The sequence below is a fragment of the Gluconobacter sp. R75690 genome, from assembly GCF_015244525.1.
Taxonomy (GTDB): domain Bacteria; phylum Pseudomonadota; class Alphaproteobacteria; order Acetobacterales; family Acetobacteraceae; genus Gluconobacter; species Gluconobacter potus.
In genome coordinates this window covers 223,603-279,549 of sequence record NZ_JABCQB010000005.1, presented here as the reverse complement: position 1 = coordinate 279,549, position 55,947 = coordinate 223,603, and the positions used below count along the sequence as shown (strand labels likewise).

53 protein-coding genes, 2 tRNA genes and 1 pseudogene (2 of these 56 cut by a window edge) are annotated in these 55,947 nt (G+C 60.0%); 23 read left to right on the top strand and 33 right to left on the bottom strand.

The window, feature by feature from the left end:
* The 3 genes from HKD27_RS08570 to HKD27_RS08560 form a co-directional block, all read left to right on the top strand.
* A protein-coding gene (locus HKD27_RS08570) for a TonB-dependent siderophore receptor (protein ID WP_194689177.1) crosses the window boundary here: on the top strand, positions 1–1,658 show its 3' portion. 679 nt of this gene lie to the left of the window's left edge; only the last 1,658 of its 2,337 coding nucleotides appear in the window; its start codon lies off the left edge, out of view; the stop codon is at positions 1,656–1,658.
* A gap of 406 nt (positions 1,659–2,064) precedes the next feature.
* Positions 2,065–3,012, top strand: coding sequence for a LysR family transcriptional regulator (locus HKD27_RS08565; RefSeq protein WP_194689176.1), 948 nt, complete (start codon positions 2,065–2,067; stop codon positions 3,010–3,012).
* 119 nt (positions 3,013–3,131) lie between these two features.
* Positions 3,132–3,413 carry a cytochrome b gene (locus HKD27_RS08560; protein ID WP_228518391.1) on the top strand — a complete coding sequence of 94 codons (282 nt, stop codon included), beginning with the start codon at positions 3,132–3,134 and terminating at the stop codon, positions 3,411–3,413.
* 106 nt (positions 3,414–3,519) lie between these two features.
* Here HKD27_RS08560 and HKD27_RS08555 read toward each other — a convergent pair whose 3' ends face one another.
* On the bottom strand, positions 3,520–3,888 hold the full coding sequence (locus tag HKD27_RS08555) for a helix-turn-helix domain-containing protein (protein ID WP_194265655.1): 369 nt from the start codon (positions 3,886–3,888) through the stop codon (positions 3,520–3,522).
* 121 nt (positions 3,889–4,009) lie between these two features.
* On the opposite strand from HKD27_RS08555, the gene HKD27_RS08550 reads away from it, so the two are divergent.
* Entirely contained in the window at positions 4,010–5,035 is a 1,026-nt protein-coding gene (locus HKD27_RS08550) for an NAD(P)-dependent alcohol dehydrogenase (protein ID WP_194689175.1), read from the top strand.
* A 226-nt stretch (positions 5,036–5,261) separates the two neighbouring features.
* Here HKD27_RS08550 and HKD27_RS08545 read toward each other — a convergent pair whose 3' ends face one another.
* The 3 genes from HKD27_RS08545 to HKD27_RS08535 all read right to left on the bottom strand — a co-directional run bounded on the left by HKD27_RS08545 (position 5,262) and on the right by HKD27_RS08535 (position 8,037).
* Entirely contained in the window at positions 5,262–6,155 is an 894-nt protein-coding gene (locus HKD27_RS08545; protein ID WP_228518390.1) for a type 1 glutamine amidotransferase domain-containing protein, read from the bottom strand.
* Between the two features lie 245 nt (positions 6,156–6,400).
* Entirely contained in the window at positions 6,401–6,946 is a 546-nt protein-coding gene (locus HKD27_RS08540) for a cytochrome b (RefSeq protein ID WP_194689173.1), read from the bottom strand.
* The gene (locus HKD27_RS08535; RefSeq protein ID WP_194689172.1) at positions 6,943–8,037 is read right to left on the bottom strand and encodes a catalase family peroxidase; all 1,095 of its coding nucleotides are present in this window, start codon (positions 8,035–8,037) and stop codon (positions 6,943–6,945) included. Before HKD27_RS08535 ends, HKD27_RS08540 begins: the two co-directional genes overlap by 4 nt.
* Positions 8,038–8,214: 177 nt before the next feature.
* Between HKD27_RS08535 and HKD27_RS08530 the strand changes: the two genes are divergently transcribed.
* Positions 8,215–8,721 (top strand): RNA polymerase sigma factor, encoded by a 507-nt coding sequence (locus HKD27_RS08530; RefSeq protein ID WP_228518389.1) that lies wholly within the window; start codon positions 8,215–8,217, stop codon positions 8,719–8,721.
* A complete protein-coding gene (locus tag HKD27_RS08525) occupies positions 8,718–9,473 on the top strand; it encodes an anti-sigma factor (protein ID WP_194689171.1) in 756 nt (251 codons plus the stop codon). The genes HKD27_RS08530 and HKD27_RS08525 overlap by 4 nt, the downstream gene beginning before the upstream one ends.
* 3 nt (positions 9,474–9,476) lie before the next feature.
* Here HKD27_RS08525 and HKD27_RS08520 read toward each other — a convergent pair.
* The 16 genes and pseudogenes from HKD27_RS08520 to hisB form a co-directional block, all read right to left on the bottom strand.
* A pseudogene (locus HKD27_RS08520) lies at positions 9,477–12,661 on the bottom strand (type I restriction endonuclease subunit R).
* Positions 12,658–13,896 carry a restriction endonuclease subunit S gene (locus HKD27_RS16370; RefSeq protein ID WP_194689170.1) on the bottom strand — a complete coding sequence of 413 codons (1,239 nt, stop codon included), beginning with the start codon at positions 13,894–13,896 and terminating at the stop codon, positions 12,658–12,660. Before HKD27_RS16370 ends, HKD27_RS08520 begins: the two are co-directional and overlap by 4 nt.
* Positions 13,897–13,909: 13 nt before the next feature.
* Complete coding sequence (locus HKD27_RS08510; RefSeq protein WP_194689169.1) at positions 13,910–14,221, bottom strand: nucleotidyltransferase domain-containing protein; 312 nt, start codon at positions 14,219–14,221, stop codon at positions 13,910–13,912.
* A complete protein-coding gene (locus tag HKD27_RS08505) occupies positions 14,218–14,622 on the bottom strand; it encodes a nucleotidyltransferase substrate binding protein (RefSeq protein ID WP_194689168.1) in 405 nt (134 codons plus the stop codon). Before HKD27_RS08505 ends, HKD27_RS08510 begins: the two co-directional genes overlap by 4 nt.
* A complete protein-coding gene (locus tag HKD27_RS08500; protein ID WP_194689167.1) occupies positions 14,619–16,229 on the bottom strand; it encodes a class I SAM-dependent DNA methyltransferase in 1,611 nt (536 codons plus the stop codon). The genes HKD27_RS08505 and HKD27_RS08500 overlap by 4 nt, the downstream gene beginning before the upstream one ends.
* Before the next feature lie 608 nt (positions 16,230–16,837).
* The gene (locus HKD27_RS08495; RefSeq protein WP_194689166.1) at positions 16,838–17,620 is read right to left on the bottom strand and encodes a hypothetical protein; all 783 of its coding nucleotides are present in this window, start codon (positions 17,618–17,620) and stop codon (positions 16,838–16,840) included.
* A 516-nt stretch (positions 17,621–18,136) separates the two neighbouring features.
* On the bottom strand, positions 18,137–18,496 hold the full coding sequence (locus HKD27_RS08490; protein WP_194689203.1) for a helix-turn-helix domain-containing protein: 360 nt from the start codon (positions 18,494–18,496) through the stop codon (positions 18,137–18,139).
* A gap of 259 nt (positions 18,497–18,755) precedes the next feature.
* On the bottom strand, positions 18,756–19,940 hold the full coding sequence (locus HKD27_RS08485) for a site-specific integrase (protein WP_194689165.1): 1,185 nt from the start codon (positions 19,938–19,940) through the stop codon (positions 18,756–18,758).
* 123 nt (positions 19,941–20,063) lie between these two features.
* Positions 20,064–20,139, bottom strand: a tRNA-Glu gene (locus HKD27_RS08480).
* A 48-nt stretch (positions 20,140–20,187) separates the two neighbouring features.
* On the bottom strand, positions 20,188–20,556 hold the full coding sequence (locus tag HKD27_RS08475) for a histidine triad nucleotide-binding protein (RefSeq protein ID WP_194689164.1): 369 nt from the start codon (positions 20,554–20,556) through the stop codon (positions 20,188–20,190).
* Positions 20,557–20,570: 14 nt separating this feature from the next.
* Positions 20,571–20,972: a phosphoribosyl-ATP diphosphatase gene (locus HKD27_RS08470; RefSeq protein WP_194255333.1), complete on the bottom strand. Its 402-nt coding sequence runs from the start codon at positions 20,970–20,972 to the stop codon at positions 20,571–20,573.
* Positions 20,973–20,976: 4 nt separating this feature from the next.
* On the bottom strand, positions 20,977–21,738 hold the full coding sequence (gene hisF, locus HKD27_RS08465; RefSeq protein ID WP_194689163.1) for an imidazole glycerol phosphate synthase subunit HisF: 762 nt from the start codon (positions 21,736–21,738) through the stop codon (positions 20,977–20,979).
* Positions 21,732–23,084 (bottom strand): 1-(5-phosphoribosyl)-5-[(5-phosphoribosylamino)methylideneamino]imidazole-4-carboxamide isomerase, encoded by a 1,353-nt coding sequence (gene hisA / locus HKD27_RS08460; RefSeq protein WP_194689162.1) that lies wholly within the window; start codon positions 23,082–23,084, stop codon positions 21,732–21,734. The genes hisF and hisA overlap by 7 nt, the downstream gene beginning before the upstream one ends.
* A complete protein-coding gene (gene hisH / locus HKD27_RS08455; protein ID WP_062447357.1) occupies positions 23,081–23,719 on the bottom strand; it encodes an imidazole glycerol phosphate synthase subunit HisH in 639 nt (212 codons plus the stop codon). The genes hisA and hisH overlap by 4 nt, the downstream gene beginning before the upstream one ends.
* Positions 23,704–24,108 (bottom strand): hypothetical protein, encoded by a 405-nt coding sequence (locus HKD27_RS08450; RefSeq protein WP_194689161.1) that lies wholly within the window; start codon positions 24,106–24,108, stop codon positions 23,704–23,706. The genes hisH and HKD27_RS08450 overlap by 16 nt, the downstream gene beginning before the upstream one ends.
* Positions 24,105–24,701, bottom strand: coding sequence for an imidazoleglycerol-phosphate dehydratase HisB (gene hisB, locus HKD27_RS08445; RefSeq protein WP_062495967.1), 597 nt, complete (start codon positions 24,699–24,701; stop codon positions 24,105–24,107). Before hisB ends, HKD27_RS08450 begins: the two co-directional genes overlap by 4 nt.
* A gap of 210 nt (positions 24,702–24,911) precedes the next feature.
* Between hisB and HKD27_RS08440 the strand changes: the two genes are divergently transcribed.
* Genes HKD27_RS08440 through HKD27_RS08430 form a run of 3 tightly spaced genes read left to right on the top strand, consistent with a single transcriptional unit; the run spans position 24,912 to position 27,758 of the window.
* Complete coding sequence (locus HKD27_RS08440) at positions 24,912–25,514, top strand: nitroreductase (RefSeq protein WP_194689160.1); 603 nt, start codon at positions 24,912–24,914, stop codon at positions 25,512–25,514.
* A 4-nt stretch (positions 25,515–25,518) separates the two neighbouring features.
* Positions 25,519–26,703 (top strand): 5-demethoxyubiquinol-8 5-hydroxylase UbiM, encoded by a 1,185-nt coding sequence (gene ubiM / locus HKD27_RS08435; RefSeq protein ID WP_194689202.1) that lies wholly within the window; start codon positions 25,519–25,521, stop codon positions 26,701–26,703.
* A gap of 41 nt (positions 26,704–26,744) precedes the next feature.
* Positions 26,745–27,758, top strand: coding sequence for a zinc-binding alcohol dehydrogenase family protein (locus HKD27_RS08430; protein WP_194689159.1), 1,014 nt, complete (start codon positions 26,745–26,747; stop codon positions 27,756–27,758).
* A 31-nt stretch (positions 27,759–27,789) separates the two neighbouring features.
* Here HKD27_RS08430 and HKD27_RS08425 read toward each other — a convergent pair whose 3' ends face one another.
* The 3 genes from HKD27_RS08425 to HKD27_RS08415 form a co-directional block, all read right to left on the bottom strand.
* Positions 27,790–28,275, bottom strand: a complete 486-nt coding sequence (locus HKD27_RS08425; protein WP_194263671.1) for a hypothetical protein — start codon at positions 28,273–28,275, stop codon at positions 27,790–27,792.
* 94 nt (positions 28,276–28,369) lie between these two features.
* Positions 28,370–30,793: a DUF3772 domain-containing protein gene (locus tag HKD27_RS08420; protein ID WP_194689158.1), complete on the bottom strand. Its 2,424-nt coding sequence runs from the start codon at positions 30,791–30,793 to the stop codon at positions 28,370–28,372.
* 163 nt (positions 30,794–30,956) lie between these two features.
* Positions 30,957–32,030, bottom strand: a complete 1,074-nt coding sequence (locus HKD27_RS08415; protein ID WP_194689157.1) for a quinone-dependent dihydroorotate dehydrogenase — start codon at positions 32,028–32,030, stop codon at positions 30,957–30,959.
* A 127-nt stretch (positions 32,031–32,157) separates the two neighbouring features.
* Between HKD27_RS08415 and HKD27_RS08410 the strand changes: the two genes are divergently transcribed.
* Complete coding sequence (locus tag HKD27_RS08410) at positions 32,158–32,397, top strand: hypothetical protein (RefSeq protein WP_194689156.1); 240 nt, start codon at positions 32,158–32,160, stop codon at positions 32,395–32,397.
* A gap of 3 nt (positions 32,398–32,400) precedes the next feature.
* Here HKD27_RS08410 and HKD27_RS08405 read toward each other — a convergent pair whose 3' ends face one another.
* Both HKD27_RS08405 and HKD27_RS08400 read right to left on the bottom strand, forming a co-directional pair.
* Complete coding sequence (locus HKD27_RS08405; RefSeq protein ID WP_194689155.1) at positions 32,401–33,252, bottom strand: sugar phosphate isomerase/epimerase; 852 nt, start codon at positions 33,250–33,252, stop codon at positions 32,401–32,403.
* A 4-nt stretch (positions 33,253–33,256) separates the two neighbouring features.
* The gene (locus tag HKD27_RS08400) at positions 33,257–34,066 is read right to left on the bottom strand and encodes an alpha/beta fold hydrolase (protein WP_194689154.1); all 810 of its coding nucleotides are present in this window, start codon (positions 34,064–34,066) and stop codon (positions 33,257–33,259) included.
* Positions 34,067–34,196: 130 nt separating this feature from the next.
* On the opposite strand from HKD27_RS08400, the gene dusB reads away from it, so the two are divergent.
* The 6 genes from dusB to hflX all read left to right on the top strand — a co-directional run bounded on the left by dusB (position 34,197) and on the right by hflX (position 41,488).
* Entirely contained in the window at positions 34,197–35,312 is a 1,116-nt protein-coding gene (gene dusB, locus HKD27_RS08395; RefSeq protein WP_194689153.1) for a tRNA dihydrouridine synthase DusB, read from the top strand.
* Between the two features lie 24 nt (positions 35,313–35,336).
* Positions 35,337–36,077 carry a sigma 54-interacting transcriptional regulator gene (locus HKD27_RS08390; RefSeq protein WP_194689152.1) on the top strand — a complete coding sequence of 247 codons (741 nt, stop codon included), beginning with the start codon at positions 35,337–35,339 and terminating at the stop codon, positions 36,075–36,077.
* Between the two features lie 68 nt (positions 36,078–36,145).
* Complete coding sequence (locus tag HKD27_RS08385; RefSeq protein ID WP_228120172.1) at positions 36,146–38,473, top strand: PAS domain-containing sensor histidine kinase; 2,328 nt, start codon at positions 36,146–36,148, stop codon at positions 38,471–38,473.
* The gene (locus tag HKD27_RS08380; protein WP_062495990.1) at positions 38,463–39,875 is read left to right on the top strand and encodes a sigma-54 dependent transcriptional regulator; all 1,413 of its coding nucleotides are present in this window, start codon (positions 38,463–38,465) and stop codon (positions 39,873–39,875) included. Before HKD27_RS08385 ends, HKD27_RS08380 begins: the two co-directional genes overlap by 11 nt.
* A gap of 48 nt (positions 39,876–39,923) precedes the next feature.
* Positions 39,924–40,178, top strand: coding sequence for an RNA chaperone Hfq (hfq, locus tag HKD27_RS08375; protein WP_062447393.1), 255 nt, complete (start codon positions 39,924–39,926; stop codon positions 40,176–40,178).
* Entirely contained in the window at positions 40,175–41,488 is a 1,314-nt protein-coding gene (gene hflX, locus HKD27_RS08370; protein ID WP_062495993.1) for a GTPase HflX, read from the top strand. The genes hfq and hflX overlap by 4 nt, the downstream gene beginning before the upstream one ends.
* A 7-nt stretch (positions 41,489–41,495) precedes the next feature.
* Here the strand turns inward: hflX and HKD27_RS08365 are convergent, their stop codons facing one another.
* The 3 genes from HKD27_RS08365 to HKD27_RS08355 form a co-directional block, all read right to left on the bottom strand.
* Positions 41,496–42,656 (bottom strand): OpgC family protein, encoded by a 1,161-nt coding sequence (locus tag HKD27_RS08365; protein ID WP_194689151.1) that lies wholly within the window; start codon positions 42,654–42,656, stop codon positions 41,496–41,498.
* Between the two features lie 74 nt (positions 42,657–42,730).
* On the bottom strand, positions 42,731–43,366 hold the full coding sequence (locus tag HKD27_RS08360; RefSeq protein ID WP_194689150.1) for a hypothetical protein: 636 nt from the start codon (positions 43,364–43,366) through the stop codon (positions 42,731–42,733).
* A gap of 91 nt (positions 43,367–43,457) precedes the next feature.
* A complete protein-coding gene (locus tag HKD27_RS08355) occupies positions 43,458–44,912 on the bottom strand; it encodes a SulP family inorganic anion transporter (RefSeq protein WP_194689149.1) in 1,455 nt (484 codons plus the stop codon).
* Positions 44,913–45,135: 223 nt separating this feature from the next.
* Between HKD27_RS08355 and HKD27_RS08350 the strand changes: the two genes are divergently transcribed.
* Both HKD27_RS08350 and HKD27_RS08345 read left to right on the top strand, forming a co-directional pair.
* On the top strand, positions 45,136–45,999 hold the full coding sequence (locus HKD27_RS08350) for an SDR family oxidoreductase (RefSeq protein WP_194689148.1): 864 nt from the start codon (positions 45,136–45,138) through the stop codon (positions 45,997–45,999).
* 101 nt (positions 46,000–46,100) lie between these two features.
* Positions 46,101–46,176, top strand: a tRNA-His gene (locus HKD27_RS08345).
* Positions 46,177–46,212: 36 nt separating this feature from the next.
* On the opposite strand, the gene HKD27_RS08340 is transcribed toward HKD27_RS08345, so the two are convergent.
* Complete coding sequence (locus HKD27_RS08340) at positions 46,213–47,145, bottom strand: DMT family transporter (protein WP_194689147.1); 933 nt, start codon at positions 47,143–47,145, stop codon at positions 46,213–46,215.
* 234 nt (positions 47,146–47,379) lie between these two features.
* Between HKD27_RS08340 and HKD27_RS08335 the strand changes: the two genes are divergently transcribed.
* Positions 47,380–48,801 (top strand): mannose-1-phosphate guanylyltransferase/mannose-6-phosphate isomerase, encoded by a 1,422-nt coding sequence (locus HKD27_RS08335; RefSeq protein ID WP_194689146.1) that lies wholly within the window; start codon positions 47,380–47,382, stop codon positions 48,799–48,801.
* A gap of 31 nt (positions 48,802–48,832) precedes the next feature.
* Here the strand turns inward: HKD27_RS08335 and HKD27_RS08330 are convergent, their stop codons facing one another.
* Positions 48,833–49,756, bottom strand: coding sequence for an SDR family oxidoreductase (locus HKD27_RS08330; protein WP_194689145.1), 924 nt, complete (start codon positions 49,754–49,756; stop codon positions 48,833–48,835).
* A complete protein-coding gene (locus tag HKD27_RS08325; RefSeq protein WP_194689144.1) occupies positions 49,753–51,159 on the bottom strand; it encodes a hypothetical protein in 1,407 nt (468 codons plus the stop codon). Before HKD27_RS08325 ends, HKD27_RS08330 begins: the two co-directional genes overlap by 4 nt.
* A 327-nt stretch (positions 51,160–51,486) precedes the next feature.
* On the opposite strand from HKD27_RS08325, the gene rplM reads away from it, so the two are divergent.
* The 3 genes from rplM (at position 51,487) to HKD27_RS08310 (ending at position 53,784) form a co-directional block, all read left to right on the top strand.
* Complete coding sequence (gene rplM, locus HKD27_RS08320; RefSeq protein ID WP_011252036.1) at positions 51,487–51,960, top strand: 50S ribosomal protein L13; 474 nt, start codon at positions 51,487–51,489, stop codon at positions 51,958–51,960.
* A 10-nt stretch (positions 51,961–51,970) separates the two neighbouring features.
* On the top strand, positions 51,971–52,462 hold the full coding sequence (gene rpsI, locus HKD27_RS08315) for a 30S ribosomal protein S9 (protein WP_062496006.1): 492 nt from the start codon (positions 51,971–51,973) through the stop codon (positions 52,460–52,462).
* A gap of 242 nt (positions 52,463–52,704) precedes the next feature.
* Complete coding sequence (locus tag HKD27_RS08310) at positions 52,705–53,784, top strand: branched-chain amino acid aminotransferase (RefSeq protein WP_194689143.1); 1,080 nt, start codon at positions 52,705–52,707, stop codon at positions 53,782–53,784.
* Positions 53,785–53,818: 34 nt separating this feature from the next.
* Here HKD27_RS08310 and HKD27_RS08305 read toward each other — a convergent pair whose 3' ends face one another.
* Positions 53,819–54,415, bottom strand: a complete 597-nt coding sequence (locus HKD27_RS08305; protein ID WP_194689142.1) for an NTP transferase domain-containing protein — start codon at positions 54,413–54,415, stop codon at positions 53,819–53,821.
* Positions 54,412–55,383: an XdhC family protein gene (locus HKD27_RS08300; RefSeq protein WP_194689141.1), complete on the bottom strand. Its 972-nt coding sequence runs from the start codon at positions 55,381–55,383 to the stop codon at positions 54,412–54,414. Before HKD27_RS08300 ends, HKD27_RS08305 begins: the two co-directional genes overlap by 4 nt.
* Before the next feature lie 169 nt (positions 55,384–55,552).
* Here HKD27_RS08300 and HKD27_RS08295 point away from each other — a divergent pair, with 169 nt between their 5' ends.
* Positions 55,553–55,947, top strand: the beginning of a protein-coding gene (locus HKD27_RS08295) for a molybdopterin molybdotransferase MoeA (RefSeq protein WP_194689140.1). Its footprint extends 802 nt past the window's final position; only the first 395 of its 1,197 coding nucleotides appear in the window; it begins with the start codon at positions 55,553–55,555; the stop codon falls past the right edge of the window.

Sequence of the window (55,947 nt, the reverse complement as noted above, 5' to 3'; positions counted from 1 at the left end):
AGCGTGTCGAGGTTCTCAAAGGTCCGGCCGCACTGCTTTCGGGTGGAGACAATCTTGGCGGATCGGTCAATATCGTGACGAAAAAGCCTACATCCGATCCGCTTCTGAACATTGAGGGTATGTATGGCTCCTACGATGATCGCAAGATCACGGTGGATGGCTCCGACGCACTGAATCACGACAAGACACTGAGTGCCCGGATCGTCGGGGACTTCGCAGATCAGGATCGTACCTGGGCGGGATACAAGGGGCGCAAGGAATACTCAATCGCTCCATCGCTCCGATTCAAGAACCGTAGTGTCGATATCACGGTCGGTGTAGAAAATTCAAAGGTCCGCCAGCCACAGACGGGATATGCCGTCATTCAGGCGCCTGGCGATGATCCGCAGATCGTAACTTACGGGCATGCCTTCGGGCCTGACAATCAGGGCATCGACATGTGGAACACACGGTGGTTCTACGAAGCAACCTGGAATATTAACCACTGGCTGACATTTGTCAGTCGTAGCCATCTATCCAATACGACAACACTGGTTGATATGTATGGTACGGCTGCCTATGAAGGCAATAATAACTATCTGATTATGCAGACTATCGACAAACAGGTATCATCGCAGCAGGCGAACGACGATTATCTGCGTGCTAAGTTCAAAACATTCAATGTAAAGCACACAATATCAACGGGAATGAATTATTCTCAGTATATGGTCTCGGACTATGGTGCAGACGCAACTGACAATAATGTATTTACGGTTGGTCCACTCAACTCCAGCACGCATCTTGCAGCCTTCCAGCCTGCTAACACATTCGAGTATCGTCTCGGAACACGTCAGTTGGGATTCTACGGTCAGGATCTGATTGAGTATGGGCGCTTCCATTTCTTCGGGGCCATCCGTCATACCAGTTACCGCTCCTGGGGGAACAACTCCGCTCCTGTTACGATTGGCAAGATAACCCCCATTGCAGGTGTTGTTATCGACCTGACAAAGCAGGTTTCCATTTATGGAAGCTGGGTGAAGGGATTTACTCCGAACTACAGCATCGGGACGGACAACAAACTTCTGCCCTCCCAGACGACAACGAACTTCGAGGCTGGCGTAAAAGCGCAATTCTTCAAGAAAAAACTGGATCTTGTCGCATCCGTCTATCGACTGGACCAGAGCAATTATTCCGTGCTGGCAGCGGGATACACGAACAGGTACACGGTTCTGCCCGGTATGCGCACTCAGGGTGTCGATATAGATCTGAGCGGAACGATTTTGCCAGGATGGCAGATTTCTGGAAGCTTCACGTATGCAGGATTTAAATTTCTCAGCAACGCTCTTCAGAAATACATTGTTCCGGCACAGCCAAAGATTAAATACAGCCTTTATACAAGCTATGTCATCCAGGATGGAATGTTCAAACGTGCGGGAATGGCATTCGGAGTTTATGGAAACAGCAGCAGTTCGGCGTCGTCTTATTATCCAAAATATACGTTGGGATCGCAACACGAAATTGATCTGAACTTCTTCTACACCTACAGGAAAATGAAATTCAACTTCGGTATTACCAATCTCGAAAATCGCAATATCTATGGAGTAAGCAGTACTTCAACCTATATTTCGGTCAACGGACCCCGTATGTTCCGAGGGACCATGTCGTACTCTTTCTTCTAAAGCAGCAGGATCTGACTGTTTATAATGCCCTGTGGTCTTCTCTCTTTGCTGGAGACCGCAGGGCCATTGCGTCATGAAAAGACTTCGTCAAAGCGCACCGGGCTATCCTGCTTTTCGTATAAGGTTTGAAGCGCAACCAAAGCTTTTGCTATGACTGGTTGGATGATAGCGAAGGGAAGAAGATAGTTTGTGAAATAGTTCTGAAGGGATTATCTACAAAATTTCCCTGCGATCTCAGAATGTTCAGAAGGCGAAAAGCTTTCCATTTCTCACGAAAGCATGTTTTTCAACTTTAATGAATATCTATCACCAAGAACCAGACGGGCTGTTCATACAGCCGTGATATCATTGGTCAAACTGAGACGTCACGTGGTCTGCGGTTTCCTGTGAGAAAATGGATCCTGGAATGATAAAATCCGATATGAATCATATGCATCTTAGGCGCTTAAACCTGAATCTGCTTTATACTCTTGATGCAATATTGAATTCGGATTCCCTTACTGATGCAGGGCGCCTGATCAGGCTTAGCCAGCCTGCGATGAGTGTTGCATTCAAGAAGCTTAAGGACCAGTTCGATGACGAACTGATCATTTATCTGTCAGGTGATCGGGTTCTGACGCCTTTGGCTGAAAAATTGAAGCCGCGTGTTAAGAGGATCCTTGTGGAATTGAATGAGACATTCAATCTGCAAATCGATTTTGATCCGAAAACGAGCCGAAAAACATTTCGACTGGCAGCTTCGGAGAGCCTGGCTACGATGCTTTTAGGGCGTGTCGTACCCCGGATGCTCATGGAGGCCGAAAATATCAATGTTGTCGTCTCATCTTTGAATAAGATGACACAGGCTGAATTGTTTGAAAAAGGGACAGATATGGTGATCACTCCCCAGTCAAGCCTTGATCCAAAGTTCCCATCTGTGGAACTTATGATGGATCGAATGTCCTGCATGGTATGGGAACATCATCCTTTTATTAAATCCAGTATCACTCTTGATGAATATCTGGCGGCTCGTCATGTAGCAGTCTCCGAGACGTTAGATTTATCCTCCCATTCAGGGGAAATACTCTCTCAGAGACGGATCGTCGCGACGACAAGCCGGTATGGGACACTTCCTGAACTCATAATCGGGACGGACCTTGTGGCAACAGGAAGTAGCTGGGTGCTTCAGTATTACGCTTCGATGCTTCCTGTGAAAGTTCTTACCTTGCCATTCCCTACAGAACAGACTGCTGTTTTCGCGCAATGGCCCGATCATCGTACGTCTGACCCTGCACATCACTGGTTGATGGCCCATGTGAGCGGATTTACAGAGACACATCGCAAGGCCCGCGCAATTACACATAAGAAAGAATGATGCTTATGTTTTATTTGTGAATAATTAAGTTTATTGTATATAAATAAAGCAATATTGTTTTATTTATCGCATGCTAATTTATAACATAAGTTTGTGGTTTAAAGCATACATAATAAGTCATGATCAACGCAAAATCGTTTTCCCTGCCATCGCGTATCCTGCACTGGCTGATGGCCGTCATAATCCTGACCATGCTGTTCATCGGCGTGTTCATGGCCTCAACCGTGGGGCCGAATTACGATCGGCTTGTGACCCTGCATTGCCCTCTGGGCATTGCCATCCTTGTGCTCGCGCCCGTACGTCTGGCGAACCGCCTTCGCTCACCGCCACCAGCACTCCCCGAAGGACTTCCGCCAATCATGATTCTCGCCTTCCGTGCAGCGAAACGGGAAATGGAATGATCGGGATGAAGGCGGAGGCAGCAAGTCCGCTTACGCCCTCATCCCCGACGCTACATGGCCATGAGCATATTTCCGAAACCGGATCTGCCTGGCGATTGTTGAACGGCTATGCATCGGACGCCTTAACCGCGCGTCTCAAATCCGCCCAATCCAGCAGGGCTGTGAAGACCGGGCCGAGCGCTTTGCCAATGTCCGTCAGGCCGTATTCGACTTTGGGCGGAACCTGTGCGTGGACCGTGCGGAAAATGACCTTTTCCTGCTCCAGTGCACGAAGCTGTTGGATCAGCATTTTCTGTGAAATATCCGGTATGGCTCTCTGAAGATCTGAAAAGCGCATGACCGGCCCCTCAAAAAGCCAGGCCAGAATCATCATCTTCCACCGTCCTTCGAGAATGCGAATGGCGCACTGCATATCGGCGGCCGACCTGGAACGGGGACGTGCATTGTAGATGGTTTTCATATCTGAATCGGGCATGGTTACCTTTTGGTGGGTATTGGACTTTTTTGTGCGTTCTTGTCACGACGACAGCACTATAGCACAGAGAAAGGCGCAACAGCGGTTTCGGCTGCCCCCCTGGCTGAAGGAAACACCTGCCATGTCCATGCGCGCGTGGCGCTTCGACGCCCTCTCTTCTCTCAGTGACCTTTCCGTGCACAGTGAACCGATGCCCACACCTCAGCGCGGAGAAGTTCTTGTGAAGGTGCGTGCTGTTTCCCTGAATTACCGTGATATTGCACCCACTCTCGGTCGCTATGTCTGGCCAGCGAAGTCTGGGCTTATCCCATGCAGCGATGCTGCGGGGGAAATCGTCAGTGTCGGCGAAGACGTGACGGTTTTCCGCCCGGGAGATCGGATTGTCAGCAGCTTTCATGCCCGCTGGCTGGGCGGCAGACCGCCGACTGGCTTGATGCTGGAAAGCTACGGCACCGGTTCGGATGGCTGGCTGACTGAATACAAGGTCGTCTCACAGGAAGCGGTGGTGCCTCTTCCGGAGAAGGTCTCATTTGAGGAAGGAGCCACACTGCCCTGTGCTGCCGTGACGGCCTGGAACGCGCTTTCGGGCGCCCGCCCCATGCGAGCCGGACAGACAGTCCTGACCCTTGGGACAGGCGGAGTTTCGATGTTTGCGGTGCAGCTTGCCAAAGCCGTGGGAGCGACCGTGATCTCAACTACGTCCAGTGCGGAAAAGGCCGACCGGTTGAAGGCATTGGGGGCGGAGCATATTGTCAATTACAGGGATATTCCGAACTGGGGCCGATACATCAAGGATGACATCACTGGTGGAACAGGCGTGGACTGTGTCGTTGAAGTCGGTGGTCCTGCGACGATCAATCAGTCTCTCGATGCTGTTCGGTGGGGTGGAGAGGTTGTGCTGGTCGGGTTTCTGAGTAGTGACAATCCGGGAATTGATTACTTCCATCTCAAAAGCAGCGGTGCAGTCGTCCGTTCTGTCGCTGTGGGTGACAGGCCGATGCTGGAAGACCTTGTGCGTGTATGGACCGCATCCGGCCTGAAGCCTGTGATCGACAGCGTGTTTCCCTTTGCCCACGCGCGCGAGGCATTTGACCATCTCATGACTGGCAGCCATGTCGGGAAAATCGTCATTACCCTCTCGGACTGACCCACGCGATGGTGGTTCTGCCATATCGCTCCGACGGCATGACGACTGTCCTGGCATGATTTTGGTAGTCGGGCGTGTCCGATTACGTCTTTGGATAAACCGCAAGCGGATCGTCAGTCTTCCCCTTTGCCGCCCGTCGGCTCCACGGAAACGGAGCAGACAGGCGGACAGGTCATCTCATTGCAGACACAGAAGGTATCACATTAGCCTAGTCGAAACGCGGACATCATCTGAGTGACGACACACCGTGATTATTTGTCTGGCTGTCGAGAGCTTTCACTAAAGCTACGCTAAATTCCTTATCAGAAAACGGTTGTTGTGCCGTGATGAGTTCCCGGTCGGTCACAATGTTCGGTGTCCAGATCTGGGCTTCCTCGACCATGGCACCCGCATCCGCCAGCGCCGTAGCAGGATAGAAAAGAACATGCCCTTTGAGCTGATGCGTTTCGGCAAACTGCTCTTCCGGTGTCGAAAAGACGGTCATGTGGTAGCCAGTATAGGGCCACCCTGCCGCTAACCGGCGAATATCATTTGTGTTTCCAGCAACAAGCGCCGCATGAAAACCTCTGGCGTTGGGCAGGCTGGAAGCTAGGGCAACCGGACCATGACAGATCAGCCCGGTCGTTTTCCCGTCATTGTGAAAGGCGCGTAGGATCTCACCCAGATCAGGATCAGTCATCAGGTCCTCCAGGGGCGCGTGACCGCCGGGAACAACGATCCCGACATACATACTACTTCCTTCGACACGAACCGAGGCGAGGGTACGTGGATGTTTGAGTGAGTCCAGCCCCTCGACGAACTGTATCGTGTTCTGAAGGGCTTTTTCGCTCCCTCCAAAATATCGGGCAGATGCAGAGTGCGCGTCCCAGGTCACAGCATTGCCTTGCGGGTCAGCGAATACCGGTTCATAGCCCGCCTGGATCAGCGCTTGCACCGGAACCGCGAATTCATTGAGATAGAAGCCGGTGGGATAGTGTCGGCCGTCGCGCAATGTGAGTTCGTGCGCGCTGGAAAGAACGACCAGCACGCGACCCCTGCTGTGGCTTTGTGCCGTGGCCCGATGGCTGAAGCCACAGAGGGTGACAGCAAAGAACAGTGTGGTGACGATGGCGCGCAGCATGAACGTCATCCTTTCCATGCGGTGGAAGGTTCGCGGAGCGCCGCCTTGCGACGAGCGACATTCTCCGGATGCTGACCGATCATCAGGCCCCTGTCCAGAACCGCACGAAACCTGAAAACCACGCCGTTCTTACCAAAGTGTCTGCTTTGTCACTACATTACGCCCAAACCGCACCTTCCATTTTACCCCCTTTGTCCCATGCCTATGTACGACATGCCGTTTCAGATAATTGAACGCCTTAATCTTCAATCCCGTCCACGTTGCCAGGTCATGCTCCGCAGCACTCCATCGCGGCGGATCAGCCCGTGAAACAGGGCCGCGCCTACGTGAAGCAGCACGAGCCCGAACAGCAGCAACGCGAGCACCGTGTGGGCTGACCGCAGCGCTGCCCATAAAGCCGGATCATGCGGCAGGATCGGTGGCAACAGCACGGACTGCCTCCTCAACGGAATGGGATAGCCACCGGCCGACAGCATGCCCCAGCCGACAAGCGGCATGGTGATCATCAGGGCATAAAGCAGAACATGCGACGCTTTGGCGCTAAATTTTATGATTGGCGGAAGTTCTTCTGGGAGTGCTGGGGGCGGTGAGCGAAGGCGGTTCACCAGACGCACGAGCGCGAGCACAAGGATGGCAATGCCCAGAGGGCGATGCAGGGTCACCAGCCGATCGTAATTCGGCCCCACGGTCGAGGCCATGAACACGCCGATGAACAGCATGGTCAGGATCATGACGGCCATCAGCCAGTGCAGGATACGCGAGGGCAGGGAAAACGATTTTGCGCTGGTCATGATTTTTTCCCTTCGGCACCGCCCGGCGCGGCCGTCATGGTCGGAGTGATGGCGGGAACCGGGGGCTTTTCGCCGGAACGGGCGGCAAAGGACCGCATATAGGCGGCCGACCGGGCCTGAAGGATCGGATCACCGGACGGCCTGATACCTTGCGGCAGCACCAGCGGATCGAAGGTGATGCCGGTGCAGGGGCCACCCTCTTCGCTTTCGACAGTCGTGAGCGTCAGAGTTCCGGCTTCGATCCGCCGGTCATCGTCCGCCCAGCCCTGGCTCGGGTCGTCGATGACGTCGTGGTTGCCCGCCACCGTCACCATCAGCCGCCATTGCAGGGGGTGAGCGTGAAGGTCATCGATCAGATGGCGGAAGAGGTAATCGTGGTCGTCGACTTGAGCATCGGCCGGTGTAACGGGCTGCAAAGGCACCATGGACCAGCGCACGGCTGTTTTCGCGCCGTTCACCGCCACGAACAGGAAACTGTCGAGACTGCGATAGGTGTCATCGGCAAAACCAGACGAAAGAGGCCGGTGGGTGATCTGTGCGCCTGCCGCCTGCAACCAGGGATGAGCCGCCCGGAATGCCTTTACCCGCGCGGGATCTGGTTTTCCGGTTGCCGGGTCGGGGCGCGACGCCAGCTGGAGGTCCTGAAACTCCTGCGGGGTCCGGACGGGAAAGACCGGGATGTCGTTTATGCCCATGCGCCACTCCTGGCCACCCGGAAGCATCAGGCGCAGCGCCAGGCTGCGGACCTTTGGCGGCGCATCGGCCTGAAAGGGCATGCCCCCGGCGAGGGCGAAACGTCCGACCACGGGAACTCTACCTGGTCGCAGGACGGACGCTGTCGAAAGCCCGGCGGCATTGCTGTTACCCTCAAACCAGCCTGTCACGCAGACACCCTTGGCATGATTGCGCCGAAAGCCGGGGTGCGTGCCGTCCACTGCACGCAGGGCATCCAGCAGGCTGGTCTGTGTCAGGCGATGGGGCGTCAGCCAGCCACCGACCCACAGGAACCCCAGCGCCAGTGCCGTCGGTGCCGCGACCACACCGAGCCAGCGCAGGGCTGAGGCAGAGGGCACGAGTGGCTTCGTTGCCATGGTTTCGATCCTTTGAAAGCGTCTGATGGCAAGACGCCCGACAGAACGGACCTATTCCCTTCGTGCCGCGTGCATTGCGAAATATTTTGCGGTCGCCCTGTTAGGGCGGGAATAAACAGACGCCAGGAGCGTCTTCATCGGCAGCGATACCGGAAACCATACGAGGCAAGGGCAGGATTGAACGACGGTGATGACAGCAGGTTGCAGAACGCCATACCGGCCCTGAGACGGTATGCCCGCGTGCTGACACGCGACCCGCATCAGGCCGACGATCTGGTGCAGGACTGTCTGGAGCGCGCCCTGACCCGGATGCATCAGGTACGTGGCCGGCCGGACCTGCGGCCCTGGCTGTTTACCATCGCCCATAACCTCAATGTCAGCCACTGGCGGCGTCTGCGGCGTCTGGCTCCCTTCATGGAAACGACCGATCCGGAACCGCTGCAGGAGGCGGGGCAGATTCCCCATCTGGAATGGAAGGAAGTGGCCGACGCTTTCGGCCATCTTTCCAATGACCACCGGCAGGTGCTGATGCTCGTCGGTGTCGAAGGGCTGGAATACGCAACGGTCGCGGACATACTGGGGGTGCCGGTGGGCACCGTGATGTCCCGGCTGTCACGGGCCAGGACGGCATTGCACCGGCTTGTCGAACATGAGAAGCGGCCCATGCTCAGGAGGATAAAATGACACGGCCCGACCGCCCTGTGACCGAGGAGGATCTCCAGGCCTGGGTCGATGATCTTCTGTCTCCCGAACGTCGGAGAACCGTGGAGACATGGCTGGATACCAACCCCGATGCGCGAACGCGGGTCACGGCATGGCGTGCGGAACGCGATCTGTTGCGGGCGACGATGGATACTGAACTCCGGCAGCCCGTACCAGCACGGTTTGACATCACCCGGCTGAAACAGCACAGAGTTGGTCGTTTCAGCATGTCGCAGATGGCGGCGTCCGTTGCGCTGGCCCTGTCTCTGGGACTGGGGAGCGGATGGATGCTCCGCGACCGGGAAGTGCCTCTCGGCCTTGCCTCGGTCGAACAGGAGGCGACGATCGTGCATGACGCTGGCAAGGGCAGCACGATCGCGGCAGGCAATGTCGCGCAACTGGCGGCTTGGGGTGGCCGGACGCTCGGGCGACCGGTCCACCCCCCCGATCTGTCGGCAGCAGGCTATCAGCTGACGGGCGGACAGCTGGTCACAACGGATCACGGTCCGGCCTGCGTCTTTTTCTACAAGGACGGCAATGGTAGCCGGATTTCCCTGTTCGTTCGGCCCATGTACGGCCATGACATGACGGCTCCCATGCGGCCGATGCGGCGAATACCGGGCTATATCTGGGCGCAGGACGGGCTGGGAATCAGCATGGTCGCGGACACGCCTGATGGCGATCTGCATCGTCTCGCCAATCATGCCCGAGATATGATGGAAGGTGCGGGGTAATGCTCAGAATGCCCTTTTTGACCGGAAGCGGACTGTTTGCTTTCCCCGCAAATAGGACGCCTGCGGCCCACTTCCCGCCCATAGCGGTGCGAACGCCTCGGCCTGCCTGAGAATATTCTGCACCGCTTCATCCTGCATGTCTGGTGGGTAGCCGTACTTCCGGAGCAGGCGTTTGACCGCTGCACGCATTCTGGCGCGTGTCGGGGCCATGACGTTCCAGTCCACCGTCGCATTTTCCCGGATCGTCTTGACCAGGGCTGCTGCAATCACGCGCAGGCCGGGGTCTCCCATAGCGTCGCGGGCGCTGTCATTGCGTGCGAGCGCATCATAGAACGCCACTTCCTCCGGCGTCAGACCGAGTTCTTCTCCTCGTGAGCGGGCCGCCGCCATTTCATGCGCCAGACGGATCAGTTCATCCAGAATCTGCGCGGACGTCAGAGCATTGGTGTGGTATCGACCGACCGCCTGCTCAAGACGTATCGAGAATGCCTCGGCTTCCGTCAGATTGGACCGGCTGCGGCTGCGGATCTGGCCTTCCAGAAGCTTGCGAAGCGCTTCGATCGCCAGATTGCGCTGGGGCATCTCCCGGCGGCTTCCATTATGTCGATGATATCCGTGGAGACGACGGCCCGGCTGACCAACTGCCTGATCGCCAGTTCGCGCTCCTGCGGGCTTTTGCGGTCCGCATCATCGCCGCTCTGTTTCACCAGAGCCGCCCGCACGGCCTCGAAAAACCCGACCTCATCGCGCAATTCCGCCGCCTGATCACTGGCAGAGGCCAGCGCAAAGGCGACTGAAAGCGCCTTTGCTGCGTCAGGAAAGCGTTTCTGCGCCGCCTTACGGGCCTCATCGCTTGTTGCCTGCGCGCTCTCCCGCTGCTGCTGGCCGAGCACATGGTCCAACGCTCCGGCCATGATCGTGAGCTTCACCTTGGCAGACGCGCCGGGAACGAGGGCAGGGCGGTAATCAAACCCGCCAGCCTGTCCGGGATTGAACATCGCCCGGACAATCTCATAGCGCTCCTGCAAAGCGCGGATCGCCTCGGCTTCATCAATGCCGACCTGCTCCCGGTCTCCCGCCGAATACTCGCCAAGCGCCGCCTTCAGGTTTTGCGCGAGGCCGATATAATCTACGACCAGACCACCCGGCTTGCCTTTGAACACCCGGTTCACGCGGGCAATGGCCTGCATCAGACCGTGCCCTCGCATGGGCTTGTCCACATACATCGTGTGCATGGACGGCACATCGAACCCCGTCAGCCACATATCCCGGACGATCACCAACTTCAGCGGATCAGCGTTGTCCTTCATGCGCTTGGCCAGTAATTCGCGTCTTGCCTTGGGGCGCTTGCCGATATGTTGCTGGAATCCGGCCGGATCGGACGAACTTCCCGTCATCACGACCTTGATGATGCCTGCGTTGTCGTCGTCACTGTGCCAGTTCGGACGCAGGCGGATGATCTCATCATAAAGCGCCACGCAGATGGCCCGGCTCATGCCGACGATCATGCCCTTGCCATCCAGTGCCTCAAGCCGGTTCTCGAAATGCCGGACCAGATCTTCCGCAACGCGATTCAGACGCGGCTCCGCGCCGACCAGCGCTTCGACCCGTGAGTATTTCTGGCTGAGCCTGTGTTCTTCGCTTTCTGACAGTCCCTCGACAAGCTCGGCCAGCTCATCGTCAAGCTCTTCTTTGACATCGTCATCCAGCTCGATCCGGACCAGACGGCTTTCATAGTAGATCGGGACTGTCGCACCATCTTCCACCGCCTGCGCGATGTCGTAGATGTCGATGTAATCGCCAAAGATCACGCGCGTGTTCACATCGGCTGTTTCAATCGGCGTGCCAGTAAAGCCGATGAACGACGCATGAGGCAGAGCGTCCCGCATGTGCTTGGCGAAGCCATAGGAGACCTTGCCCGTCTCGCGGTTGAACTTCGCTTCTAGCCCGTACTGGCTGCGATGCGCTTCATCCGCCATGACCACGATGTTCCGCCGGTCCGTCAGCAGATGCACGGTCTCTTCGTCACCTTCGGGCTGGAACTTCTGCAACGTGGTGAAGATCACGCCACCGGACGCCCGCCGGAGCAGTTTGCGCAGATCGTCCCGGCTGTCCGCCTGTTCCGGTGTCTGGCGCAGAAGCGCCTGCGCGCCGGAGAACGTCGCGAACAACTGATCGTCCAGATCGTTGCGGTCGGTCAGAACGACAATCGTCGGGTTTTCCATCTCCGGATGGCGGGCGATGATCCCGGCATAGAACGTCATCAGCAGGCTTTTGCCCGAGCCCTGCGTATGCCAGATGACCCCAGCCTTGCGGTCGCCACCCTGCGCCGTGGCCCGGACGGTCTGCGCCACGGCCTTCCGGCAGGCATGGAACTGGTGATAGGCCGCCAGAATCTTGATCGGGCCGCCGTCCTTCTCCGTGAACAGCACGAAATCCCGCACCAGGGCGAGCAGCCAGCGCGGGGTGAACACGCCGCGCAGTACGGTTTCCATCTCCTGATGGTTCTTCGCCACCAGTTCCGCGCCGTCCACCGTGCGCCACGGCATGAACCGCTCGCGGTCCGCCGTGAGCGAGCCGACGCGGGCCTCCGTGCCGTCCGAAATCACCAGAACTTCGTTGAAGCGGAACAGGGATGGGATGAAGGCGCGATAGGTCTGGAACTGGTTCCAGGCGGAATCCAGTGTGGCGTTCTCGGAACTCGGGCTTTTCAGTTCGATGACGCCCAGAGGCAGGCCGTTGACGAAGAGTACGAGATCGGGCCGCCGGTTGGCTTCGTCCTTCTCCACCACGAACTGACGCACGGCGAGAAAGTCGTTGCGCTCGGGATGGGCGAAATCGACCAGCCGCGCCCGGTCTCCGGATTGCGTGCCGTCCTCGCGCACCACGTCCACGGGAACGCCATCGACCAGATACCCATGCAGACGGCGGTTTTCGTCCACGACATCCGGCGTGTCTTCCCGACGGAGCGCCAGCAGGGCTTCATCCCGCGCGGCCTGTGACAGATGCGGGTTCAGGCGGTCAATGGTGGCCCGAAGGCGGGCGGTCAGAATGACGTCCGATAACGAAGCGCGTTCGGGATGGGCACCGCCGGGGGAAATCTCCGGCCCGGTGGTGACGGTGTAGCCACATTCCCGCAGGATCTCGCAGGCCCAGTCCTCGATCTCGTTTTCGGACAGGAAGCTCATAGCGCGTCTTGCACCATCTTCTCGGCGGCACGAATGCGGATTTCGCCGGACATCAGTTTGGGAAGGAGCAGGTCGCGGAGTTGAACGAGATTTTGATTTTCGATCATATTCTTTTCCATTCGTGAAAAGAATGATGAGACAACGTTCCCGAAACGGAGAGGCAGTTTTCTATCTGTCAACACACAATCAATTGTCATGACAGCAGAGGGCTGCACACGTTGATGGCTCTTTGATGTGCCGGTTACCATGCTTTTCAAGAGATCGCGAAATGGTTCGGCTGAAACGGCACAATATATGAACTCGCGCAGTTCTCTCGTTTGAGGAAGAAGAACCATAAATTCGGTGGAACATATCTGTGGGTGGACTGTGTGGTTATTGGGAATAAACCAAATTCGTGGCGTTTCTGGATTGAGTTTCGATAGAAGGATGCTGTCATCAGGGACGACAAATTTTCCGCTTTTGATCTGCTCTCCATATACTAAGTCCGGCATCCCACCTTTATCAAAGGCTGGAATGCTGAAATGTGAGAACATTATTTCGGGAGTCTTTTCAGGTGAAAGACTCTCTTTTTTGAGCGAGCAAAAACTGGAGAGTGGAAACATAGACCACCCTTCCGGCTTCCCTTCATCATCCAGCCTGTCGGGGAAAAGCTCCCAGATTTCGGGAGCGAGGTAAGGCGTTTGTCCGGCCATTTTTGCCCGTGTCGGGCCGAAATCGACAAACCAGTGCCGAAACAAGGCCCGCGCCATCGCCTCCAGCGTCTCGTTCGTCCGACGGTTGAGGTCGATCTTGTCGTCGAGAGCGCCGAGGGTGGAGGCTATGGCATTCTGAATTTCTAAATTGGGACAAGGAAGTTCAATTTTTCCTAATGAAGCCTGAGAAAGCTTAGGAATGGTTGATCCTGTAATGTAAGGTGTGAAATCGAGGACGCTTAGAGCGTAAAAGATATACTTTGTATTACAATGAGGTTTGCCGCTTATGACGTGAGCATGGTTGTTAACCCAAAATTTTCCGTTGGCCAGCGTAGCAACATTTTCTTTTTGTGAACGTAAATTTTCACCATCTTCAGCGACAAGAATATAAAATCCATCAAAAATGTAATCAGCAACATAATCAACGATTCCTTGTGCGCCGTAATATGGATATGGACCTTTTTTTCTTTCGCTTCCTTTAATGGGGATACGTTGAGAGTCCCAATTGATTGCCATGTCAAAAACGGTTTGATGCGGGTACATTTTAATCAAAATCTCATTTCAAATTTTTAATCTGCACAGAAGAATGCATGACATTTTTATTGAAAAATGTATCAGCCAAGGCTTGGTCAAGAATATCCACTTTCCACGGAAGATCGGACTCCGAAAACGCCTCTTCCAGCCGCGCCCGCGTCTCCAGCGGCAACGGTCCATCCCCCATTACCGCCAGATCCAGATCAGAGAACGGCTTGGCCTTGCCTGTCACGCGCGAGCCAAACGCCCGCACTTCGCGGTCAGGCACAATCTCGTTGAGAATACGCAGCACGATCGCCCGTTCTTCGGGTGTAATGTCGATCTGATCCGTCACGCGGTCCGGTCTTTCAGAACGGCCAGCAGAAACGCCGCCTCATCGATAAAATCTGGTATCGTCGCCACGACCTGCTTTGCGGAGGCTTCGTTATAGGTGTGGCTGGTCATGTTCCGCATCTTGCGAAACACGCTCCATTGCGGCCAGGCGCTTTTGAGCAAGCCGGCTTCATTGGCGGAGCGGATCAGGTCCGGAAAGCCCATGCGGTCATATTCTTCCGGAGAGGCCGCGTTGGCTTCCAGAAATCGCTTCAGGGTCTTGTGGCTGAGTTCATAGGTGAACTCGAAACGCTGGATCAGCCCATCGCGTAGCTGCTCATCATCAGGATGGACAACATGTCGTGCCCACCCTTCCTTCAGGCGGTCCAGCGCCCGTTCCAGCGGGATCAGATAAAGGGTCATGAGGCCTCCTGCGGAACGATTAGCTTCAGGGATGCTGTAATTTTTGCGTTCAGTTCCTCGCCCTGACGAAACTGCTCCTGCAAGGTTTTCTCCAGCGCCGCGAAGCGCTCGGCGAAAGGCACACTGTCTTCTTCAGCCTCTTCTGCACCAACATAGCGGCCGGGTGTCAGTACGAAGCCGTGCTGCTCTACCTCGTCGAGCGTGACGGACTTGCAGAAGCCGGGAACGTCCTCGTAGGGGGCCGCGTCCTGCTCGCCGCGCCAGGCATGGTAGGTATCGGCGATGCGGGCGACATCTGCATCCGTCAGTTCCCGGCGGGTGCGATCGACCATCGTGCCGAGCTTGCGGGCATCGATGAACAGCGTCTCCCCGCGACGGTCGCGCCATCCTTTCGGGTTTTTGGTACGGGTCAGGAACCACAGGCAGGCCGGGATCTGGGTCGAATAGAAAAGCTGGCCGGGGAGGGCGACCATGCAATCCACGGTGTCAGCTTCGACCATCCGGCGGCGGATCTCGCCTTCGCTGTTCTGGTTGGACGACATGGACCCGTTGGCGAGCACAACGCCCGCCGTCCCGTTCGGGGCGAGGTGCCACAGGATATGCTGGAGCCATGCATAGTTGGCATTGCCCGCAGGCGGTTTGCCATACTGCCAACGCGGATCTTCCTCCAGCGAGGCGTTCCACCAGTCCGAGATATTGAATGGCGGGTTGGCGAGAATGGTATCGAAGCGCAGGTCCTTGAGTTCGTCCCGCAGGAAGCTGCCTTCGTTGTTCCAGCGGATATCCGCGCCGATGCCCCGGACGGCGAGGTTCATTTTCGCCAGACGCCAGGTGGTGTGGTTGCTTTCCTGCCCGTAAATGGCGATGTCGCCCAGCTTGCCGCCGTGAGATTCCACGAAGCGTTCCGACTGCACGAACATGCCGCCCGACCCGCAACAGGGGTCATAGACGCGACCCTTATAGGGTTCGAGCATGGAGACCAGTGTGCGCACGACACTGGATGGGGTGTAGAATTCACCCCCGCGCTTGCCTTCCGCACCCGCGAAGCCACCGAGAAAGTATTCATAAACGCGCCCCAGCACGTCACGGGCCTGATCCTCGCTGCCGCCCATGCCGATCTCGGAGATGAGGTCGATCAGTTCGCCCAGCATGACACTGTCCAGCGCGGGACGTCCGTAATCCTTGGGGAGAACGCCCTTGAGCTGCTCAGGGTTGGCCTGCTCGATGGCCAACATGGCGTCATCGATCATCTTGCCGATGCCGGACGAGCGGGCGTTGGCCTGAAGATGCGACCAGCGGGCGGTTTCCGGCACCCAGAAGATGTTCTCGGCCAGGTATTCGTCCGGGTCCTCGGCGGCGGCCGGATCATCGTGCAAGAGGATCTCGTGATACGCCTCAAAGGCTGTGGAGATGTAGCGCAGGAAGATCAGCCCGAGCGTGACGTGCTTGTAGTCAGAGGGTTCAAGGTTCTTCCGCAGCTTGTCGGCCGCCAGAAACATCTGCTGCTCGAAGCCGAGGTTGGCGGCTGTTGCCTTTGCCTTTGTCCGTGTCGTCTTCTTGGGAGCCGGTGCGGCATCCGGGTTCTTGCGGGGGCGACCACGGGACATGGGAACAGGCTTTCAGGCTGACAGAATAGGTCGTTACAATCTGCCCGATCAGACCCTGAACGTCGAGGGTTGAGAGAAGCCTTGATGAGAGGTCCGGTTTCGAGATGATGGAGCTGTTATGACACCTGTCAGATCAGGCCTTCCGCAGCCTGTTCGACGATACTGTTTGTCAGCGACTGTTCGGAGAGTTTCAACCTTGTTCGAATTCTCCGGCTTGCAAACCAGTCTGCCCAAAAGTGAATAAATACCCTTTTCGACATTCAGGAATGGCATTCAGTCCTATACGTCTTTGTAGCCATCCTGCTCTGGTACATCGCTCTAGCAATGGCCCCGCGTCGGTATGCATGGCGAAGTGCATAAATCGACCGAAATTCAATATAATCGAGGTATTTGAAAAAAGCTGATTGAGAAATCAGAGTTTCTCTGATCTGGCGTAGATCCTCGAATTTCATTCGGGTCATGGCAATCGCGTCCTCTAACTTCGTCTTATTCCCCTGAACGCCTGCAACTCCTAACTCGTGCTTCTGCACTTTAAGGCTGCGGGCACGGGTTCTGGCCCTCGCGCGCCGTGACGCATCTTCATAAGCCAGTTCCGATGCCCGATATGCTCAGGCAACGGTAGTATTGGTCCAGCTTGAGAGCGGTGTTCGCGGAATTTCCGGTTCGGCACCCCGCCGGTTTTGCCTGGCGAAGTGCGATTCATAATAAAAGCAATCCGTCACCTCAGCCTCGCGACAAAAAATGTGAGCAGCGTTATAAAGATTCTTATCTCTTCTAAGGCTACTACCAGAAGAGGGAAGCGTCTTACCGGTCGAGGCTGTCGTCGCCCCTGACATAAGCCGCAAGTATTTCCGCGCGGTGCTCTCGCATATTCCCGCCTTTTCGGCCACCGCTTTCGCTGCGAGCTTCACGCCTGCTGGCCATGTGCGGACGGTGTCGAGGACCAGTTTGCGAAATCGTTCAGAGACGCGTCGTGCACTTTCCGGTCCTGCTGCCGCCTGTCGCTCTTTACCCGGGATACTGTCGCGAGCATCCTTCTCGGCTTGGAGTACCCGATAGGCATGAATACGCTCGCACATCTCCCGGACATTCGCGCGCTTTAAGGGAGACGTAAAACGTTTGTTTTCCTGATAAGCAAAGCGTAAAATAGTCTTATAGGATGTGACTTTCCGAAACCGGAAACGCACGATATCAAAAAGCAGCCTGTTTCGATTTGGAATCGATAACCCCTCGTCGAGACGTTCATTAAGGATGGGCTGCTTTGCGAGAAGCTTCAATAATGCACAATTGAGAAAATGCAGATCTACCGGTGCAGTTCCTGACGTAGTCTCAACATGTGTCCCCCAAGGCGCAGGGATGAGTGTTTCAGGGGGGTAAGGTATGGCTCCCAAGAGTTTTTCCTATCAGACTCTCTGCGAGGTTCGCATAACGCTGCGGTGCCTTTCTAGCCCGTTTTCCTAGAATAACGGGATCCTCAAGCCACAGGACTGCAAAGTCCTGTTCGGTCAAGCGGTCTCTGATGATCCAGGGGCGGATAGAGATCGGGAGCAAGTCAAGGCGCGTCTCCCAGCCCGGTTTGAGTAGCCAGATTAGAATATTACGTGCTTGCTGTGTATTCGCACACAGGTAGTTCTGATGAGCTGCGTCTGGTAGCGGAACGCGGCTAACTTGCTCGTTTGAGGCGCTACACGTCTCCGTCCAGCGCGGAAAGCGAGGCAACAGCGTTTGAGCGATGGTGCACTGAGCCGGTTCAAAATTTCCAGCTTCTGAGAGAGCGGCCTGCAGGATGTGAGGCGTCTCCATGTGCCAATGCGGGAGGGCATCCAGAGGATTGGTGTTTACATCACTCATAGTTTTGGAGACGCTCATGATTGAAGCTCACTCTTTCCGGGGCAACGAGGACTTTTTCAGGAAAACAAAAGACTGATCATGCATCCGGCAATAGCCAGGGCGAGCAGAAGACCGGCCTTTACATAAAAGGAGACCGGCATGAGGACGATCTGGCCTGTGGAGCGGGGCCGACCTCTCTTGCGCTTTAGGGCGGATTTCTGGTCGGATCCTGTAGAAACACCTTCGACCTGGCTCAGGTCGGAAACGCGAGCGTCGCACTGAACGCGCGATGCAAGAAATGCGTCAAGGTTATGCTTGCGAAAGCGCAGTCGTCTGCCAAGCGCAATAAAGACAGCAGGTCCCTGACCGCGCGATCGCATCGTCCTGAAGCCATCATACGAGATTCGAAGGTATTCCGCGGCTTCCCTCGAAGTCATGACCGTGAGGGAGTTCTCGTAATCTGCTCTGTCCACGTCAGTGTCTCACTGCTGGCATGTATATTCGTCAGAGTGGAAAGTCGTATTTATAAATCAAACAAGAAATTGACTTCGAAAAACTTGATACCGTTCCGAAATCCACTTCTGAAAAGAATTTCCTGTTTCTGGCCAGAGAGATTTCTCGCGCGCGGATAAATATGACAAATGATGTCAAGCAGAGATATGTCCTGTATTCGTATGAACATCTTGCGTGTCGCGTCTATGTGGTCGCGCTTTCATCCCGATCGTAGATGTATCCCAGCAGACGGGCGCGCTCTTCCGCATTCTCCGCAAGGGTTGTCAGCACGGGCTGGTAGTAGCGGTCCAGACTTTTGAGATCGCGATGCCCGGTGACCCTGCACAGATCCAGGGGATTGGGGAAAAATCTGGCAAGACGGCTGGTGGCTTCATGCCGGAGGTCGTGAAACGTCAGATCGACAAGCCCTGCTTTTTTAACACGACGACCGTATCGTACTGAAAAAGCGCGTTCATCGCCGATCCGGAAGATCAGGTCATCCGGATCAGGTGGAGCAGGAAGAGTGTTCAGCTTCTCGTATAGCAGCGCTCGTGTCCCGGGCATCAGCGGGCGCAGTTCCGGGCCCATTTCCTCGGCAAGATGCAGGGTCTTGGTGTGTCGAAGCGAAATTGTTCGTGCCACAAGATTGACATCGCGCCAGCGCAGGGACGCGGCTTCGCCTAATCGGGTGGCCTGCTCGATGGCCCATCTTACAAACCAGACGTCGTCCGGATGGCTTTCGGACGTCACTGCGGCAAGCAGGCGGTCATATTCGCTGGCTTCTGTCATGTTGGGAGGAGTAGGGGTCGTTGGGCTCTCCGGAGCGTCTTCCTGCAGTCGTCGGTTGCGCTTGCGATCAGCGCCCGTCGGCCGCTTGATCATGCGTCCTGAAGCCGGGTTCAGCGAGAGAGGGACATCCCATTCGCTCATGGCATGATTGAGGATGGAGGCCAGGAGATTGAGCCGCTTGACGACTGTCGCAGCGGCCAGATCCCTGCCCTGACGGTCGCGAAAGCCTCGAACTGCTGGAACCGTCAGGCGAGAGAGCTTCAGGTCTGCGATGGGATCGCGAAGCAGTGCCGGGATATGGCCTGTCCGATCAGCGTCGCGGTGAGCCATGCATTCGTCACGGTAGCGCTCAATCAGGGTTCGGAGCACGAGGCCGTCCAAGGCCCGGACGTCGATATGACGCCCTTCGCGCACTTTGACCGAGGTTTCCTCGAGCCACGCGTGGGCAAGACGGGCGGTGTCAAATGTTCTGGTGATTCGCTGGCCGTTGACCAGCTTCCGGGCCCTGTATTGCCTGGGCCCCCGGCAACTCACGTCATCAGGCAGGCGGCGTCCTGTTGCAGGATCTTTGGCATTTTCGGCGGACTTTATACGGGCCATGAGACGAACTCCGAAATAAGACGGAATCGTCGTTGGTCCAGAATTGGTCCAAAATCGCTACTTAATTTTTGTTATGGGGGGCTGATTTGGCGGTAAGCTCTTGGTAGCATTGCCAAATAAATTTGGCGTCCCATAGGGGATTCGAACCCCTGTTGCCGCCGTGAGAGGGCGGTGTCCTAGGCCTCTAGACGAATGGGACGAGGCGAGGGGCTTGATAGTCGGCCCTTCGGGTCTTGGCAAGTGTTATTTAGGAAGTTTTTTGTGTCAGCAGGGGGCCGAGGGTAGCGCCGCCGAACAGATGGACGTGAAAGTGGGGGACTTCCTGGCCGGAATTGGGACCGGAATTGCTGATGAGACGGAAACCTTCGCGGGTGAGGCCCTGCTCTTTGGCAATTTTCGAGACAGCGCGCCAGAAGCCCGTGATTTCGTCGGGAGAAGCTGTTGCGCCGAAATCAGCGATGGAGACGTAGGGTCCCTTGGGGATGACCAGAACGTGGAGCGGGGCCTGTGGGGCAATGTCGTGGAAGGCGAGTGCGAAGTCGTCTTCATAGATTGTTCGGGCCGGGATTTCCTTGCGCAGGATACGGGCGAAGATGTTAGCGGGATCGTAAGTCATGGTCGGGCTCCTGTTCAGCCGAGCTTTTCCTTGGGTCGGGCTGCTTTTTCGGCGATGCCACTCGTGCCTTCGCGGCGCTTGAGTTCCGTCCAGACGTCCTCAGGCGACACGCCGGCATCCACCCACATGACGATCAGGTGGTACAGGACGTCCGCGCTTTCCCCGATCAGTTCCTTGCGGTTGCCGTTCACGGCTTCGATCAGGCACTCGACTGCTTCTTCGCCGAATTTCTGGGCGATCTTGTTGCGGCCGCGGGACATCAGGCGTGCGGAATGACTGAGGGACGGGTCCGTGCCGCGACGGGATTGTACCGTGTCGTAGAGGCGCTGCAGGATCTGTTCCTGCAGGAGGTCGGATTTCTTGTCATCCTGCTGTTTGGAAGGCTTTGGAGCCGGTTTGGTGGCGGGTTTACCCATGATTTTATTCTCCAAGCCTGACCGGCAGACCGGCCTTGTTCAGCGCGTTCTTGACTTCATCGATACGGAACTGGCCGAAGTGGAACACACTTGCCGCCAGAAGGCCACTTGCGCCGATTTCCGCGCCTTCCACGAAATGCTGCAATTCGCCCACGCCACCCGAAGCGACGACCGGGACGGTCACTGCGTTGCAGACGGCACGAAGCAGATCCAAATCGAAGCCTGCGCGAGTGCCATCACGGTCCATGCTGGTGAGCAGAATTTCGCCGGCTCCCAGATCCTGCATCTTCTTGGCCCATTCCACCACGTCCAGCCCCGTGGGTTCACGGCCGCCCTTGGCATAGACTTCCCAGCCGTCCTGTCCATTGGACCGGGCGTCGATGGCGACGACGATGCACTGGCTGCCAAAGCGCTCGGACGCTTCGCGGATCAGGCCGGGGTTTTTGATGGCAGCGGAATTGACGGCGCATTTGTCCGCCCCCGCCAAAAGCAGGCGGCGCATGTCTTCGCAGGTGCGCACGCCACCACCTACGGTCAGAGGCAGGCAGATGGCTTCGGCCGTGCGGCGGACGACATCGAGGATGGTGTCGCGGTTTTCGACACTGGCCGTGATGTCGAGGAAGGTGAGTTCATCGGCACCGGCCGCGTCGTAGAGCTTGGCCTGCTCGACCGGATCACCTGCATCGCGCAGGGAGACGAAATTCACCCCTTTGACGACGCGTCCGTCCTTGACGTCCAGACAGGGGATGACGCGGAGTTTCAGCATGAACCGAGGACGTCCAGGGCGTCTTTGAGCGAGATGCGGCCATCATACAGGGCACGGCCGACGATGGCGCCGGAAATGCCCGGAACATCGCGGGCAACATCGCGAAGGGCCTTGAGATGCTCCAGACTGCCGACGCCACCGCTGGCAATCACAGGAATGGAGAGACGACGGGCCATGTCCGCGGTCTGTTCAAGGTCCAGTCCGGCCAGCATGCCGTCGCGGGTGATTTCGGTGAAAATCACGGCAGCAACACCAGCATCTTCCATACGCAGGGCGAGGTCGTTGGCTTCCAGTTCGGAGACTTCGGCCCAGCCTTCGGTGGCGACGCGGCCCTGTCGGGCATCGATGCCGGCGACAATCCGGCCGGGGAAGGCGCGGGCGGCCTGACGGACCAGTTCGGGATCCTTGACGGCGACTGAGCCCAGGATGACACGCGAAACGCCGGCTTCGAGCCAGCGTTCAATGGCGGCCATGTCCCGGATGCCACCACCGAGCTGCACGGGCAGGTTCGTGGCTTTCACGATGGATTCAATGGCCGGAATATTGGTGGAACGCCCTGCAAAGGCGCCGTTCAGGTCCACGACATGCAGGTGTCGACAACCGGCTTCCGCGAACAGCTTGGCCTGGGCTCCGGGATCGTCGGAATAATGGGTGGCGTCTTCCATTTCCCCGCGACGCAGACGGACGCAGGCGCCGTCCTTGAGGTCGATGGCCGGGTAGAGCGTTAGGCCGTGAGCGGGGGAGGCTGGGTTGGTCATCGTGTCTGAAGCCGCGCTGCTGGTGTCAGGCATGGCGATGCTGGACTGCCAGCGGGCGGCCTCGTTCTCGTTTGCCAGAAGTTTCGAGAGAAAAAGTCCGCGCACCGTCTGCCCTCCGATCCGTGCATAATAGGGATGGGTCCCCCAGTGTTCGAATTCGAACGACCGGAACAGCCCGATAGCGGCGACATGCGTTTCGCGGATGTCGCAGTTTACAACCTTGCAGCCAATGGCCTTCGCGCCCTTGAGCATGGCTTCCAGCAGCGCGCGTCCCAGACCGCGGCCGCGGGCATAGGGGGCCACGAAGAAGCCTGTCAGATTGGCGGTGGCGGCATGGGCTTCATAACTTGCCGGGGGACGGACGAGCTGCCCCGCGCCGCAGATCACGCCGTTCTCACGCACCACATAGAAGCTACGCTCCGGCACCAGCAACAGGCCTTCGAAATAGCGGGCCAGAGCCTGATGGCCGGGAGGCTGCAGCCAGCCGAAGCCGCCGCCGTCCAGAATGCCGGCGGACGTGGCTTCGATCAGCGCGTCCAGATCTTCGGGAGGAAGCGGCGAGACGACGCGTTCACAGGTGATGGTCATGAGGTCCACCGCAGGAAATTGCCGAGGATCGTCAGGCCGACATCCTGGCTCTTTTCAACGTGGAACTGCGTGCCGCAGCGGTTGCCGCGTGCGACGATGGCCGGAACCTGCGTGCCATATTGCGCGGTTGCGACCAGATCGCTGTCCGCACCGTCATGCAGCGCATAGGAATGGACGAAATAGCCATGATTGCCGGGCGTGAGGCCATCCGTCAGCAGATGCGCACCAGGCGTGAAGTCGAGCGTGTTCCAGCCCATATGCGGCAAGCGCAGCCCGGCATTTGCGGCCTCGTCCATGCGGCGGATATTGCCAGAAATCCAGCCCAGACCCTCAGTGCGGCCATGTTCGAGACCGTATTCGCACATAAGCTGCATGCCTACGCAGATACCGAGGAATGGGGTGCCATTAGCGGTGGCAGTTTCGAGCATGTTGCGCAGTTCGGGGCCAAGGCCTTGTGCGCAGTCGGCGAAAGCGCCCTGTCCGGGGAGGATCAGGCGGTCGGCATTCAGGATGTCGGTCGCGTCGCGGGAGATGACGACGTCGGCTTCAATCCCCTTGCGGGTAGCGGCCTTGCGGGCTGCCTGTGCGGCCGAGGCGAGATTGCCGCCATTGTAGTCAATTACGACGACGCGCATGGAAACTCCGGAGATGTGCTGCCGTAAGGGACGGCGTAGTGCTGCTGGTCCATCCAGCGCAGAAGTGCGATGTCCCGGCTGGGTGCCGCGATCGGCGTGCTGGTAACGCGGCCGTTCAGTCGCTGTTCCCACAGGCGGATCTCAGCCGTGAAGCTGGCGAGAACGGCATGGATGGCCACGATTAGGTCAAGCCGGGACCAGAAGCCCATGAAAACATGTAGCGTGACCATGGTGGCGGCTGCGGCCAGCAGGGCGGAGATCCATGCGCCATAGGTCAGAAGGCCAAACCAGCCGAAGAACAGGACGCGCCATGAAAACCCGTCCTGCACCATGACAGGCATCTGCGGTCCGGGGGCGTCCGGTTTCGTGCAGGGAATGTAGAGCTTCACAGCACGCCTTTGGTGGAGGGAATGGCGCCAGCCGAGCGGGGATCATGCGAGACGGCAACCTTCAGAGCACGGGCAACGGCCTTGAAGCCGCTTTCGGCGATGTGGTGGGCATTGGTGCCCGCCTTGCAGGTCAGGTGCAGGGCGATATGGGCGGACATGGCGAAGGCGCGGAAGAACTCTTCAAACAGCTCCGTGTCCATCGTGCCGATCTTCTCACGCGGAAAGACGACGTTCCAGGCAAGATAGGGTCGGCCGGAAATATCGACGACCGCCTCGCACAGGGCTTCGTCGAGCGGCACGAGGGCATGGCCGAAGCGCTCGATGCCGCGTTTGTCACCGATAGCCTGACGGAAGGCCTGTCCGAAGACGATGCCGACATCCTCGACGGTGTGATGGCCGTCAATATGCAGATCGCCCTTGGCTTTCAGCTCAAGGTCAAAACCACCATGCCTGGCGAGTGCCGTCAGCATGTGGTCGAAGAAACCGATGCCGCTGTCCACGTCGGAGCGGCCCTGGCCGTCGAGCGTGAGGGCAAGAGTGATGTCGGTTTCGCTGGTGGCGCGATGCAGGCGGGCGTGGCGGCTTTCGTTCATGTTCTTCCTGCTACACCAGCACGACGCGGATTTCCACGCTGTCTGGCAAAGATGTCTGCAAAATACGTTGGCAGACAGGGAGAAAATCCGGGATGGAGAGGATGCCGAACCGTATCGACCGGCACGAGGGAGCGTCACTATTCCTTGAGAATGGCGGAGTCTGGAAATTGCCCTTGGCGGAGAGAGGAGATCGGGCCATATTTCCTTATTATGGCACATCATCATTCCCCCCTCGACGTCCTTCTCTCCCGCGCTTCGACGGACCATCTCGTCGAGCCCCCGCCGAAGGGGGATGAGCTCCGAACCATCCTGTCCGCTGGCCTGCGGGCTCCGGATCACGGCAAGATGCGCCCCTGGCGCTATACGGTGATCAAGGGGAAGCACCGCGAGGCGTTTGCCGATATCGTGGTGGAAGCGATGGGTCGGCAGGAGCCTGACGCGCCAGAAGCCAAGAAGACCAAGCGCCATCACCGCTTTGCCAACATGCCGATGATTATTGCTCTGGGCATGCATCTGCAGCCGGAGGGAAAGATCCCGGTGATCGAGCAGGAAATGGCTGTGGCGGCAGGGGCGATGAACGTCCTGAACGCGCTGCATGCTGCCGGATTCGGCGGCATGTGGGTGACGGGGCCGTTCTGTGAGGACCGCGTGCTTCTTGAGTCGCTGGGTCTGCCCGAGCCGCATCGTCTGGCCGGTTTCCTGTTCGTCGGAACGCCTGCCAAGCATTCGGACGAGCGCAAGCGGCCCGAGATCGATGATTACATGGCCGTCTGGAAAGGGGATGCCATCACGTTCGCCGCGGACGCCGGTTGAGCTGATGCGTTACGACGTCATTGTTGCGGGCGGCGGCCCTGTCGGTCTGGCCTGCGCTATTTCGCTTGGACGCGATGGCCGGAAAGCCTGTGTGGTCGAGCGGTCGCCGATGGACGTGCTGGTTGATCCTCCGTTTGATGGTCGTGAAATCGCGCTGACGCATCATGCATCGGAATGGCTGAAGAGTGTTGGCGCGTGGGATGAGATCCCCGCCGGTAATATCTGCCCGATGTATACGGCGCGCATTGAGACAGGAAAGTCCGGCAGCCCGCCGCTTCTGTTCGATGCACCTTCCGATGGTCCCGATGCACTGGGGCACATGGTGGCAAACCACCTGATCCGCCGTGCCCTGTATCGTGTCGCTTTGCGGACGCCGGGCGTGGACGTCCGAGCCGGGGAAGGCATTGCCAGTTCGTGGCATGATACCCGATCGGCTGGTGTTGTATTGGCAAATGGAGAGCGGATCGAGGCGGATCTTCTGGTTGCGGCGGATGGGCGGTTTTCGCGCCTGCGGGCCGAAGCGGAGATTGGTGCGATCGTGCATGATTTCCAGCGCAACATCATGGTCTGCCGCATGCGGCACCCGGAGCCTCATGCCAATACGGCGCTTCAGTGGTTTGACGAAGGACAGACGATTGCCCTTCTGCCCGTCGCACCTGACGACCGGCCGGGATCATGCTCGTCGCTGGTTCTGACGCTGGAGCCGGATGAAATCGCGCGCCTCAAGGCGCTTGATGGCAAGGCTTTCAGCGAGGACATCACGGCCCGGACGCAGGGACGCATGGGGCAGATGACGCTGGAAAGCGCACGCTGCGTCTATCCGCTCAAGGCGGTCTATGCGCACCGTTTCCAGGCGCCCCGTCTGGCGCTGATTGGTGATGCGGCCGTGGGCATGCATCCGATTACGGCGCACGGGTTCAATCTGGGCCTGAAGGGTCAGGAAGTTCTGGCGCGGGCGATTGCCGATGGTCCGGGTGATGCGGGCGATCCGTCTGTTCTGTCGCGTTTCGAACGCACGCATCGCCTGGCAACGGCGCCGCTCTTTGCCGCGACCAATGCGATCGCGACGGTTTATACGCGCGATGAACCACCGTTCCTGATGGCGCGGCGGGCCGGGCTGGCAGTGGCCAACCGTCTGCTGCCATTCAAGGCTGCGGTGACGAACATGCTGATGGACCGTCACGGCTGACCTCTCTGGCAGCGCTCATTCTGGGTTAGGAGATTTCTCCCATGAAAGCTTTTGGGCACAGACGCGCGACCCGCATGGACGAGACCGATGCGCTGGTCGAACTCGACATTCCGACCCCTGTTCCGGGGCCGCGGGATGTCGTTGTGGAAATCCGGGCAGTTTCGGTCAATCCTGTCGATACCAAGCTGCGGTCGATGGACCCGCCGGGTGATGAGCCACGGGTTCTGGGATATGACGCGGTCGGAACTGTTGTTGCGACGGGTGGTCAGGTCCGGGGGTTCCGGGCCGGGGATCGCGTTTTCTATGCAGGCACTGCCAACCGGCAGGGGAGCGACGCGCGGTTTCAGGCTGTCGATGAACGCCTGATCGCGCTGGCTCCGAAAAGCCTGTCCGATGCCGAAACCGCAGCCTTGCCATTGACTGCGCTTACGGCCTGGGAATTGCTGTTCGACCGGCTGGGCGTGCGGCTGGGTGAGATGGACAATCCGGATGCGATCATGATCATCGGCGGTGCCGGTGGCGTGGGTTCGATCCTGACGCAGATCGCGCGCCGTCTGACGGGGCTGACGGTCATTGCTACGGCATCGCGTCCGGAGACGACGGACTGGTGCCGTGAGATGGGCGCCCACCACGTCATCGATCATCGTCGGCCGCTCGATCAGGAACTGGCACGGATCGGAATTCCGCAGGTGCGCTATGTGGCTGGTCTGACCGCATCCGGCGAGCACAGGGATGCAATCGTGCGCTCTCTCGCGCCGCAGGGGGCGCTGGCCCTGATCGACGATCCGGGCGAGTTCGACATCATGCCCTTCAAGCGCAAAGCCCTCTCCGTCCATTGGGAATACATGTTCGCACGTCCGATGTTCGAGACGCCGGACATGCCCGCACAGGGCAGGATTCTGGCGCAGGTGGCATCGCTTGTGGATGCCGGTCTTCTGAAGACGACCCTGCATGAGATGCTGGGGCCGATCACCATTGCCAATCTGCGCCGGGCGCATGAACTGCTCGAAAGCGGCAAGGGTATTGGAAAGGCCGTGCTCTGCGGTTTTGAGTAAGAACTGTCAGCTGACGGGCGGGAATGGCCCGTCAGTTGAAATGCGCCCGGAGCAGCGGGGTGGACGAGATGCAGAGCATGATCAGTCCGAACAGCGCCATGACCTTGATGACAAAAAAGCAGGCGTGCTGTCGCGCATCTGCGCCAGTGGCCAGCATCATGAACGGATCAGGATCGGGAAAGCCCGTTTTGCTGCCGATCTGGACGAGTTCCAGCGCCCGCTGACGGCTGGCCGCGGCCTGGGCGCGGCGGCGCATCATTTCCGTGCCGGAGATATCAGCCTTTTCGTGCAGGGCTGTGAGATAGAGTTCCAGATCCTCGCGGCGATACGCGATTTTCCCATCCGGTGCCTGCGTACGTGCCGGTCCCGTGCCGAGCATGGCGAGCAGCTTCATCCGACGTTCCGGCAGCCCGAGATGAACCGCGGCTTCCGCCATGGAGAGCGTCTTGGAGCGGACAGGCAGGTGAAAAACCTGACCCGGCGTCTTGTCTCCGGAAATCTGTGTCGGGGATGGCATCGGTCTGGATCCTGGCCTCTCTGGACGAACTGACCTTAGGACCAGTCCGTCTGGAAATCGAGTATTGCGCGGAGTCCCGGTCAGTATTTTCCGATCAGGCTGTTGTGATGGCGACGTCCTCGGCATGGAAACGGCGGAAGACGTCAAAAAGAATGGCGTCCTGCACACTGCCGCCGTCACGGGCCGAGATGAGGGCGACGCTCAGGGTCATGGTCAGACTATCATCGGCAATCGCACTGACCCGGACTTTCGGCGAGGGCGTTGCGAGGACTTCGTCGCGATGGGCCGCGACTTCCAGCAGCATGGCCTTTGCCTTTTCGGGATCCGTCGTCAGCGGGATCTTGAACGTCAGGGTCAGGACGCCGGTGGCACCGCTTAGCGTCGCATTCTTGATGCTGGTCGTGATAAACTGGGAGTTCGGGACGATCATGGTCGAGCCATCGCTCAGGCCGATATCGGTGGCGCGGATGCTGATGCGTTTGACGTCACCGCGCGTGCCGGCGATTTCGACCATATCGCCGACGCGAACGGGGCGTTCCGCCATCAGGATCACGCCGGAGACGAAGTTCTGCACGATGGATTGCAGGCCGAAACCAATACCGACCGAGAGTGCGCTGACCACCCAGGTCAGGTTCTGGACCGAGACACCGGCGATGGACAGGATGCCGAGGCCGACGAGGATCCAGGCGCAGTAGGTGAAGATGCTGAGGATTGAGGTGCGACTGCCGATATCGAGGCGCGTGGTAGGGAAGAAGCGGTCCCGCAGCCAGCCGCGCGTCTGACGGATCGCGTAATAGGCTACCACCAGCAGAACGATGGCCAGCACCACGGTATCGAGCGAGATCTTCACGCCGTGGATGGTATTGCCGACGAACAGCAGCCAGAGCCGGTTCGTGATGTCAGCGACGCTGAAGCTGCCATCTGTCTGTGCGATGGAGAACAGGAGCAGCAGGAGCAGGACGTTGCCGAGCCCCGAGAGGATCACGCCAATCTGTGACAGGCGGCGCTGTGTCAGGCCGAGCTGGACCAGGCGCAGGCTGAAGAATCCGCCTTCCGAAAACAGCCGGTCCAGTACGTCGCGCCAGCACAGGCCCAGAAGCGTCACAATGGCAACACCCGTACCCAACGAGAGCAGCCAGCCATTGAGCGTGAAGGCGAAAGCCACATAGCCCAGCAGGATGGAAATGACCGTCACCGCCAGCAGCAGGCTGGAAACACCCAGCGCGGAAGGTGCGAAACCGCGGGTATCGTTCTGGTTGCCAAGCCTGCGGAATGTGTCCACGGCACACAGACCAATGGCGATCGAGAACGCGATTTCCAGCAGGAGCTGAAGCGTCTGGCCAAAGGCATCCTGAGCCTGAAAGGCCCGCAGCAGGTCCAGCAGAAGGACGCTGATGGCAAGGATCCAGTCCACGCCCCGCAACGCCTTGCGTTCGCCCGGATTGCCCTGTGCGAGAACGCCGCTGCGCCCGAAAATCGGCAGGCCGGCGCCGATGATGAAGCCACAGACAGGGACGGTCTCGCCAATGATCGCACCGATCGGGCCGCCCCCGTCGGGAAGGGCTGCCGCCGCCCAGATGAACCAGACGAGTGTTGCGAGTAGGGCCTCGAGCGCGCCGTTAAGCGTGATGGCGATGATGCTGCCTGAGAGGGCTTCCTTCACGCTGTCTTCGGTAGCGGGACGGAAATGGGCACCGCAGCGTTTGAGCAGACGTAGAATCAGCGGCGAACTGAGGCCGATGGTCGCGAAGGTGATCGCGCAGCCGATCAGGAGATAGAGCCAGTCGGACAGCACGCCTCCCGCATGGAGCGAATAGCGGTTCTCCGCGCGCTCGGTCAGGAGTGTGTTCCAGAAGCGCGGGGCGAGCGGCGAGACCGTCCGTTCGGACAGGGCCGCGTGTTGCAGGCGTGTGCGCCGTGCATTGATGGCCGTGTTGAGCTGCTGGGCCTGAAGATTATAGAGCTTGGCCCGCATCAGTGCCGATTTCACGGACTGCGAGTTCTGCTGCATCCGCTGGCGTTGTGCGGTGACGGACGCGTCCTCGTTTTCCGCAGCCTTCGGGCCAAGGATTTTCAGGAAGGATTCGGTGATGCTGTCATAGGACTGGATCTGTGTGACCGCGTCCTGCGTGTTCTGCTGGACCTTCTGGATCTGGGCCGACAGGGCGTCGAGTTCGTTATTGCCCGTATTGACGTCCTTGCGGTTCAGCGTCGCGAAAACCTGCTGCAGCACAGCGGCGCTGTCATCGAGCTGACGGCTGATGGAGGCGGACACGGCGTTCCAACCAAGGCCGGAATTGGCGGGATCTGACTGCTGGGTGTTGTCGGCATCTTTGGGCGCGTCCTTGATCGGGGCCGCCGCCGTCTGCGCCGCTGCTGCCAGCGCAGGAGGTGTCGTTACACCTGCGCAGAACAGACCGAAAACGAGGAACAGCGCGCCCAGCATGGATCCACAGGTCGTTCCGGGGCGCGGGCTGCGGAGATGTGAAAAGGCGCGCGCGGGAGGCCGTGTGGTCATGCGAAGGTGTTCCGTCCAGTGTCTTGATGGGGTTTTCAACGGCTTGCGGCCGCAGGGGTTCGATTTCCGCCCTGGAGCGCTTCATTGCGCGGGACGGATGGATACGAAAAGGGCACCTTCCCCCAAAGGGAAAGATGCCCTGAGACGGGAACTTACCAGTCCGTCAGTTCGGCCGGTCAATGCCATGGGCATCGGCGATCGTCTCGAACCCGTCGCGGCGCATGGCTTCGAGCAGTTCCGTCTTCATGCGGGTCAGGATGCCAGGGCCTTGCAGTACGAAGGACGAATAGATCTGTACCATATCCGCACCCATGCGGATGCGGGCGAGGATGTCTTCGCCGGTCTCGATGCCGCCACACGAAATCAGCGCAAGACGGCCCTTGTTCAGCCCCGAGACGATCCGCAGGACATCACGCGAACGCGGGGCGAGGGGGCGGCCGGAGAGGCCACCGCTTTCGCGGGCTGCCGGGTCACGCAGGGTTGCAGGACGGGCGATGGTCGTGTTGGTCAGGATCAGGCCCTGCGCGCCGCCTTCGATCGCGGCTTCCAGGATCGGCTCGTAGGAGCTGTCATCCAGATCGGGCGCGAGCTTGACCAGAAGCGGCGGGCGCTCCGGATTGCGCGTATTAATGGCGTCCAGAAGCTCTTTCAGCATCGTTGCCGACTGGAGATCCCGCAGACCCGGCGTGTTGGGCGAGGACAGGTTCATCGTGATGTAATCGGCATAAGGGCGCACGCGGGCCACGAGGTCCGGATAGTCGCGCAGCGGGTCGGAGCCGGTCTTGTTGATCCCGATATTCACGCCCAGCGGGACGGTCGGGCCGCGCATCCTGCCATTGGGCATCGGGCGGTGCAACCGGGCGAGACGGCGGCAGAAGCGGTCCACGCCGCAGCCATTGAAGCCCATGCGATTGATGATCGCACCATCTTCGACCAGCCGGAACAGGCGGGGGCCGGGATTGCCGGGCTGGGGGCGGGGCGTCACGGTCCCGGCCTCGATATGGCCGAAGCCCAGCTTTGCCAGCGGACGGATGGCGCGGGCATCCTTGTCGAACCCGGCGGCCAGGCCGATCGGGTTGGGAAAACGCAGGCCGAGCGTGCGGGTCGAGAGGGCTGGCACATCCTTTGACGCCTGGCCGCCAAGGCCGAGGGCAAGGGAGTGAATGGCGAGTTCGTGCGCCGTTTCGGTGTCGAAGCGGTGCAGGAGCGGAGTGACGAGCGTTCCGAGATCGATCATGAGTCGTTTCCATACCCTAATCCGTGGTGTGACGCATCAGCGTCGCGCCTTCAGGTTCCCATCGTCGGACTAGGCCTGATGGCGTTTTGTCTTGGCGGTGGCGCGGGGACACGATAGACGCGAACTCATGTCCAATGCTCCTGCCTCTGAATCCTATGATGAACCTTATCTGGAGACATGCTGCCGTTCGACGCTGCACCGGCTTTTGCTGTGTGCCTCGACTGGCCGGCCGACAGGGCTGAAAGACCAGCCCTGTCTTGAGCGGCTGGAACGGCTCGGCCTGTCAAAACTGCGCGATGACGGGCGTTTCGTGATCACGCAGGATGGTCTGAAACGGCACCGTCAGGAAATCGGCCCGATTGACTGAAAATCAGGCGTCGCCACGCCAGGCCTGATCCAGCCCCTCCCGGCAGAAGCGGATGACGTCGCCCAGATCACGGTCATAAAGGCTGTCCGGCACGTCTGACGAAAAGATCTCGACCGTGCAGGCGCCCCGGAAGCCTGCGTCCCATGTGGCATGCAGCATTTCATGAAGCGGAATGCAGCCATCGCCGGGGATCAGGCGGTCGGCGGCGGAATAGGGCGTGCGCCAGTCGCTGACCTGCAGGACGTTGATTTTGCTTCCCGCAGCGCGGATAGCCGCACAGACGTCCTTCTGCTGCCAGATGTTCCAGTAATCCAGACACAGACCCATCGCCGAATGGCCGACGTCGTCAATGATGTCCATGGCCTGCTCTATGGTCCAGATGGCGCTTTCGGTGTTCACCGAGGTCGGGTTGAGCGGCTCCAGCGACAGGGAAACACCCAGATCCTCGGCAAGGGGACAGAGTTCCTTCAGGTAACGCACCGTCTCGTCCATGGTACGGCGCATGTTACCCTTTGGTGGCGCCCCGGTATTGGTCACAAAGACGCTGCCGGGGACATGAGGCGCGAGCGTTTTCAGGCTGTGGGCAAGACGTTTGACACGGGCTTCAGTCGCTTCAGGTTCGGGGACCATCGCGCTTCCGAAGAAGGTCCGGACCAGAGGCTGGACCGCACTGACGCTCAGCCCGCTCTCCCTGACGAGGCGCATCTGCTCCTCAATGCGGTCCGGATCGAGCTTGGCTTCACAGATCTCGATCGCATCTACGCCGAGATCGCGGTAACGCGCCACGTCTTCCTCGAACGACCAGGGCTGGGTCGTGAATTCGTTCATGCCGAAAGGGAAGGGGAGTTTCGTCATGGGATCACCTCTTCAGGAAGTCGAGAACGGTGCGGGTGAACTTTTCGGTCTCGTCGAGAAAGACCATGTGCGCGCTGTCCTCGAATTCCACGCCGGTGCAGTTGGGCATGTGCTGCGCCACCCAGGCGGGGCCGTCCGGATTCAGAACTTTGTCCTTGCGGGCGATCATCATGAGGGCGGGGAGCGTGAAGCGGGGCAGGACGTCGCGCCAGTCCTGAGTGGTGTGGTCCGCCATCATTGCGCTTCGGGCATGAGCGGGACTTTGCGCCATTTCCCGGAGCAGGAGCGCTTTCTCGTCTTCGGGCAGGGGGTGGCAGATGCAGCTTTCCAGATTGCCTCTGTCGAACTCGTCCGGTGTCAGCGTGAGCTGCTGCTGCACGGCCGTCAGCCCGGCCTGATCGAAACAGGTGGCGTGGCCGAGCTTCCAGTCAGCCGAATAATACTGCTTCGGGGTCTGCTGGACGAAGATGGCGTTGCGGATGCGCTCTGAGCCGAACAGCTCCAGATACGCCCAGATGATCGGACAGCCGATCGACCAGCCCAGAACCGTGACGTCCTGAAGGTTCAGCGCGACGAGCAGATCCCGCAGATCAGCAGCCAGGCGGGCGATGCGATAGCCGTGCTGCGGCTTTTCAGAGCGTCCATGTCCCCGCAGATCCACGGTGATGACGCGGGCCTGTTCCGAGATCGGCCCGACATTGCGGTGGAAGAAGCGTCCCGAGAACGTCCAGCCATGCAGCATGACGAGAGGACGTCCGTGTCCCTGTTCCTCGTAATGGATACGTGTTCCGTCGCTGGTCGTAATGTGCGGCATGCTCTTCTCCATGAAGGGATGGTGGAAGTGGCGTGAAGACTGTCGGAGGAATAGCGCACGGACAGGGGGCGGGGTTGCGTGCAAAGGAGCGTTTGCGCTTGCGGAGACGGGCCGCTAAATTGATCGTGCCATGACTGCTTCCGCTCCTTACGCCGCCCCTGATGCACCTGCCGCAGCACCCCCGAACCGTGTCCTGAAACCCATCGACCTGGGGCAGGGCGTAGTGATCGAGGATCCGGTGATCCTTGCTCCGCTCTCGGGTGTCACGGACCTGCCGTTCCGTCAGCTTGCCCGCGATCTCGGGGCAGGGCTTGTCGTGTCGGAAATGATCGCCTCCTGGGCGATGATCCGCGAGAATGAAAACACCATGCGCATGGCGCGGATGGCCGAGCGCGGGCCGAATGCGGTCCAGCTTGCCGGATGTGATCCCGAAGCCATGGCGCAGGCTGCGAAGATTTCGGTGGATGGGGGCGCGAACCTCATCGACATCAATTTCGGCTGCCCGGTGAAGAAAGTCGCGATTGGGCAGATGGCCGGATCGGCGCTGATGCGGGACGAGGTTCTGGCCGGAAAGCTGCTCGAAGCGACGGCGCGGGCGGTGAATGTGCCGGTGACGCTCAAGATGCGCATGGGCTGGGACCACAATTCTCTTAATGCACCACGTCTGGCGAAAATCGCGGAAGAGAGCGGCATCCGGCTTGTGACGGTCCATGGTCGCACGCGGCAGATGTTCTATAATGGCACGGCGGACTGGCATTTCGTCAAAACGGTGAAGGACGCGGTGTCACTTCCGGTCATCGTCAATGGCGATATCAACACCATCCGCGACGCACGTGAGGCGCTGCATCAGTCTCAGTCCGATGGTGTCATGATCGGGCGCGGCTGTTACGGGCGGCCGTGGTTTACAGCGCAGGTGGCGCAGTCCCTGCGGACCGGCGAAGACGTGCCGGACCCAGATCTGGCGACCGAAAAAGAAATCGCCCTGCGGCATTACCGGATGATGCTCGATCATTTCGGTGAGCGGCCGGGCCTGCGTCTCGCGCGCAAGCATGTCTCCTGGTACTCCGCCGGGCTGCCGGGCTCTGCGACGTTCCGTTCCACCATCAATGGTGTGGAAAGCGCCGCCGAGGCCATTGCGCTGCTCACGGCATTCTATGACCGTCATATCGATGCCGGTGTCGTTCGCAACCGTGAGGCCGGCCCGACGGGCAGTCTGAGCCGCGACGGCACGCGTGAAGCGGCGTGAGGGCGTGAGCCGCCCCGCGCTTCCATGGCAGCCATGACGGAACAGTCCGCTTCAGGTCTGGTCGAGCAGGGCTGCCATCCGGTTTTTCTGTATGGAGCGTCCCGGCTGGACCGGCAGGATGTCGCCCGGCGGCTTCACAGTCACAGCCCGCGGGCACAAAATCCGTTCGTGATTGCAGCCTTGACCGCGACGCCGCGTGCGCTCCGTGAAGCGGCGCTCTTTGGAAACGGCGAGGCCGGCTGGATCCAGCAGGCGCAGGGCGGAACGCTGCTGCTGGATGAGATCGACTGTCTGTGCCCGCTGATGCAGGATCGGTTCATGGACTGGCTGGCCCAGGATGAGACGGATCTGCGTGTGATCGCGGGGAGCCGTCATGATCCTGTTCTTCTGCTCCGGCAGGGAGGTCTGTCCGCTGCCCTGCATCGCTGGCTGTTGGCGCTGCCCTCTGCCCAGCGGCTGGGGCCGGAGCGGATCAGCGCGGTCTGTCGCCTGGCGGCAGGTACGGGCACGGCGCGTCCCCGCGGGCTGGAACGCGCGCTGGAACGGCCGCTTGCTGAATATCTTGAGGGCGATCTGGAAAACGGGGCGGGCGATCTGCATGCGTGTGTGGTGGGTGAGGTCGAGCGGCCGCTGATCACGATGGTTCTGCGCCGGACCTGCGGCAACCAGTTGCGCGCTGCCGCCATTCTGGGTGTAAACCGCAACACCCTGCGCAAGCGCATCCGTGAACTGGACATCACGATCCCGAAAGGCATCGACGAGTGAGACTTCCTTCCCTGAGGCGCCTGTTTGCAAGGCTGACGAGTGCCAATGGGGCGGTTCTTCTGACAGTCATGGCGCTCGTGCTCGCCTTTGCGACGTTCGTCGTACTGTCGGGGGGCATGTCTCTGGCGCATCGTCCGCAGGTGCAGGCGATCGTTTTCCTGCTCGACTTCATCATGCTCATGCTGATCGCGGCGGCGGCCGTGGTGCAAATCGGGCGGATGCTGGCCGAACGCAGGCTCGGTCTGGCGGGTGCGCGCCTGCATGTGCGGCTTATTACACTGTTCGGCATCGTGGCGGTTGCGCCGACCATCGTGGTGGGGGCGGTGGCGACGCTGTTCTTCCATTATGGCGTGGAAATCTGGTTCTCCAACCGCGTGAACGATGCGCTGAACGAAGCGCGTTCGGTCGCGGTCGGATATCTGCGCGAACACAATGACAATGCCCGGACAGAGGCTTTCGCGCTCGCGAACACACTGATCACCGTCCAGAACGATGAGCTGTTCTCGCGTGGGACTGATCTTTTCCACGACCCCGCACGTCTTCAGGAATTCCTGGACGATGAAGTCACCGAGCGTGGCCTGACGGATGCAGAGGTATTCGATCCGCTGACCTACAAGGTTCTGGCGGTCGGCGGTCTTCTGGGCAGCGACGCGGATATGACGACGGCGCCACCTCTGCCGCCTAAATCGGTCGTCGAACTGGCCCAGCATGGCGAGGCGGTCATTCTTGACCGTCCGGATCAGCGGAAAGTGCGCGCCGTGGTGGCGCTGGGGGGCAATTCGGGCCTCATGCTGGTCATCACGCGCCCGGTCGATCCGGATGTCGTGGAACACATGCGCCGCACGGATACGCTGGTGGCGGATTACCAGCGGCTGATTACCAATCGCGGCAAGACGCAGGTCCTGTTCGCGGTCATTTTCGCCCTGATGGGGCTGCTGGTTCTGGCCGTCGGGATGCTGACGGGGCTGGCGCTGGCGAACCGTATCGCCAATCCGCTCGGGTTGCTCATTCTGGCGGCTCAGCGGATTTCCAAGGGCGACCTGGGGGTGCGGGTGCCCGTCCCCGACGATGCGGGGCAGGACAAGGACGATGAGGTGACGGGCCTGTCCCGCGCCTTCAACAGCATGACGGACCAGCTCGAAAGCCAGCGCTCCGAACTGATGCAGGCCTATGACCAGATTAACGAGCGCCGGCGCTTTACCGAGACCGTGCTGGCAGGCGTTTCGGCTGGTGTGATCGGACTGGACCGGATGCAGGTCATCGAACTGCCCAATCGCGCGGCGTCCAGCGTGCTCCAGCGCGATCTCCAGCCGGCCATCGGGATGAAGCTGACGGATCGGGTTCCGGAGTTCTCGGGTCTTCTGGAAGCCGCGCGCATGGCGCCGGAACGCGTTCATACCGCTGAAATCCAGGTGGACACGGAGGGCGCGCAGCGTCCGGGTGGACCGGGTGAAGGCGCGGGGGCGGGGGCGGGGCGGACGCTTCTCGTGCGGGTCGTGGCGGAGCTGCGGGGGCAGGACGTCGCGGGTTATGTCGTGACCTTCGATGACATCACGGATCTTCAGTCCGCACAGCGTAAGGCCGCCTGGGCGGATGTGGCACGGCGTGTGGCGCATGAGATCAAGAATCCTCTGACCCCGATCCAGCTTGCTGCGGAGCGTCTCAAGCGACGATTCCTCAAGGAAATCCACTCCGATCCCGAGACCTATACCCAGCTTGTGGACACGATCGTGCGGCAGGTGGGCGATATCGGACGCATGGTTGACGAGTTCTCGGCGTTTGCGCGGATGCCGCAGCCCGTCATGCAGCCGGAAGACTTCTCGCGCCTGTGCCGGGAGGCGCTGGTGCTCCAGCGGAACGCTCATCCCGAAATCGTGTTCGAGACGAGTGGACTGCCCCCTTCAGGGCCGATCGTGCGCTGTGACCGGCGACTTATCAGCCAGGCCCTGACAAACCTTCTGCAGAATGCCGCTGATGCCATTAGTATGGCAGGCCGCGGAAAACCGGGAGAAAATGCGTCCGGGCAGCCAGCGGGACAGGTAGTGCAGCCAATTGGACACATTGTGGTGGGCTTGCACATTCACGGCGGGCATGTCCTGCTAGACATAGAAGATGACGGGATCGGCCTGCCGACGGTGGAACGCCACCGGCTGACCGAGCCTTATGTAACCCACAAGGCGAAGGGCACCGGCCTCGGCCTTGCGATCGTCAAGAAGATCATGGAGGACCATTCCGGGATGCTTCAGCTCACTGATCGGGAACCAGACCAGTCCCGCGGCGCCTCGCCCAGGCAGCGGGGAACGCGTGTCACCCTGTCCCTGCCGTTATGGGAGCAGGAGAGCCATGTTTTGGGCGGAATGGACCTTCAGACCATGAGGATAGCAGATGGAACATGAGATCCTGATCGTCGATGACGAACCGGACATCCGGTTTCTCATCGAGGGCATTCTGAACGACGAGGGCTACAAGACCCGCACGGCCGCCAATTCAGATCAGGCGCTCGAACTCTTCCGTGCGCATTGTCCGTCGCTGGCGATTCTGGATATCTGGCTTCAGGGATCCCGGCTGGACGGGATCGAGCTGCTCAAGATCTTCCAGACCGAGGAGCCGGGTCTGCCGACGCTGATGATTTCGGGTCATGGAACCATCGAGACGGCGGTGTCCAGCCTCAAGCTCGGGGCCTATGATTTCATCGAGAAGCCGTTCCAGTCGGACCGGCTTCTGGTCGTGGTGCGCCGTGCGCTGGAAGCCGCGCGTTTGCGGCGGGAAAATGCGGAACTGCGTCTGCGGGCCGGTCCGGAGACGACGCTGTCGGGGGACGGCGCCGTCATTTCGGCCGTTCGCGCCCAGATCGAGCGTGTTGCCCCCACCAATTCCCGCGTGCTGATCAGCGGCCCGGCCGGATCGGGCAAGGAAGTTGCAGCCCGCATGATCCATGCGCGCTCCCGCCGTGCGGAAGGGCCCTTCATCGCCCTGAACTGCGCAACACTGGCACCGAACCGCTTTGAGGAAGAACTCTTCGGCCTTGAAGGCGAAGACGGCCAGCCGATGCGCCGCGGCGTGCTGGAGCGGGCCCATCGCGGGACGCTTCTGCTGGACGAGGTCGCGGATATGCCGCCCGAGACGCAGGGCAAGATCGTCCGTGCGCTTCAGGACCAGACATTCGAGCGTCTGGGCGGCAATACGCGGGTGAAAGTGGACATCCGTGTCATCGCCACCACCAACCGGGATCTCCAGTCGGAGATCGCCGCGCACCGGTTCCGCGAAGACCTGTATTACCGCCTTGCGGTTGTCCCTCTGCGCATTCCGTCCCTGCGCGAACGGCGCGAGGATATTCCCGGTCTGGCGCGGCACTTCCTGGAGCGTTGTGCGCAGTCTTCCGGCCTTCCGGTCCGGGAGCTTTCCGTGGATGCGCTTGCCGCGCTGCAATCCTATGAATGGCCGGGCAATGTGCGTGAATTGCGCAATCTGATGGAGCGGCTGCTGATCATGATGCCGGGGACGGGCAACGATCCGATCCGGGCGGACATGCTGCCGGCCACCATCAGCCAGGGTGCGCCCTCGATGACGCGTCTCAATTCCGGGGCGGATGTCATGAGCCTGCCGCTGCGTGAGGCGCGGGACCTGTTCGAGACGCAGTATCTTCAGGTGCAGCTCATGCGGTTTGGCGGCAATATCAGCCGGACGGCCAGCTTCGTCTGCATGGAGCGCAGTGCGCTGCACCGCAAGCTCAAGCAGCTTGGGGTGACGACGAATGAAGAGCGCAATGCCGCATCTTCCACCCCGGTGAGTGGCTGAGATGTCGAACCCTCTTTTTCCCTTTTCCTTCTCTCGACTGTTAACAGCGTGACTTCAGAACTTTCCTCTTCTGCCGGCTCCCGGGCCGTGCAGGAGGTTTTCCTCGACCATCTGCGCAGAACCGAAGCGTCCGTGACCGTCTTTCTGGTCAACGGCGTGAAGCTTCAGGGCATCGTTGCCCAGTCCGATGCGCACACCCTGCTGCTCCGTCGTGATGGCCATGTGCAGCTTGTCTACAAACACGCCGTCAGCACGATCATGCCGGTGGCGGCCATGTCCCATTTTGTGGAAGAAGAACTTTGAGCGGTTTCGACACCAAAAAACCCGCAACCCGTGCGGCCGTCATCCTGCCCTGGGAGAAGTCGGGACCGCAGGAGGAAATCCGCGCGGCCGATGCGCGGCTTGAGGAAGCGGTCGGGCTGACGGCATCGATCGGGCTGGTCGTGGTGCGTCAGGCGGCCATTCTGCTGCGCGCGCGCCGTCCTGCCACCCTGCTGGGAAGCGGTCAGGTCGAGCAGCTGGCCGAGGCGGTCAAGCTGGATAACGTGGATGTGGTCGTCATTGATGCGCGTCTGTCTCCCGGTCAGCAGCGCAATCTCGAAAAGGCTCTGGGCTGCAAAGTTGTGGACCGGACGGGGCTGATTCTGGATATCTTTGGTGCGCGCGCGGCAACCCGTGAAGGTGTGCTTCAGGTCGAGCTGGCCCATCTGGAATACCAGCGCTCGCGGCTTGTGCGGCTGTGGACCCATCTTGAGCGTCAGCGCGGTGGTTTCGGCTTCCTTGGCGGCCCGGGCGAGACGCAGATGGAAGCGGATCGCCGGATGCTGGCCGAGCGCATCGGCAAGATCAAGAAAGAGCTGGAGCAGGTGCGGCGGACCCGCGGTCTGCATCGTGACTCCCGCAAGCGCGTGCCGTTCCCGGTCGTCGCCCTTGTGGGCTACACCAATGCGGGAAAATCCACGCTGTTCAATGCTCTGACCGGGGCGTCAGTCCATGCGCAGGACCAGCTTTTCGCGACGCTGGACCCGACCATGCGCGGGTTGCGCCTGCCGTCGGGCCGCAATGTGATCCTGTCGGACACGGTGGGATTCATTAGCGAATTGCCAACAGAACTGATCGCGGCCTTCCGTGCGACGCTTGAAGAAGTGGCGCAGGCCGACGTGATCCTCCATGTGCGTGACATTTCACATCCTGACAGCGTAGCCCAGCGCGCGGATGTGCTTAACGTGCTGGACGGCATGGTGCGCGACGGGATGCTCGATGCGCACTGGCCGGACCGCACGATTGAAGTGCTGAACAAGGCCGATCTGGTCGGCGGTGTCGAGGCCGTGCCGAAGCGTGAAAACGCGGTGGCGATCTCGGCCATCACGGGCGAGGGGCTGCCGGATCTGTTTGAGATCCTGGACCAGTATCTGACGCGATCAATGAAATCCGTTGATGTCCGTCTCCCGATCACGGACGGCGCGGCTCTGGCTTGGCTTTACCAGCATGGTGAAGTGGTCGGGCGGACGGACCGGGAAGACGGGATGGACGTGCAGGTCCGTCTTTTTTCGGCGGATCTGGAGCGGTTCGAACTGCTTCACCCGGATCGGCTTGTGCCGCCGGAAGCCTGAAAACCCTCTATCTGGGCGCTGGCACCGCGGGTGCCGCGCCTGAAGAGACACGGGCCGCTTTGGCGCGCTGGCGGGCGCGATCCAGTGGCACGGCCAGCGCATAGGTCAGCCCGAGCCCGACCACGTTCATGACGAGCTGCTCCCAAAGATTAATGCCAAAGCTGGCGAACATCAGCCGCCCCAGCAGGTCCAGCACCGTGCTGCAGGCGAACACCTCCAGTGAGTTCCGGCCCAGCAGGGCCAGGCTCTGGCCTACCCGGTCGGCGGAAATGCGACGCAGGGCCTTGGAAGACTGCACCAGATAGAAGATCGCCATGATGTCCAGCAGGCGCCAGATGGCCAGCGTGGATTTGCCCGTATTGGGTGGAGCGGGGAAAATCCTCAAGAACGGCATGTGCCAGTATTCGTATGGGAAACACAGCACGAAAGCGCCGGCGAGATAGGCCAGACACAGGGCTTTGGCCCATGGACGATAGGGCAGATCGCCGTTGTTTTTTGAGGCCCAGACGGCACCCAGAATTCCCAGAATGTACAGGAACTGCCAGCCGAACGGATTGAGATACCAGCCCGTGGGATCAAGCCAGTTGGGGATGGTGATATGGGGATCAAGATTGGCGACGGCCCAGATAGCCACGCTGAGAGCGACAAGCAGCCACAGACTGCGCTTCAGAAGCCAGTAGATCACCGGAAACAGTGCCAGAAGCACGACATAAAGCGGCAGGATGTTCAGATAGCTCGGCAAGGCGTCGAAGGTCAGGATGCGCCACAGCCAGCTATAACCGTGCGCGAGCTGAGGTTCGATCGTGTATTCGGGCAGCGGTTGGTAGTGCCGCCACTGGCGAACGGTCCAGACGAAGACCAGCGTCATGCCGGTTTGGTACAGATACAGTCTGAGGCATCGGGCCAGGATACGATGGATGCCGGTTTTCCAGCCCTGACGGTCGATCAGGCGCCCATAGGCCAGATAGGACGCATAGCCCGCCAGCATGACGAAGATCTCGGCCGCGTCCGCGAAGCCGAAATTGCGGATGGTGATGCGGTTGAGCAGATCATCGGGAACGTGATCCACGAGCATCATCAACAGGGCGATGCCGCGCAGCGCATCCACGCGGTGGTCGCGGGAGCTCTTGCGCGCTAAAGCTGATGGGGGCTGTTGGGGCGGCTCCATGACCTCTTCTTATCGTCAGTGCGGGGGCAGGGGTATGGGTGACAGGTTACGGTCAGATTAAAGATTGGACGGAATTACAGACTGTGGCTGTCCGTCTCCAAATGATGCAGGCCCGGGTCCATTCCGCCCTGCACACCCATGCCTCCACCCCCGTCACCCCCTCCGCCGCCGCCTTTTCCGCCTTCCTTGCCATCTCCCTTGTTTCCGCCGTTCGAGGAAGGGCGGGCAGGCCCCTGTTCAGGCAAGACGAGATCGGAGGGCAGGCTTTCAAGGTCCAGGGCCTTGCGGATGAAATTGCGCAGGGACACCACCAGATCATGGGTAGGGACAGGGCGTCCGGCCACAAGCTCCGCCGCTGCGCGGCCCGCCAGCCGGACCTGTTCTTCCGTTCCAAGCAGGATGATGTCGGACAGCGCGGCTTCGACGGTATCGCGGATGCGGCGGTTGCGATCCGAGCCGGAAATCTGGTCAGGCCCCAGATCCCGCCTGTGCGTCGGATCCACAAGCAGGGTGCCGGTGAACGAACCACCCAGTGTGCGATAGGCGGCCATCAGCACGCGGAGGCGCTCGTTGATCTGGCGGTTCATGCGCTCCCGGCGCTGCTGGATGGTCAGCATCGTCAGCAGCCGGATTCCGACGCCGATCAGCGTGAAAAGCGCCAGCCCGATCAGGGTGGCCAGCAGGCTGTGCCAGGAACTGAAATCAATCATGCTGCGCAACGCGTCTCTCCGGATCGCTCGGGGATGCCATTATAACAGTCAGGCATCCGCACGGTTTTGCGATTTCAGCTCCCGCTGAGCCTTACAGTGCGAGCAGGCTCTCATTCGACTGCGTGGCGATGATGCCGTGCTGGTCGTGATGAAGCCCCGTGACTTCGACTGTATGGCCGTGAGACTGGAGCTTGCCGATGATCTTTTCCAGAACCTGCACCGAGGTGATGTCCCAGAAACGGGCATGGGTGAGGTCGAGAACCACGGTTTTGGCATCCGTATGGTAGTCGATGGCATCGGACAGGCTGTCTGCGGATGCGAAAAAGACCTGTCCGGAGGCCCGGTATGTCAGTGTCTCGCCCGACCGCTCTTCTGTGACGCGCAGGAGCTTTGCGGCATGCCAGGCGAAGAATACGCCCGAGAGCATGACACCAACTGCCACGCCTGCAGCCAGATCGTGGGTCATGACAACCACGGCGACGGTGACGAGCATGGTCAGGCTGGACAGGCGCGGATGGCGGGTCAGATCGCGCAGGCTGCTCCAGGAGAACGTGCTGGCGGAAACCATGATCATGATGGCGACGAGGGCCGCCATCGGAACCTGCCCGACCCAGCGATGCAGCAGCACCATGAGGGCCAGCAGGAAGGCGCCTGCCGTGAAGGTGGACAGGCGTCCGCGACCACCATAGCGCAGGTTGCCGACGGTCTGACCGATCATGCCGCAGCCCGCGATGCCGCCAAATGCGCCGACGAGAATGTTGGAAATACCAAGCCCCGTGCATTCCATGCGCTGGTCACCATGGGTGTCGGTGATGTCATCGACAACGGAGGCCGTCATCATGGATTCCAGCAGACCAACGGCAGCCATGGCCAGCGCGTAGGGCAGCACGACCGACCATGTAGCCCAGTTCAGAGCGATATGCGGGACGGTCAGGCTGGGCAGTCCGGTCGGGAGATCGCCGAGATCCGAGACCGTATGAACCGGCATCGGATGCAGCATCGTGATAGCGGTCAGAATAACGATGCAGATCAGGGGCGAGGGGATGGCGTCTGACAGGCGTGGCAGCAAGTAGATGATGACGAGGCCCAGCGCGATCAGCGCATAGGTGTGCCAGGTCACGCCCAGCATCTGCGGCACCTGTGCGGAAAAGATCATGATGGCCAGCGCGTTGACGAAGCCGGTGCGAACTTCGGCGGGCACGAACCGCATGACGGCCTGAAGACGCAGCAGCCCAAAGACGACCTGAAATGCACCGGCCACCAGCGTCGCAAGCAGCATGGCCTGCACGCCATGAGCGTGAACCAGCGGTGCGGCGACCAGAGCCACCGAACCCGCGGCGCCGGAAATCATGCCTGGGCGGCCACCGAAAATGGCGATCGAGACGGAAATGACGAAGGACGCGAACAGCGAAACGGCCGGGGAGACGCCGGCGATATAGGAGAAGGCAATGACCTCGGGAATGAGGGCAAAAGTGCCGACCATTCCGGCCAGCACTTCGCGCAGCGGGTTCTGTGCCCACTGGCGACGATAGAGAGCGGGAGTCATGAAAGATCCTTGAGCGTAGGGCGTGAACAGGGTGCGACGTATTCAGGCCCGGCGCGGCAATGAGGCACACAGTGTAACCCGGCTTGCTTCAGGATTGAAGGTCTGGAATGAACCCGAAGTGGAAGGAATGGGCTTCGGAGGGGGATGTTCTCTGCGCGAACTGAACAGTGGGCGACGTCTTTGCGTTGGGACGGAACAGACCTTCCTTCATCTGGAGCATATCATGCCCAACTATCCCGCGCCGCCGTTCAACACTCCGCATCAGGATCATATTCCCGGCCAGACATCCCTCATGACGCCGAAGCCCGACCATGGTGAGCAGAGCTATGTCGGCCATGACCGTCTGCGCGGAAAGATCGCGATCATCACGGGTGGGGATTCCGGTATCGGCCGGGCTGTTGCGATCGCGTTTGCGCGGGAAGGCGTGGATGTCGTTCTGTCGTTCCTGCCTGAGGAAATGGACGATGCCCGTGAAACCGAATCCTGGATCCGCAAGGCGGGACGGCGCGCCCTCCTTGTTCCCGGCGACCTGCGGGATAGGGATGTCTGCGCCGAACTGGTGGACCGGACGGTCGCTGAGTTCGGACAGATCGACATTCTCGTGAACAACGCGGCCTTTCAGATTGAACGGTCCTCACTGGCGGATGTCAGTGAGGAGGAATGGGACAAGACGTTCGATATCAATGCCGGCTCTGCATTCCGCCTGTCGCGTCTGGCCCTGCCGCACATGCCGCGGGGTGGGGCGCTGATCCATACGGTTTCGGTCAATGCCGATCAGCCCAAGCCGAAGCTTCTGGCCTATTCCGCAACCAAGAGCGCCATCCAGAACTTCAGCGGCGGTCTGGCCCAGCTGCTGGGTGAGAAGGGAATCCGTTCCAACGTGGTCGCTCCCGGCCCGATCTGGACACCGCTGATTCCTGCGACCATGGATGTCGAACACGTGGAACGCTTTGGCGCTGATACGCCGATGAAGCGTCCGGGGCAGCCCGCGGAACTAGCCGGGGCATATGTTTTCCTGGCCAGTGATGACGCCAGCTACGTCTCGGGCGCCACGATTGCCGTCACCGGGGGCACTCCGATAATCTGAGCCGGAACGGGTTTGCCAGAAAAATCCGTGGCGTAAAAAAAATTGCGTCAAAGGACTGGACGACAGCCCCAACCTTCCTCTAGAGAATGCGTCGCTGTGTGGCGGATGTAGCTCAGTTGGTAGAGCGCCGGTTTGTGGTACCGGTTGTCGCGGGTTCGATCCCCGTCATTCGCCCCAGCGCTTCTTTTTTCAAGAAAATCAATGAGTTAGCTTTCAGGGTTTTGCAACATCGGCCTTCTGGTGATGTCTGTGTTCCCAGTGTTCTTCCAGAGCCATGCGCTCGAAGCGCAGTTTCTGGCGGATCCAGTTCAGCATTCCCGAGAGCGTGACGATCACGATCCCCACGAAAGTCCAGTTGTCGAGCGGCTGCTTGAACAGCAGGTAGCTGAACGCCACCGCCCAGACCATCTGGCTGTATTGCGGGAGTGCCACACGGTTCGCAGGGGCGACGGCTGTGGCCATCATCATGAAAAGCTGACCCAGGGCGGCGAGAAAACCGTAGCCGAACAGGATGGACCAGACTTTCCAGCCATGGGGCCAGGATGCATGGGCGATCATGAGCAGTCCGTCGCCGATCAGCGGGCCGAACAGGCTTGATCCGAACAATGAAAGTCGGGCGCTCCCATCTCCCGCCAGCCGGTAGGCCACGACGCTGCTGGCATTGGCGAGGGCTGCGACGATGGCGCAGGCATGGCCCAGATGGAACGTCCGTGCGCCGGGTCGCAGGACGATCAGCACACCGAGAAATCCGACCGCGACGGACAGCCACGTCCAGAACGAGACCTTTTCCTTGAGGATCGTCACGGAGATGATGGTGACGAAGAAGGGCATCAGGAACATGAGCGAAAGGGCTTCTGGCATTGGCAGCAGCATGAAGGCCATGACGCTCGCGGCCGTCGAGACGAATGTCGAAACCGCGCGCAGAATCCACATCCCCGGGCGGGTCGTCGCGAAAATGTCGGAATAGGGTTCGTCAGGGCGGCGAATGAAAGGCAGGAGAATGAATCCGAAGACGCCGCCTGAAAACGCGACTTCAAAAGGATCCAGATGCCCCGCAAGTCCTTTTGAGCAGGCATCGCTGATAGAAAAGGCGGCATAGCCCAGGAGCGCCAGAAGAATACCGGAGGAGAAAATATTCTGTTTCATGAGTCTGTTTCTCCGCGGGTAAAGCTGATTCCCATCGAAGATAAGGAAACCTGCTTGCGCTGACAGTCAATGTTTCAGATTCCCGGAATCATCTTTTCTGATGCTCCGTTCATTATTGAGAGCAGGAAGGGGCCTGGAGGTGAAATTGGAAAGGTCGCGACCTTCATGTAGGATGCGCCCCCTTCGGGGAAGCCGTATGGCCCCCATCTTGTGGATGAAAAAGCGTAAGCCCCCATGTCCCAGAAGATCGTTCCAGTCATTCTCTCCGGTGGATCAGGCAGCCGTCTGTGGCCGGTTTCGCGCAGCAGCTACCCCAAGCAGTTCTGGCCTCTCCTGTCGAAACATACCCTGATCCAGGAAACGGCGCTGCGCGGCGCGCGGGCAGGGCTGGCGGATCCGATCGTGATCTGTAATGCCGAGCACCGCTTCATCGTCGCGGAACAGCTGCGGGATGTCGGGGTTGAAAACGCCCGGATCGTCCTCGAACCCGTGGGCCGTAATTCCGCCCCGGCCATCGCTGCAGCCGCGTTCCTGGTAGCCGAGACGGATCCGGACGCCATTCTGTGGATCATGGCTGCGGATGCGGCCATTACCGATGAGGCAGCTCTCTACTCCGCGCTTGAACATGCTGTTGCCGCAGCAGCCCAGGGACGGATCGTGACGTTCGGAATGAAGCCTACACGCGTCGAGACGGGCTATGGCTATATCGAGAGTGGTGCGCCCCTTTCTGGCCTTGCAGGCGTTTATGAAGTCTCGCGTTTTGTCGAGAAGCCGGATGCCGTGACGGCGGAAGCATTTTTCCGTGATGGGCGGTATCTGTGGAATTCCGGCATGTTCGTCACCCAGGCCGGTGTTTTCCTTTCCGAGATCCAGACCTTCGAGCCTGCGATCCACGAGCATGTCGGGCAGGCCGTCCGGGGCCGCCGGAGCGACCTCGATTTCGACCGCTTGGACGATGCGAGTTTCCGTCAGGCACCGGATATTTCCGTGGATTATGCCGTGGCCGAGCGGACGAAACGTGCAGCCGTGGTGCCGGGAACATTCGGCTGGTCAGATATCGGTAGCTGGGATGCGCTGTGGGAGCTGACGTCCAAGGATGAAGCGGGCAATGCGACGTTCGGGGATGTTTTCCTCGATGACGCGCGCAACTGCTATGTCCGCTCGGACGGAATCGTGGCCACGGTCGCCGGTGTGGAAGATCTGATCGTCGTCGTGACGCAGGATGCCGTCATGGTCTCGCATCGTGATCGGGCGCAGGACGTCAAGCACATGGTCAGCCGGCTGAAGAAGGCCGGGCGCAAGGAATCGGTGGCCCATAACCGCATGTATCGTCCGTGGGGCTTCTATGAAAGCCTGATCCAAGCGGACCGGTTCCAGGTCAAGCGGATCGTGGTTGAGCCAGGCCAGAAACTCTCGCTACAGAAGCATTTCCACCGCGCCGAGCACTGGGTTGTCGTGGGGGGCACGGCAGTTGTCACCCGTGATGCCGAGCAGATCATGGTGCGTGAAAACGAGAGCATTTATCTGCCGCTGGGCTGTGTGCATCGGCTTGAGAATCCGGGGCGGATTCCGCTGACCCTTATTGAGGTGCAGTCCGGTCCTTACCTGGGCGAAGACGATATCGTCCGGATCGAAGACGTCTATTCCCGGAACTGATGCGGACCGGAGGGCCTGATCCTTGCGCGGATCAGGGCTCCTGTTTCTGGTGGGTTCGGTTTCCAAACAGATGGTGCAGCCCGTTGGCGAGCGGAACGGGCGTGACGCCCAGACGCTGTTCCATCGAGCTGACATCGAAATTCTTGTCTTCCAGAAGGCGGCGGATTTCTTCCGGCGCGATCTGCGGCAGTCTGCGGATATGCCGGGTCAGATGAGACAGCGCCATGAGCATCCATCCCGGCAGGGAGACGATGGGACGGCCGCCAAGTCCCGCAAAATACAGCACCATGCGTACGAATGTCCGGTAAGCCACCGCTGTCGGACCGGCGATCACGATGCTCTCCGGCCCCGTGACGTCTCCGTTCTGGATCAGATGTATGGCCGAGACCAGACAGCGCGTAACGTCGCGCTGGTCGATGGGCTGCACGAGGGCACGGCCGCCGCCAGGAAGCGGGATGACGGGCAGACGTTCCAGCAGCTTCGCCAGCCGCTGCACGTTGTCTTCGCCCTGAGCGCCATAAATCATGGTCGGATGCAGGATGATCGACGGGCGACCGTCGTCCTTGAGGGCCGCTTCGCCTGCGAGAACACCTCGTCCGTGATCGTCGGGCCAGCGCGTGAATTTGCGTGTGCTTCCCAGCGCCACGATGGGGGCTTTCGTAGCGGCCAGAATGGCGGGCAGGTGGCGCGCATGGGCCGTGTTGACGACAACCGCCGCATCTTCGAACGCCAAGGCCAGCGTGGCGCTGTCCGTAAGGTCAGCGATCCGCACGGCCTGACAGGCTTCTGCGATGTCTGGCGCGAGATTGCCCTGGCTGCGCACGACGGCAATGATCTTCTGGCCTTCAGCCAGAAGCGCGCGGCAGAGCGCGGATCCTGAGCGGCCGCTGGCGCCGATGATGCAGACCGGGCCTTTCGCAGGCGATGACGGGTCTGGGATGTTTCCGGTCGTCATTGCGCGGAAGCCTTCAGATCGGGGGAAGCGAGAAATGCCAGCATCGAGGCCGGGGAAGAGAAGGCGTCATTGAGGACCCGGAGGGAGACGGGCGTTCCGGAAGCATAGGTTACCGTCAGGGTGCGGCCAGCCGGATTAGCGACATAATCCGGAATCGCGCTCAGGGCCGGATTGACGGAAAGGGCCGTCTGCAAGACTTGCGCTGCTTGCTGGCGGAGTTGGTCCGCCGTCATGCCATTCCCGGCCTGCCGGGCGGACAGGACAAAACCGGTATCGAGAAGCCTGTCTCCCTTCAGCGAGAAGGTCACGTTCTGCAGGGCCGTCGACTGGAGCATCTGCTGCGGTGAGGAATGGCCTTCCGCAAAATCCGTCTGGACGGTCCGGGCGCTGGCCGTCAGGGTCATGAAACCCGGGACCGTAAGGGATGCGTTGGTTTGGGACGTGTGATCGTCGAGATTCGAGACCTGGACAGAATGAGCGGTCGCGCCGGCACCGTTGATCGGGAAGGGCAGTTTTTCGTCGCTCTGGAAATGGAAGCCCTTCAGATCCTGCGTCATGGTCGCAGTCTGGTTCTCCAGCGTTCCCGTGCCGTGCAGTTCATCGAGCCGGATTGTGCCTGATGTCATGCTCAGCCTGAAATTGCGGGCCGCAAAACTCTCGGGTGGGGCCATGTGCGGCGGCAGGGGATGGTGGTCCCACAGGGCTGCAACCTGGGCGGCGAGATCCTTCTGCCTCAGGTCAAGCCGCTCCAGACTGGCCTGTCCGCTGACAAGCTGCGGCTCCTGACCTGGGGCGTGCACGGTCCGCTCGTACGCGATGGTCGAGCCCTCGGTGCGGAGCGTCGTGACGAGGGCGGGGCCGTAGTTGTCCAGCGTGAGACGACCGGAAAACAGGCTGTGTACATTGATCGGGCCGGGTGAAGGCGAGGGGACGAGGTTCTGGACCGAAAGCTGCTCGATCTGTCCGTGCGCGAGAGCGATATGTGCGGGATCGATTCGGGAATGGCCTTCCGTTGCGGGCCGGGAGGGCGGCAGAACCAGCTGGCGCAGGCTGAGCGCGCTGCCATGGATGATCTGCGTCGGCGTCTGAAGGAACGGTTCGCGGACTTCGACGGCACGGATGGAGAGGCCACCATCCGGCGTCGGGCGGGGATGGCCCAGCTTCATCCGGGAAGCGCGCAGGGTGAGTGATCCATCCCGCAGGGTGATGTCGGTCAGGGTCGCGCCCAGCGAGAGAATGGCCGGGTGTGCACTTCCATAAGTGAATGTCGTCCCGGGCGGGAGAGCCGCGCGGAAGCTTGAAAGGCCGCGGACCAGCTCCATGTGGGCTTCGTGGTGAACGCCGGCCATGCCGATCACGGCCGTTACCGAAATCAGGCTCGCCGTGAGCCAGGGTCTTTTCACGTTGATGTTCCTGTCTGAAACGGCCCCGCACAGGCGTCGGGCGCGAACGGTCTGTGTTGCGGCAGGATACCATTGTCGCGACATGGGGCAATGCAGACGTCGCTTTTGTTGCGGTAACGGGATACCATATAGCTGAAAATGGCGGAAAACTCCTGCGAATCACATAATTCAATGTGTGAACGGGGCTTGACGCGCGCGCTGAGGACAGCAATAAGGCCCCACCTGATCCGCTTCGCCGGAGAAGAGGGTGCTTTCGGGCACCGTTTTCGCTGCAAGCGCCATCCACGGTGCGGCCTGAGGGTCGTGCCCCAAGCTGGAATGTCACTAATGAAGACCACACGTTCGCTGAAGCCAGCGGAGGTGACGAAGAACTGGGTGCTGATCGACGCCGAAGGGCTCGTTCTCGGCCGTCTCGCCACCATCATCGCCACCCGCCTGCGCGGAAAGCACAAGCCGCAGTTCACCCCGCACGTTGATTGCGGCGACAACATCGTCGTCATCAACGCCGAGAAGGTCGTTCTGACGGGCAACAAGGTTGGCCAGAAGCTGTTCCACTACCACACGGGTCACCCGGGCGGTATCAAGGAGCGCACCATCACGCAGCGTCTCACGGGCAAGAACCCGGGTGAAGTTGTCGAGAAGGCCGTCGAGCGCATGATCACCCGTGGTCCTCTGCAGCGCGCCCAGATGAAGCACCTGTATGTCTATGCCGGTTCCGAGCATCCGCATGACGGCCAGAAGCCTGTCAAGCTGGACGTTGCTGCGATGAACCGCAAAAACACCGTAACCCACGAGTCGTAAGGCCTGTATCATGTCCGAGACCCAAGAGCGCACCGGCACGCTGCAGGACCTTGCGAGCGTTGCTCCTGCCGTTACCTCTAACGCTGCCCCGGTTCACGAAGTCAAGCGTGATGCCCAGGGCCGTTCCTACGCAACCGGCCGTCGTAAGGACGCCGTGGCCCGCGTGTGGATCAAGCCTGGCAAGGGTGACATCATCGTCAATGGCCGTCCGGTCACGACGTATTTCGCCCGTCCGGTTCTGCGCATGCTTCTGACGCAGCCGTTCCTGATTTCCGACCGCTACAACCAGTTCGACGTGTACTGCACGGTGACCGGTGGTGGTCTGTCCGGTCAGGCTGGTGCTGTCCGTCACGGTATCTCCCGTGCACTGACGTATTACGAGCCGAGCCTGCGTGGCATCCTGAAGGCTGCCGGCTTCCTGACGCGTGACAGCCGTATTGTCGAGCGTAAGAAGTACGGCCGTGCGAAGGCACGTCGTTCCTTCCAGTTCTCGAAGCGCTGATTTTTTCAGCCTTTTCGAACGGCGGAAAGCCCGGCCAGCAATGGCCGGGTTTTTTTGTGGCTGATTTCGGGGGCCATGCGCCTGCTTGTGAATAAAAAACCAAAAATCATCGCTATGACAGATTTTAATTTCAATAAATAAATTCTAAACGAAACAAACTTTCTGTATCGCCAGCGGGAAGCATGTATGGCAGAGTGCAGCCGCTGTTTTTGAGACCAGAATCTGCGGAAGATGTTTCCCCCATGACGCCCTTCATCATTGAAAAGACCCAAACCCCGACCGATCCCGTCAAACGGACCGAACTGCTCGCCAACCCGGCTTTCGGGCGGGTTTTCACCGATCACATGGCCCTCATCAGCTACTCTGCTGACAAGGGCTGGCATGATGCGAAGATCACGCCACGCCGCCCGCTGAGCATCGATCCGGCATCGACGGTCCTGCATTACGGACAGGAGATCTTCGAGGGCATGAAGGCTTATCGTGAGAAGGACGGCCATGTCGCCACCTTCCGTCCCGAAGCCAACGCATCGCGCTTTGCCGCGTCCGCCCGTCGTATGGGCATGGCCGAACTGCCGGAAGATCTGTTCGTTCAGGCCGTGGATGAACTGGTACGCGTGGATCAGGATTGGGTGCCGTCCGGTGAGGGACAGAGCCTTTATCTGCGTCCGTTCATGATCTCCAACGAAGTGTTCCTGGGTGTAAAGCCGGCGACGGAATACCTGTTCATCGTCATCGCGTGCCCGGTCGGTGCCTATTTCAGCTCCGGCTGCGTTTCCGTCTGGGTGTCCGAACACTACACGCGCGCTGCCATCGGTGGCACGGGTGAAGCCAAGTGTGGCGGTAACTATGCCGGCAGCCTGATTGCCCAGGCCGAAGCCAAGGACAAGGGCTGCGACCAGGTTCTGTTCCTTGATGCGCGGGAGCGTCGCTTCGTTGAGGAAATGGGCGGCATGAACGTGATGTTCGTTCGCAAGGATGGCAAGATTGTCACCCCGCCTCTGGGTGGCACCATCCTGCGTGGCATTACCCGCAACAGCCTGATCCAGCTTGCCGCCGATCAGGGGATCGAGGTGCTTGAAGAGCCGGTCGATATCGACGAGCTTTTCTCGGGCGCGGCTTCGGGCAAGTACACGGAAGCCTTCGCCTGCGGCACGGCGGCGGTTCTTTCTCCGATCGGAAAATTCGTGCGTCCGACGGGTGAAGCCGTGTTTGGTGACGGCAAGACGCCTGGCCCGGTCTCGCAGCAGCTTAAGAAGGCCCTGACGGATGTGCAGGGCGGCCGGACGAACGACGTCCATGGCTGGATCCACCGTATTTCCTGACGCCTGCCAGCCGGGTTCGTAAGGACCCGGCTTTTCAGTCCCGGTCGATCCAGCCGGCACGAACCGCAGCATCAAGCTGCTCCGGTGTGTCGATATCGAAGCCGAGTTCGGGTGCGCAGACGCAGATCGGCGCAGTCTGCGTGTTCTTCCAGAGTTGCCGCAGGCCGGTATCGCCCTGCAGGCTCTGGATACGCTGCTGTGTTGCCGGGCTCAGCAGCACCGGAATGCCCCGCCCGTCTTCGCCATAAGACGTGATGACATCTTTCCCGTCGGCGTCCTGTTCCAGAAGATCATGAAGATGCCGTTCGGTCAGGCAGGGCTGGTCCGTTCCGGCGATCAGGAGCGGGAGGCTGCTCCCGGCGAGCGCCTGATGACCGCATCTGAGCGATGACGCCATGCCGGTCTGCCAGTCTTCATTCCGCACCAGAACAACATCGAGACCCGCAAGGGCTTGTCGTATCGCGGCTTCAGCACCACCCGTCACGACAACAAGATGCTCCGGTCGTGTTGCCAGCAGGAGCCGGGCCACATGTCGCACCAGAGGGATACCGCCGATGCTCAGAAGCTGTTTGGGGCGGCCGAGGCGGGTGCTTCCCCCCGCAGCCAGAAGAAGGGCGGAATGGCGTTTCATCGGGGACGGGTCGCGATCATCTGGGTCAGGATGGAGAGCGCGATTTCCATCGGGGTCCGGGCGCCGATCTCCAGTCCTGCGGGCAGGTGCAGGCGGCTGAATGCGTCTTCCGGGACCCCGGCTGCCCTGAGGGCTTCAAGCCGGCCCGGAATTTTGCGCCGACTTCCGAGAATGCTGACGCAGAATGCTTCGGATTTCAGGGCATGGGCAGTGAGCGTCAGGTCCGAAAGAGCGTCGTGCGTCAGGCTGTAAACGGCCGTCCACCGATCGAGTGAGAGCGTGGGAAGGGCGGCGTCCAGACTCCCGCGGATATAGCGTGCTGGCGAGAGGCCGGGCGGCGGTTCGGGTGGGCCGTAGGGCCGAAGCAGGATAGTCTCGAGTCCCATGAGGCCGGACAGGCTCAGGATCGCAAGCGTAATGGGATCCCCGCCAGAGAGGATCAGGCGCAAGGGCGGCAGATACTGGCGGAAGAAGCGACCTGCCTCGTTTCCGGTGGGGTGTGCCTCCTCGCAGAACCGCATGTTGCCTGTGCTGAGATCGGTCAGGAGCGTGACCGTCTTGCGGTTCTCCCGGGCCGCTCTGAGGGCTGCGACATGGACAGGAAGGTCCGGCACGGCCCGTACAAAAATCCCGATGCGGCCGCCGCAGGTGAGCTGGATGTCCAGAACCGGACTGCCCGCGCCATAATCCAGCATCCGTGGCTGTCCGTCTTTCAGGCACTCCAGGGCCTCTGCGCGCACGGCCGCTTCCACGCAGCCGCCGGACACATAGCCCTGAACCTCTCCGTCCTCGCAGATCGCCATTTCGCTCCCCAGCGGACGCGGGGAAGAGCCGGTGATGCTGACCAGCGTTGCCAAGACGGCGCGTTTCCCCTCAGCGGACCAGCGTTCCAGTGTGGGGAACAAATCGTCTGTCAGGCCATAAAGCGGCCACTGGGGAAGGGGAGAAAACTGTGCCGCGGCCGTCATGGAGGGGTCCTGATGCTCTTTGGTGGCATAAGGGTAACGCCAAAGACGATTATGACATACCCTTTCACCCTCAGACTGTTGATCCGTAGGCCATGAGGTCTATATCGGCAGGGAATACAGCGTCGGCATTTCAGCCAGCGGAACAGACACGGCAGCGACCGGAGCGGAAATGAGTGAACTCCTGAGCGTTACACGGGCTATGGAGCTTGTGCTGGATTATGCCGGCAGCTTCGGGACCGAGACGGTTGATCTGACGATGGCAGCCGGGCGTATCCTCCAGCAGACGATCCGCGCCGAACGCGCCCAGCCGCCTTATGACCGTGTGATGATGGACGGCATTGCCTTCCGTCATGGAAGTGGCCCCACGCTGGTGTCGCACGGAATCCAGCGGGCCGGCGCACCCGGTCAGGCGTTGCCGGAGGGGCATGTCTGTCTCGAAGTCATGACGGGTGCTGTGCTGCCAGAGGGTGCGGATACGGTCGTTCCGGTCGAACGTCTCGTTCGTGAAGGCCGGCTGATCCGCTTTGAAGAGGGCTACGAGCCGCGCAAGGGGCAGTTCATTCA

Excerpts from the sequence above, each read along its gene's own strand:
- HKD27_RS08565 (WP_194689176.1), top strand. The coding sequence starts at position 2,065 with ATGATAAAATCCGATATGAATCATATGCATCTTAGGCGCTTAAACCTG.
- HKD27_RS08560 (WP_228518391.1), top strand. The coding sequence starts at position 3,132 with ATGATCAACGCAAAATCGTTTTCCCTGCCATCGCGTATCCTGCACTGG.
- HKD27_RS08555 (WP_194265655.1), bottom strand. The coding sequence starts at position 3,888 with ATGCCCGATTCAGATATGAAAACCATCTACAATGCACGTCCCCGTTCC.
- HKD27_RS08550 (WP_194689175.1), top strand. The coding sequence starts at position 4,010 with ATGTCCATGCGCGCGTGGCGCTTCGACGCCCTCTCTTCTCTCAGTGAC.
- HKD27_RS08545 (WP_228518390.1), bottom strand. The coding sequence starts at position 6,155 with ATGCTGCGCGCCATCGTCACCACACTGTTCTTTGCTGTCACCCTCTGT.
- HKD27_RS08540 (WP_194689173.1), bottom strand. The coding sequence starts at position 6,946 with ATGACCAGCGCAAAATCGTTTTCCCTGCCCTCGCGTATCCTGCACTGG.
- HKD27_RS08535 (WP_194689172.1), bottom strand. The coding sequence starts at position 8,037 with ATGGCAACGAAGCCACTCGTGCCCTCTGCCTCAGCCCTGCGCTGGCTC.
- HKD27_RS08525 (WP_194689171.1), top strand. The coding sequence starts at position 8,718 with ATGACACGGCCCGACCGCCCTGTGACCGAGGAGGATCTCCAGGCCTGG.
- HKD27_RS16370 (WP_194689170.1), bottom strand. The coding sequence starts at position 13,896 with ATGTACCCGCATCAAACCGTTTTTGACATGGCAATCAATTGGGACTCT.
- HKD27_RS08505 (WP_194689168.1), bottom strand. The coding sequence starts at position 14,622 with ATGACCCTTTATCTGATCCCGCTGGAACGGGCGCTGGACCGCCTGAAG.
- HKD27_RS08500 (WP_194689167.1), bottom strand. The coding sequence starts at position 16,229 with ATGTCCCGTGGTCGCCCCCGCAAGAACCCGGATGCCGCACCGGCTCCC.
- HKD27_RS08490 (WP_194689203.1), bottom strand. The coding sequence starts at position 18,496 with ATGACTTCGAGGGAAGCCGCGGAATACCTTCGAATCTCGTATGATGGC.
- HKD27_RS08485 (WP_194689165.1), bottom strand. The coding sequence starts at position 19,940 with ATGGCCCGTATAAAGTCCGCCGAAAATGCCAAAGATCCTGCAACAGGA.
- HKD27_RS08475 (WP_194689164.1), bottom strand. The coding sequence starts at position 20,556 with ATGACTTACGATCCCGCTAACATCTTCGCCCGTATCCTGCGCAAGGAA.
- HKD27_RS08470 (WP_194255333.1), bottom strand. The coding sequence starts at position 20,972 with ATGGGTAAACCCGCCACCAAACCGGCTCCAAAGCCTTCCAAACAGCAG.
- hisF (WP_194689163.1), bottom strand. The coding sequence starts at position 21,738 with ATGCTGAAACTCCGCGTCATCCCCTGTCTGGACGTCAAGGACGGACGC.
- hisA (WP_194689162.1), bottom strand. The coding sequence starts at position 23,084 with ATGACCATCACCTGTGAACGCGTCGTCTCGCCGCTTCCTCCCGAAGAT.
- hisH (WP_062447357.1), bottom strand. The coding sequence starts at position 23,719 with ATGCGCGTCGTCGTAATTGACTACAATGGCGGCAATCTCGCCTCGGCC.
- hisB (WP_062495967.1), bottom strand. The coding sequence starts at position 24,701 with ATGAACGAAAGCCGCCACGCCCGCCTGCATCGCGCCACCAGCGAAACC.
- HKD27_RS08440 (WP_194689160.1), top strand. The coding sequence starts at position 24,912 with ATGGCACATCATCATTCCCCCCTCGACGTCCTTCTCTCCCGCGCTTCG.
- ubiM (WP_194689202.1), top strand. The coding sequence starts at position 25,519 with ATGCGTTACGACGTCATTGTTGCGGGCGGCGGCCCTGTCGGTCTGGCC.
- HKD27_RS08430 (WP_194689159.1), top strand. The coding sequence starts at position 26,745 with ATGAAAGCTTTTGGGCACAGACGCGCGACCCGCATGGACGAGACCGAT.
- HKD27_RS08425 (WP_194263671.1), bottom strand. The coding sequence starts at position 28,275 with ATGCCATCCCCGACACAGATTTCCGGAGACAAGACGCCGGGTCAGGTT.
- HKD27_RS08420 (WP_194689158.1), bottom strand. The coding sequence starts at position 30,793 with ATGACCACACGGCCTCCCGCGCGCGCCTTTTCACATCTCCGCAGCCCG.
- HKD27_RS08415 (WP_194689157.1), bottom strand. The coding sequence starts at position 32,030 with ATGATCGATCTCGGAACGCTCGTCACTCCGCTCCTGCACCGCTTCGAC.
- HKD27_RS08410 (WP_194689156.1), top strand. The coding sequence starts at position 32,158 with ATGTCCAATGCTCCTGCCTCTGAATCCTATGATGAACCTTATCTGGAG.
- HKD27_RS08405 (WP_194689155.1), bottom strand. The coding sequence starts at position 33,252 with ATGACGAAACTCCCCTTCCCTTTCGGCATGAACGAATTCACGACCCAG.
- HKD27_RS08400 (WP_194689154.1), bottom strand. The coding sequence starts at position 34,066 with ATGCCGCACATTACGACCAGCGACGGAACACGTATCCATTACGAGGAA.
- dusB (WP_194689153.1), top strand. The coding sequence starts at position 34,197 with ATGACTGCTTCCGCTCCTTACGCCGCCCCTGATGCACCTGCCGCAGCA.
- HKD27_RS08390 (WP_194689152.1), top strand. The coding sequence starts at position 35,337 with ATGGCAGCCATGACGGAACAGTCCGCTTCAGGTCTGGTCGAGCAGGGC.
- HKD27_RS08385 (WP_228120172.1), top strand. The coding sequence starts at position 36,146 with ATGGCGCTCGTGCTCGCCTTTGCGACGTTCGTCGTACTGTCGGGGGGC.
- HKD27_RS08380 (WP_062495990.1), top strand. The coding sequence starts at position 38,463 with ATGGAACATGAGATCCTGATCGTCGATGACGAACCGGACATCCGGTTT.
- HKD27_RS08365 (WP_194689151.1), bottom strand. The coding sequence starts at position 42,656 with ATGGAGCCGCCCCAACAGCCCCCATCAGCTTTAGCGCGCAAGAGCTCC.
- HKD27_RS08360 (WP_194689150.1), bottom strand. The coding sequence starts at position 43,366 with ATGATTGATTTCAGTTCCTGGCACAGCCTGCTGGCCACCCTGATCGGG.
- HKD27_RS08355 (WP_194689149.1), bottom strand. The coding sequence starts at position 44,912 with ATGACTCCCGCTCTCTATCGTCGCCAGTGGGCACAGAACCCGCTGCGC.
- HKD27_RS08350 (WP_194689148.1), top strand. The coding sequence starts at position 45,136 with ATGCCCAACTATCCCGCGCCGCCGTTCAACACTCCGCATCAGGATCAT.
- HKD27_RS08340 (WP_194689147.1), bottom strand. The coding sequence starts at position 47,145 with ATGAAACAGAATATTTTCTCCTCCGGTATTCTTCTGGCGCTCCTGGGC.
- HKD27_RS08335 (WP_194689146.1), top strand. The coding sequence starts at position 47,380 with ATGTCCCAGAAGATCGTTCCAGTCATTCTCTCCGGTGGATCAGGCAGC.
- HKD27_RS08330 (WP_194689145.1), bottom strand. The coding sequence starts at position 49,756 with ATGACGACCGGAAACATCCCAGACCCGTCATCGCCTGCGAAAGGCCCG.
- rplM (WP_011252036.1), top strand. The coding sequence starts at position 51,487 with ATGAAGACCACACGTTCGCTGAAGCCAGCGGAGGTGACGAAGAACTGG.
- rpsI (WP_062496006.1), top strand. The coding sequence starts at position 51,971 with ATGTCCGAGACCCAAGAGCGCACCGGCACGCTGCAGGACCTTGCGAGC.
- HKD27_RS08310 (WP_194689143.1), top strand. The coding sequence starts at position 52,705 with ATGACGCCCTTCATCATTGAAAAGACCCAAACCCCGACCGATCCCGTC.
- HKD27_RS08305 (WP_194689142.1), bottom strand. The coding sequence starts at position 54,415 with ATGAAACGCCATTCCGCCCTTCTTCTGGCTGCGGGGGGAAGCACCCGC.
- HKD27_RS08300 (WP_194689141.1), bottom strand. The coding sequence starts at position 55,383 with ATGACGGCCGCGGCACAGTTTTCTCCCCTTCCCCAGTGGCCGCTTTAT.